Raw genomic sequence first — 57,008 nt, forward strand, 5'->3', positions numbered from 1 at the left:
CTCAGTGCCGACGGCAAGCGGTTCGAGGAAGTGGCGCGCCGCCTGCTGGCGGACTTCGAGAGCGCGTTCGAAGACCTGCGCGACCACGCGGAACGCCGCAAGGGGCGCGTGGCCATTGCCGCGCTGCCCTCGCTGGCCGGCGGCGACCTGCCGCCGCTGCTGGCGGACTTTCATCGGCGCTATCCGGGCATCTCGCTGGAGCTGTACGACCAGCTGGCCGATGGCTGCATCGACATGGTGCGACGCGGGCAGGCCGACTTCGCGCTGGCGCCGGCCCCGGCGCAGGACGCCGACCTGCGCGTGGAATCGCTGGTCCATGACACCTTCCACCTGGTGTGTCCTGCCGACCATCCGCTGGCCACCAGGCGGCGCATCGCCCCCCAGACGCTGGCCGGGCTGCCGTTCATCCAGCTGTCGCGGACCAGCAGTGTGCGGCAGCACCTGGACGCCGCCATGCATCCGCTGAAGCTGCACGGGGTGATGGAGGTGGAGCACCTGGCCACGGTGGCCGCGCTGGTCCAGGCGGGCCTGGGCGTATCGGTGGTGCCGGCGCTGGCGCTGTTCCAGTTCCGGCGCGAGGGGTTGGCCATCCGGCCGATGCAGATGCCCGCGCTGGTGCGCGAGATCTGCCTGGTGCGGCTCAGGGAGCGAAGCGATTCGGCCGCCTCGGCGGCCATGATCGACTGCCTGCGCGCCCACTATGGCGCGAGCAAGCGGATCTGAATCGTCCGGGAGACCGGCGGCTTGCCGACGTCAGAAGTGGCCGAGGTAGCCGCCATCGACGGCCAGCACCTGGCCGGTGACGTAAGACGCCGCGGGCGAGGCCAGGAAGACCACGGCGCCCGCCACCTCGGCAGGCTGGCCCCAGCGGCCCAGCGACGTGCGATTGCGCAGCCATTCGGCCACGGATGCATCGTCCACCATGGCCTGGTTCGGCTCGGTGGCAAAGTAGCCGGGGGCCACGGCGTTGACGGTGATGCCGAACCGGCCCAGGTCTGCGGACATCGCACGCGTGAGCGCGTCGAGGCCGCCCTTGGTGGCGGGATACAGCACGTCGTTGGCGCGCGCCACCTGCCCGGCAATCGACGTCACGTTGACGATGCGGCCGTACTGTCCCTGCTGCATCAGCCGCGCGGCGTGCCGGCACAGCGCGTAGGGCGCCACGAGGTTGGTGTCGAGCATCGCGCGCAGGTCATCGGCATCCAGCTGGGCCATGCTGTTGCGATTGCGCGTGCCGGCGTTGTTGACCAGGATGTCGAGCCGGCCATGCCGGGACGCGATGCCTTCGAAGGCCTGCGCAACGGCGGCGGCGTCGGTGATGTCGAGCACGAGCGCTTCGGCCGTGGCGCCCCGCGCCTGCAGTTGCGATACGGCATCGGCCACGCGCTGCGCGTTGCGCGCGCAGACCAGCACATGCGCGCCGGCATCGGCCAGCGCGCCGGCCATGGCCAGGCCAAGGCCCTGCGCGCCGCCCGTGACCAGGGCCACGCGTCCGGCCAGCGAAAAAGGATGAGCTGCGTTGGAAGTCGCCATGGCGGCAACTATACCGCAGCCCCCGGGCCGCGTTGGCGGCCGGCGGGGGCGGGCGAGCCGCCGGTCAGCGGATCAGCTTGCCGGTCGACGAAACGATCGACATTTCCACGAAAGACGACCCGGTGTGACGCGTGGGGCTGTAGCTGATCAGGATGCCGCCCAGGTCGTAATCGCGCAGGCCCTCCAGCGCGGCCACCAGCTTTTCGCGCGTGGGCTCGGGGCCGGCACGGCGCAGCCCTTCCACCAGCACCTTGGCCGACATGAAGCCCTCCATGCCCGCGTTGCTGGGCTCCAGCTTCTGGGCCTTGGCCAGCCCGCGGTACTCGCTGGCAATGCTCATCTGGCTCGAATTCATGCCCGGCACCACCTGGGTGATGATCAGGCCCTTGCCATCGTCGCCCAGCTCCTTGATGAACGAATCCGCCGCGTTGTTGGACAGCGTGACGAACTGCGCCTCGCTGCCGGCCTTCTTCATCTCGCGGATGATCCGCGCGGCCTCCGAGCCGGAGCCGATCACCATCACGGCCTGCGGGTTGGCCTTGTTGACGCTGGCCACGCCCTGGCTGATGTCGCCCATGGGACGGTTGAACGACGCCGCGCCCGCCGGCTGCACGCCGCGCGCCTGCAACGCCGTGTTGAAGCCTTCGAAGACGTCCTGCCCGAAGCCGTCGTTGGCGTAGAAAATGGCGATGCGGCTCATGCCGGACGTCGCCAGGTGGTTGATGGCGCGGGCCACTTCGTCCTGGTACTTGGCGCGGACGTTGAACACGTAGCGGTTCACTGGCCGGTGCAGCGTGATGGCACCCGTCAGCGGCGCGATCAGCGGCACCTTTTCGGCCCCGATGATCGGCAGGATGCTCTCGTTCTGCGGCGTGCCGCGCACCATGAACAGCGCGAACACCTTGTCCTCGCCGATCAGCTTGCGGACGTTGTCGGGCGTGCGCCTGGCGTCGAAGCCATCGTCGTAGGTCAGCAGTTCGATGCGCCGGCCGGCCACGCCGCCATTGGCATTCACGTGGTTCAGGTACACCTGGGCACCCGCGATCTGTTCCTTGACCGATCCGGCCACGGGCCCGCTGACACCGGCCGACTGGCCGATCCGGATGGCTGACTTGGTGATGCCAGGTTCCGCATGCGCCGCCATGGACGTGACAAACCCGAGCGTGACGGCAAGCATGCCGCACGCGATGTATCGCGCGTTCCTCATTGTTGACCCCTCCTGAAGCTGCTGGCTTGAATTGTTTTGTGCCGCTGCCCGCCGCGCGGCAGTACGCATCGTCACGATGCACCACACGGCGGCATGGCGCAAAGTACCTCATCAGAGGTAATTGTTCAAACGCGGGAACAATCGAGGGCGGGGAACTGTTGCTGCGGCATCACACCAGGGCCTGTTTGGTCCGGTGGCGGTCCGGTGTGGCCGCAGCGTGGCGCATGGGGGAACATGCGCCGGGGCGCGCCGCGTGGGGCGCGCGAAGACGATCGGAACGGCAGTCCGGCACGGCGCGCCCGGGGCTGCCGGCGTACGGATCAGGGGAAGGCCGGCACTGCGGGATCGAGCCCCGCGAAACGGGCTTCCGGATGGGCCCTCTGCAGCAGCGCCTCGATTTCTTCCACGCGGCCGCGCGGCACGTCAACCATCAGCAGCAGCCTGCCGGCCTCGATGTCCTTCTCGAAGCCACGCAGCCGGCTGTTGGGCGCCGAACTGCCGATCATGCTGGCGGCCCAGGCACCGAACACCGCGCCCAGCACGGCGAGCACGCCGACCAGGCCCCATTGCGGCGTATCGCTGACGATCGGGAACATCGCCACCACGACCCCGGCCACGATACCGACGCCACCGCCCACCATCAGGCCCATTTCCGCCGCGTGCACGATGTCCGAGGTCTGGAACAGGTTCGCTTCGTGCAGGCCGGTCATGTCCGCGCCATCGCGGCCGACGAAGTGGATGTGACTGTTCTCGATACGGGCCAGCAGCAGGTCGTCCATGGTACGGCGGGCGCTTGCCAGGTCGGGCAACAACCAGAAGATCCGTTTGCGCATGACTTGCCTCCTCTGTCAGGCCGCCCCGGTGTCCGGGTCATCCGTCTGGGACGGTTTCGTTTCGTTCTACTCTCTCCGAAAGGACTGTGCAAGGTACCGAACGGCTGACTTCCGCACGAGGCGCGCCGGAAGAATTCCGGGCGTCACCTCGCGCCGCATCATGCGCTCAGAATGTGATCGGCAGGCGCACCGTCACCGTGAGATCGGGCGTGTCGCGCGTCAGGCCCGCCCCCACCGAAAGGTTCAGCGTGTAGCGGTTGTTGAAGCGGTACGAGTAGCCCACCAGCAGCGTGCCCTGCGTAATGCGCACCGACCCCGGCACGGTCTGGCCGTTCTGCTTGGTCGGCCAGATGATGCTCTGGTCGTAGCCGATCGAGAACGACGCATGCTCGTTGAGCGACAGGCCCATGCCGAAGTTGAACTGGAAGATGTCCCCGGGCGCGATCTTGCCCAGGTTCTCGGTCTGGCCATTGAGCACCGTGCGGCTGACGTTGTCGCGCGCAAAGTTGTGCAGGTAGCTGAAGGTGCCGAAGAACACCGCGGGGTCGGTCGGCAGCAGCCACGTCACGCCGGGCTGGATCGCCTGGAAGCCCGTGCCGGTCGGCATGCCCAGCGGCAGCCCGGTACCCGTGGTGTTGCTCACGCAGCGGGTCACGCAATCGGTCACCACCTCGAACGGATCGCGGCCCGTGTTCGACTTGTAGCGCAGCCAGCCGATGAAGAACGGCATCTTCTCGTTGCCGTAGTTGAGCTGGTAGCGCAGCGTCGCTTCCACGTCGCCCAGCCCGCTGCCGCTGGAATTGAACACGTTGTCCACGGCGGTGCCGGTGAACACCTCGCGGCTGACCGTGTCGCTGCTCGCATGCACGTACGGAATCTTGGCTTCGATTTCAAGCCGCTTGGTGATGCCGTACCGGAAGGCCAGCGCGCCGACGTAGGTGGACGTCTTGACCTGCCGCACGTCGACCAGCCCGATCAGGATGGCGGGGATCACCGTGTAGCCAACCAGCGCCACGCGGTCGCTGGACGAATAGCCGTACTGGAGGCTGGGTTCGACGATGATCTTGCCGGCGGGCGTCAGCACGCCGGGCTGGTCGAAGATCGGGGCGATCTCCGGCGGACGCGTGTCGCGCTCAGGCGGCTTGCCCACGGGCTCCTCGACCCCCGCGGCCGATTCGCCGGGCTGCGCGGCCTGGCCCTGCGGCGGCGCGTCGGGCGGCGCGGCTTCCGGGGCCTGCTGGGCCTGCACGCCTTGCTGTGCCGTGTTGTTGATCTGCGTGGCGCTGGCTGCCGCGCCCGCGGCGGCGGCGTTGGTCGCCATGTTGCCGCCCGTCACCCCGGCGCCCTGCCCGCCGCGCTTGCGCTGCAGCGTCTCGCTGTCGACGGTGCGGCGCAGTTCGCGGATCGTGGCCTGCTGTTCGGCCAGCGCCCGCTTCATTTCCTCGAGCTGCCTGGCCTGGGCCGCCAGTTCCTTTTGCAGCGATTCAAGCCTGGCGGCGGCCGGCGGCCCCGCATCGGGCGGCGTCTGGGCCTGAGCCATGCCACCCAACAGCAGCATCGAGCATCCGGCATAGCCGATGCCCTGCAGTGAACGCTTCTTCATGACGTCTTCCTCCCCCGGGGCTGCGGGCATACTGCGGGGCCCGCGCCTGTTCATGACTACACGCGACTACCTCATTGCGGCTGACCTTTGAAGAACGCTGTTCAACGCGGTGTTGGCCATTTGTGTACGGAATGCGGCCAGGGTATTCACGCTCGCGTTGAGCGTCATCAGGCTTTGGATATTCTGGTTGTTGAGATTATTCTGGATCACAGTACCGGGCATGTTCGATACCGCACCGAGGTTGGCCGTATTGCCGGCGCCGTTCTGGATCACCGTCAGCAACCCGTTGGTCACGACCGTGCCCGTTGCATTGGCCACGGCCTGCTGCGCCACGCCCGCCGCGCCAGCCGCCATGCTCGCGGCGCCGGTGGCCGCGGCGCTGGCCGTGCTGCTGGCCGTGCCTGCCGCACCCTGTGCGTTGGCCGCGGCGCCCTGGGCGGCGGCCACGGCTGCGTTGGCCGCGCTGTTGGCCGCTGTCACCGCCACGGTCACCTGCCCCAGCGCCTGGGCCAGCTGGCTGGCCTGCGCGGCGGTGATGCTGCTGATATCGGGAATGGTGATGCTGGTGGACACCGCCAGCGCGCCGTTGACGAACACCGCGCGATCGATGCCGAAGCCCACCTGCAGCCCCCCGGCATCGAAGCCGCCGCGGGATGCTTCAAGCCGCGCCTGCGCGACCGGCTTCCACTTGGCCATCTGCTTGCGCGCATCGGCCACCGGCGCACCGGGATCCCGCCCGGCCAGTGTCATGGCCACCGCGAGCGGATCCTCAGGGGGGTGATGCCGGGCCACGCTGGCCTTGTCGACCGGAACCACTCGCGCAGGCGCTTCGGCGACCGCTGCGACCACGACAGGTTCTGAAACGGGTTCGGAAACGGATGCTGCCCGGGCGGCCACATGGACCGGAACAATCGGCACGCCCGGCAATCTGGCCGCCACGGAAGGCGGATCGGCCGCGGGTTCAGCCAGTGGCGCCAGGGCCGCCAGTTCGGTGGCGGCTGGCAGCGCGACCATGTCGATCGCGGTCGGAATCGCCACGGCGGCGCTTTCCGCGACGTCGGTGTGTTCCGTGGCCAGCGCGCCGGCGCCGGCCTGCGCATTGCCAGCGCAGGCCAGGCCCGCGCCAAGCAGCACGGCAGCGGTGGCTTGACCGGCTGTGCGTCTGGGCGCGTTGGAATTGCTTGTCTGGGCCATGATGTTCCTCAGCTCAAAAATCAGAGGCGCCATGCTTTGGCATGACGGTGAAGAACAGGTTGTCTCGGGGTACTCCCATCCAGTAAGGGCCGCTCGGCGCGACACGCCAGTCCGCGGCCAGGTTGAACCGCGCCTGATCGGTACGGTTGTGGATCACGAACAGCAGGCTGCTGTCCCAGATCTGTTCGAAGTGCGCGCGCTCCAGCGCACGTGTGCCGCGCGCCGGATCGCCAATCAGGACCCGGTCGCCCTTGACGCCCTTCACGACGACGAAGTGGTGATAGCCGTTCTCGACGATCAGCACGATCGCCGGAATCTGCGCCTCCTCCAGTTTCGACAGCGGCATTTCGTAGCCGTCGGCCTGGAAGCCGCGCGACTCCAGGAACCGCTTCATGTCGAGCAGCGAAAAGCCCTCGGCGCGGATCTTCGCCTGGTCGCCGTTGACGTACATGTTGGCGAAGACCGTCTGCTCCGACGTCGGGACGTTGTACTGGTACGTCAATAGCGTGGCCACCGCCGCCGAGCCGCAGCTGAAGTCGTACTGCTGGCGGATCGTGGTGCGGAAACGCGCCTCGCGCAGGCTGGTGACCGGCACGTAGTACGAGTTGCCCTGGTCGCCCGGCACGCGGATCGTGTCGGCGTGGGCGGCCGCAACGCCGCCCAGCACCGCCATCGCGCAAGCGGTCTTACACAGCAGGCTGCGCATGATCATTTGAACTGGACGTTAAGAATGGTCGCGTTCTGGATCAGTACGTTGTTGCCCGTGTTCTGGATCACGGTCGGCAAGCCCGAAGCGTTCGAGAACGATCCTTCCGACACGATATTGCTGCCGGAGAACGTGTTGATGGCCGCGTTGTCGCCAACCGTGCCATGCAGGCGCATGTCGTTGACCACCACTTCGGCGCCACCGCGCACATCGTCGAGTTTCTCGGTCGCCACGGCAGCCGCGGCCGTGCCAAATATGTTCAGTTTCGGACCTGTGGCTGCGCCCGTGTCACGGCTTGCGACCGCTACGGCCGTGGCGGAAGCCTCGGCGCTGGGCGGCCCTGCATTGGCCTGCATGAACGGCCAGGCCAGTAAGGCTGTCGAGAGTGCCACGACAGCTGGGCGATGCGATCGCATGGTGCGTCTCCCCTCGTGCTCCGTGGACATGGCCCCCATCCGGACCATGACTTCGGACCTGCAGGCTTTCGACATGACAGCGCAAACGCAACCGCCGCGCCGCGCTGTCCTGTCATTCGATCCTGGCGGGCCGTGCCGCTCCGTGCGGAGCGGCACAGACCACGCGTCAGGACGGCTTACTTTCCAACTTGCATGTTGGCCTGCACATTGACGCTTTGTTGCACCAGCGATGCCATGCCGCTGTTCTGGTTGGCGATCATGATGCCCGCGGCCGATTGACCGACACTGGTCATGGCGTTGGACATGTTGAAGGTACCGGCATCGACATAGTTGGTACCGCCAGAGCCGCCAGCACCACCGACCGCACCGTTGCCGGTACCGCCCGTGCCGCCCTGGCCAACACCGCCAGCACCGCCCACACCGCCAGCGCCCGAGGTGGCGCCCACGGCGCCGTTGCCGGCCGTGGCGCTGCCATTCGAGGCCGAGGTCGATGCACCACCGTTGGTGGCAGTACCGCCCGCGCCGCCGTTGCCGGCTACGCTGGTTTGCGCACCGCCGTTGCCGCCGGTACCCGAGCCAGCACCGCCCGTGGAGGCGCCTGCCGTGGCCGTGCCCGTACCGCCAGCGCCGCCCGTGCCAGTGCCCGCACCGGCGCTTGCCGTCGCCGCTGCGGCGCCGCCTGCCGCGCCCGCACCGCCCGTGCCCGTGCCGGTTGCGCCGGTGCCTGTGCCCGTGCCAGTGCCAGTGCCCGTACCGGTGCCGGAACCCAGGCCGCCAGCGCCGGCCGTTGCCGTGCCGGTGCCCGCATTGCCTGCGCCACGGTCATTCGACTGGTTCGATGAGCCGCTGCTGCCGCCGGCACCCAGGCCGCCGCCCAGGCCTGCGCCCAGACCGCCGCCCAGGCCGGAGCCGCCGCTGCCACGAGCCGAGCCACCGTCGCCGCCCGCGCCGCCACGCGACCCGGAGCCTGCGCTGCCGCCCGCGCCCAGGGCAGAACCGCCACGGCCGCCAGCACTGAGGCTGGCCGACAGGGCATCGCCGCCATAGCCGCGGCCGCCGCTGCCGGCGCCGCCGCTGCCGGACGCCGCGCCGCCGGCGCCGCCGGTGCCAGCCGTCGAGCTGCCATTGCTTGCGGCACCCGCCGTGGCGCTGCCGTTGTTGGCCGAACCGCCGCTGCCGCCAGCGCCGCCATTGCCGCTGGCGCCGCCATTGCCGCCATTGCCGCCCGAGCCGCCTTGACCCGTGCCGCCCGTACCATTTCCGCCTGCGCCGCCGGTCGCGCCGTTGGCGCCACCGCTGTTCGTGGCGTAGTTGCCAATGTTGGAGATGGCATTGCCTGACACCGTGCCGCTCAGCCTGCTGACGGCCAGCGCCCGGCTGCTGTTGAACGAGTTGGAGAAGTTGGCGGTAGCGGAGCTGCCGTTGGCGGCAGCCGCGTTACCGTAGCCGGACATGTCCTGGTCGGTACGGTTGCGCGAGTTCGTGGCGGTCGACGTCCGGGTGGACGTCCGGTTCGACGTCAGCGTTGCCGTCCGTGTATCGGTGCTGGTGGTGGTGCTACGGTCGGAGTTGTCCTGAGTCGCAGTGGAATTCTCGTTGGCGTGGTTTCCCGGTCCGGACTGCGTGGAAGTCGCCGTGGCCGTCTGATCGTTTCCGCCTCCGGTGGTGTTGTTGTTCGTCGGATTCGCCCAGGCCGTGCCTGCAAAAACCAGGGTAATCGCCGACGCAAGTAAAGTCTTTTTCATACGAAGCTCCCAGGAAGTTTGTTACTGCGGCTCAGCCTCCGGCCGGCGCTCTCGAGAACATCGGCTGGAGGTTCAGGTCCGGCACGGTGACCAGACCAGCCTCCCCTTGCGCATATTCAGTGCCAGCCCGCAAGCACATCGCAGAATTCCGTTGAAATACAACGGCTGCCGGACGCTCTGGAAGGAACTTTCAGGATGGATTCGCGCCTATCGGCCCGCGCGGGCCTGTGCTTGGCAGTAGACATGTCACAGGGCTGTGACACCGGTTCCGGCCGGTAGTCGGCCAACCGCCAACACCCCGCCGAAAACCCGCCTCCATTCAATGAGTTAGCGCGCACCTTCCCGCCAACCCGCATGGCCACGCGGCGTAACGGCCATGAAACAGGGGCCCGGCGATGGTCTGTACGCCGCTCTCGGGCGGTCCCGGTCGCCCGGGGGTTATCCACAGGTCATCCATGCGGCGGCACATGGAATAGGGTCCCGCGGGTTACCCGCGCAGGCAAGCTGCGCGCGACGGGAATCGCATGGATCGGGCAGCGTTTCTTGCGGAACCTGGATGCTGCGGCGGCGGCCGCCTTTAAATGTGTCGTAACACAGTAGCCGGGACGCCGCAGCGGTGTTTCATGCTAGGCTCTATGTCTGATTTACAGTACATTAGTCGCGTCAACACTTGTTAGCGCATTCGCCAGGGCAAACCATGAGTGAAGCCGTCGTCCCCCTGTATCACCAGATTTACGTGGTGCTCCGCCAGCAGATCGTGGAAGGCCGTTTCGGCCAGGGTCCGCTGCCTGGCGAGATCGACCTAGCCAAACAGTTCCATGCATCGCGCGTGACGATGCGTCGCGTGTTCGACCGCCTGGTGCAGGAAGGCCTGGTCCGCCGGCACCGCGGTCTGGGCACCTTCGTGAACCCGCACCCGGTCAAGCCGCAGGCCGCCGAGGAACGTGTCACCAGCCTGCTCGGCACCATCATCGACATGGGCGAGAAGACGGCGGTCAAGGTCATCTCGATCGACGAAGTGCATGCCACGCCCGAAGTGGCCGAGGCACTGCAGATCCAGGTGGGCGACCCCGTCATCAAGATCGTGCGCGTGCGCCACTACAAGAGCCGGCCGCTGTCGCACATCACCACGTACCTGCCTGCCGACCTGGGCCGCCCGCTGGCGCGCAAGGACCTGGAGTCCACGCCGATGCTGCGCCTGCTGGAAGCCGCCGGTGTCGAGCTCGGACGCGCGTCGCAGGTGCTGACCGCGCGCCTGGCCGATGTCGTCGTGGCACCGCTGCTCGACGTCCCCGTGGGCGGCGCGCTGCTGGCGGTACGCCGTGTGGTGCTGGACAAGGCCGGGCGCCCGGTGCAGCTGCTGATGGGCCAGTATCGTCCGGACCGCTATGAGTACCGGATGGAACTGTCCCCCATGGGCGGCGGCGACAGCGCGAACGTGTGGGTGGAAAACGAAACCCGCACCGGCCTGCGCGACTGATCGCGGCGCAGGGATATCCCTGCGCCCCGAAGCCTTTTCCGGGCCAGGCATTTCGGGCCATACTGCGCACTCCAGATCACACTGCGAGGAGCCTTTGTCATGCCAGTCATTCGCCCGGGCGCGCATCATCCGGCCCGCACCCCCACCCGACCAGGCCGCCGCCGCGCGCTCGCGCTGCTGGCCCTGGCATCGTTGCTGGCAGCGCCAGCCGCCCATGCGGCCATTGCCGGCGGCAAGCCGATCCGCATTCTGGTGGGCGCTCCCGCCGGCGGCACCACCGACACGCTGGCCCGCACCATCGCGCAGGAAATCTCGCAGACGCTTGACCAGCCCGTGGTGGTCGAGAACCGTCCCGGCGCCGGCGGCAACATCGCCGCCGACATGGTGGCCAAGAGCCCGGCCGACGGCACCACGCTGCTCATGAGTTTCACCAGCCATACGATCAACGCGTCGCTGTACAAGAAGCTGCCGTTCGATCCGATCGCGGACTTCACGCCGATCACGCTGGTGGCCAATGTGCCGAGCGTGCTGGTGGCCACGCCGAAGCTGCCCGCCAACAACATTCCCGAACTGATCCGGCTGGCACGCGCCGAACCCGGCAAGCTCAATTTCGGTATCGGGTCGGTGGGCTCGTCGGTGCATCTGGCCGGCGACATGTTCAAGATGATGACGGGCACGTACATCGTCAATATTCCGTACAAGGGCACCACCCCCGCCATCACCGATCTGCTGGCCGGCCAGGTGGACCTGATGTTCGCCAGCACCATCAACGTGGCGCAGCATGTCAAGGCCGGCAAGCTCAAGGTGCTGGGCGTGACCAGCCCCACGCCGCTACCGCAGTTTCCCGGCGTGCAGCCGATCGGCGCGACCGTGAAGGGCTTCGAGTCGAGCGCCTGGTTCGGCCTTTTCGGTCCGGCCAACCTGCCGCCCGAGATCACACAGACGCTCTATCAGGCAGCACGCCATGGCCTGGAACAGCCTGCCGTGCGCAAGCGTCTGGAAAACGACGGTGCCCAGCCCAGCGCCATGCCGCCGGCCGAATTCGCCAATTTCGTGAAGCAGGACGTCAAACGCTGGGCCACGGTGGTGAAGTACTCCGGAGCCCAGCCGGAATGACCCTGTCCAGCGGCAACGCCGTCGACCCCCTGCAACTGCCGGCGACGCTCGCGCAAAAACTCGTTGCGCGCGCGGCCGGCACGGCCCATGTCACACCGGGCAGCATCGTGATGTGCAAGGTCGATCTGGCGATGTCGCACGACTCCAGCGGGCCGCGCCGCGTGGCGCCGCTGTTGCGGGAACTGGGCGCCCGGGTGTGGGACCCATCGCGCTATGTCGTGGTCACCGACCACTATGTACCCGCGGCGGACCCCGATGCCGAAGCCATCGTGCGCTTCACGCGCGACTGGGTGCGCGAGGCCGGCATCCCCCATCTCATCGACAACCAGGGCATCTGCCATCTGGTGCTGCCCGAGCGGGGCTTCGTGCTGCCGGGCCGCTTCATCGTCGGTGGCGACAGCCACAGCCCCACCGGCGGCGCCTTTGGCGCGTACATGTTCGGCGTGGGCGCCACGGAAATGGCCGGCGTACTGGCCACCGGCGAAATCTGGCTGCGCGTGCCGCAGACCATCCGCCTGGACTGGCACGGCAAGCTGGCCGAGGGCGTCTGCGCCAAGGACATCATGCTGTTCCTGTGCGCCACGCTGGGCCTGGCCGGCGGCCGCTACGAGGCCATCGAATTCACCGGCACGGCGATTGCCGCCATGCCGATGCAGGAACGCATGACGCTCACCAACATGTGTACCGAGTTGGGGGCGCAGACAGGACTGATCGCGCCCGATGCCACGACCATGGCGTGGCTGGCGCAGGCCGGTGTGGACACGGCAACGCTGGCGGCCATCGACCCGCGCCAGTGGCGCAGCGATGCCGATGCGCCGGTGCTCCTGACGCATCGCTTCGACGCCACGACGCTCGTGCCGTATGTGGCCGCGCCGCACAGCCCGGCCAATGGCGCGCCCGTGACGCAGGCTGCAGGTCAGGCGATCGACATCGCCTATATCGGCGCGTGTACTGGCGCCAAGCTCGAAGACCTGCGCATGGCGGCAAGCGTGCTGCGCGGGCGCAGGGTGGCCGCCGGCATGTCGCTGCGCGTGGCGCCGGCGTCGGCGCGCGACCAGCAAGTGGCCCTGCACGAAGGCACGCTCGGTGTGCTGCTGGATGCCGGCGCCGAACTGCTGCCCAACGCATGCAACGCCTGCGCCGGCTACGGCGCCAGCCGCTTTCCGGCCGGCAGCCGGGCGATAGCCTCGACCGCACGCAATTTCGCGGGCCGCATGGGCGACGCCGGCAGCGCGGTCTGGCTGGCATCGCCGATGACCGTAGCGGCCACCGCCGTCACCGGCAGAATCACCGACCCCCGGACGCTGCTCGCATGACCGTTGCGCCCGATTTCTCCCATTCGCCCGCAGGACGCATCTGGCGCTTTGGCGACGATGTGGATACCGACGCCATGGCGCCGGGTCCGTACATGAAGTCCGGCATCGACGAACTGGCGCGCCATTGCCTGGAGAACCTGCGCGCGGACTTTCCCACGCATGTCCGGCCGGGCGACATCGTGGTGGCGGGGACCAATTTCGGGATGGGATCGTCGCGCGAGCAGGCCGCGCAGGCGCTCAGGCATCTGGGCGTGGCCGCCGTACTGGCCCGGTCGTTCGCCGGCCTGTTCTATCGGAATGCGATCAATATCGGCCTGCCCGTGCTGGTCTGCCCGCAGGCCGATACGCTCGTCGATGCCACGCGCGTCACATTCGATCTCGACGGCGCGCAAGTGCGGCTCGAGGACGGCTCCCGCGTGGCATGCGAACCGGTGCCCGACTTCCTGCGCGCCCTGCTACATGCGGGCGGGCTGGTACCGCACCTGAAAGTGCGCCTCAGCGGGCAAACGGGCCGTCCCTGAGCGGCAGATCGCCACGGGGCCGTGCCGCCGGGTGCGGCAGCGTGGACGCGCACCGGGCCTCGCGCAGCAGCGTCATGGCCTCGTCGTCCGACGTCTGGGTGAAATCGAGATAGAACGCACCGACCGCGCCGAAGCTGGCGGGCGTGTTCAGGCAGACGACTTCGTCCGCGACTTCGCGCAGCGTGTCGAGCCCCTGCGCGGAACCCACCGGCACGGCGGCCACGATACGAGCCGCCCGCGCCATGCGCGCGGCATCGAGCGCGGCGCGCATCGTCGCGCCCGTCGCCACGCCATCATCGACCACGATCACGCATCGGCCTGCCATCGCCACCACAGGGCGCCCCTGGCGATAACGCTGCTGGCGGCGGCAGATCTCGCCAAGCTGCCGTCCGCGTTCGGCATCGAAGGCACCCGATTCCACCGCCCGCTGCACCCAGGGGTCATCGTTGATGACCGTATGGGGGCCGTGGCCGCTGTCATCGCCCTCCACCACGGCGCCGAGCGCCAGTTCGGGGTAGCCCGGCGCGCCGATCTTGCGGACCAGCAGGATATCCAGCTTGCCCTCGACGGCCAGCGCCACCTCGTGGGCGACAGGCACACCGCCACGCGGCAAGGCCAGCACCAGCGGCGGATCGCCGTCGGCACGACGCGCGTAGCCAAGTTCGACCAGGCGGCGGCCCAGATACTGGCCCGCCTCGCGGCGGTCGGCAAAGCATGGCGGCAGGCTCATGGCGGGCTCCCGCAACAGATGGCGTGAAAGTGAATAACCGCTTACGAATCGCTTGCGGTGCGCGTTCCACAGCCACTATAGACCCGGGGCGTGCGTGCGGCGGGGGATTTTTCCCTGTCCGGGTTGCGGCGGCCGGCCGCGCGGTTTGTTGCGCATACGCCGCTATGAGGGGGATAGGCGCCGGCGATTGATCCGCGAACTGGAACAGTCTTTTCAGCGTCCGCCCGATGATCTTGGCGCGATGGTTCCGTAGGATTGCTGCGGGGCGACAAATTCCGCCCGACGACCCATCCCGTGCAACGCGGCGGCCCACGAGCCGCCCCCGACTGAGTGAGCGTAATCGTGAATCCGCAACACATCTCCCGCCCTGACGACGTGGCCGATCGCACCGAGGCCGATCTCGACATCCCGTTTGGTTCGCTGGAAGCGGCCGCCATGGCCGAACTGCCCTACACGTTCCGCCCGACGGGCACGTGCGCGCGCTACTACCAGGAATACTTCGGCTGAATCAGGGCCGGCCTTGCGCCGGCAATGGGGCAAGGCCGCGCAAGGCGGCCGCCCCCCTCCGCCGGGCTTCAGTAGGTCTTGTAAGGCAGGAACTTCCCGGACATTTCGATCCGCACCCGGTCTCCGTTGGGATCGGCCTCGCGCTGCAGGTCCATCCGGAAATCGATGGCGCTCATGATGCCGTCGCCGAATTCCTCGTTGATCAGCGCCTTGAACGTGGTGCCGTACACGCTGATCAGTTCATAGAACCGGTAGATCAGCGGGTCAGTGGGTACTTGCGTCGGCAGAGATCCTTTGTAGGGAACGGTTCGCAGCCACGGCTCCGCCTCGGCGGGCAGGTCGAAGATCTCCATCACGGCGCGTGCGCCGGCCTCGTCGAAGGTCATCTGGCCCAGGCAGGCGGCGGTCGTCCATTCCTTGCTTTTGCCCACGCGGTCGGCCACCTGGGCCCACGAGATGCCGCGCGTTACCTTGGCTTCGATGATGAGGTCGGTCACGTCCTGGCGATTCATGTCGGTTGCTCCGGTCTGGTATGGATGGTGTTTCCCCGGAGAACCGGCGCGCCGGCGCGCGGCTAGGGCGACTGCGTGCGCTCGATGACCGCTACGGCATCGGCCGCGCCATCGTCGAACCTTGCCCGTGCGAACTGGGGCACGGTAAGCGGGCTCAGCCCTTCAAGTGCCTGCAGAACCAGCACGATGAACATGACCGGCATGACGTCCTCCCTCCGGGAATACGGCAAACAGACTGGCGCAAGCTTCGTGCCATCGCTCCGGCACGGACTTTGGGATATTCGGCGGGTGCGATGACGCATCGTGGGGCGTTCGACGTCGCGCCGCCACCCCCGATGGCGCGGCCCACGCACCGCCACGGGGAACCGGTCACGCATCCGGCATGCCCGAAGCGTACCCGTTTCTGCGGAAAACGTCGCGGACGTCGCTTGCGATGACAGGAGCAGTCAGAGCGTGCGAGGCGCCCTCGCCAACGGATACGGCGGCGGCCGGCAACCGCCGCGGACATCGCCGAATCTTTGCAGGACTCATTTCCGATGTAACGCCACATTACCTGCCGCTGACCGGTCAGACATCTTTCCGACGCCTACGTCACATTCCTGCAAACCCTTGCCCCATCAGGCGTTGCGGGTGGCATCGGCGTGCACGGGGAGGCTGGCCGGGACCGGACCATGTGTGAGACAGCCTTACAAGTGCAACCGCGTTCGCACAGTGTGCGCCGCTAGAGTGAACTCGTGTTCAACGCGAACCGGATACGGAGTCCCTCTCATGAAACGCGCAATCGCCCTGGCCATCCTGCTGACCACCACCAGCGCCCTGCTGTCGGCGTGCATCGTGGTGCCGCCGCGTGGCCCGCACTACCACCACGACTACTACCGCGGCGGCCGCTACTGAGCGAATCGCGCCTGACGATCGACCGCCTGCTTCCCTCATATTTCCGGCGCCCTCGCCTCAAGGAGATCCACATGAAACGCCAGATCCTGCTTGCTGCCACCGTCCTTGCCACGGGTGGCGTCTTTGGACTGCTGTCGCCTGCCGCGCAGGCCCATGGGTACTACGACAACCCGCCCCCGGCCCCGCGCCACGAGGTACGGCCGGCACCGCGCCCGGGCCAGGTCTGGGTGCCGGGACACTATGACCGCGCCAGCAACGGGTATGCGTGGCGTGGCGGCTACTGGCAGTCGGCGCGCCACGGCTAGCGCTATGTGCCCGACCGCTGGGTGCATGGCCCGCACGGCTGGTACAAGCGCCCCGGCTACTGGGGACGCTGAAGTCCTGCAACGCCGGGTAAGTCCGCGCACGCTCGTGCCTGACCGTTGATGCCAGAGGCGATCACGGCAGCCGGGTGTGCGGTATCAAGACAGCGAAGCGGGCCGGACCCACGGGCATGGGGTCCGGCCCGCGACGCTTTCCGGGCGTGCCGCAACAGCCACCCCGGGCAGGTTGAAGGTCGGGAGACGGCAACGGTACAACGCGATTTTCTTTCCTGCCGAGGCACGATCCGCCCTTCATCCTTTTGCACTAGTCCGACGGAATCCCCACCAAAGTCGCAGCGGAAAATATTGGCATCCGGAACATTTTCGAGGGGTTTCAGCAATGCGCCACCAAACACCATTTCCGTTAATGCCACACCCCCCAAGCGGGTGAGTTTTTGATATTCACCACACCATTTTCATTCCGATCGGTTGCATGCGTGAAACAACTTCCCGGCGTGATGTATCAATCGTGAAACCCCTGTGGCAAGGCCGGCTGGATGGCTTTGCAAATACTTCTCCAGCCAAATGCACGATCCAGGCAATGGATTATGAGGTGGAGTGCATTACATCTCCACATCAACCCCAACCCGTGCGCTTGCATTCGTACCAACCAGCCCATAAGATGAATTTAAGTTTCGATTTAGGAGCGAGATTTTCTTTCGGGTTAAGGTACGGGTCATACTTCTGGTCGCGCGGACAAGCCCTTCTAACAAGCGGGCGTCGACAGACACGGAAGCACGGGGTTACAGCTGAAGCAAGCGGTGCCATCCACGGTGGTCCGCACAGTCCAGCGGCGTAGTTCCCACACGCAAAGCGTCCCGCATCTCACCCACAAACGGGGAGTCAAGAAGAATGAACGCCTTGCTGATCGAGGAGCATCCGCTGCTCCGGCTCGGGCTGCTGCAGATGCTCGAAACCATCCAGGAATCCGGACATGTACTGGCGCTGGCGCCAGCCGACATCAACCGCCTGGAGATCCCGCACCGAAACGCCGACCTGTTGGTCTTCGGCATGCCCGCCGACCAGGCCACCGGCTGGGAACAGCTGGAACAGGCCCGGGAACGGCTCACGCCACAGCGCATCCTGGTTCTGTCCGACAGCCTTCCGCTGCATGTGCCGTCGCCCGACGCCGCGCGCGGCATCTGCGGCTGCCTGCCCAAATCGGCATCGCTGGCCGTGATCGAGGCCGCCATCCGCCTGGCCATATCCAGCGTGCAGGGATTGATGTTCGCGGGTGACGCCGCGGCACCGCCCGTGGCCTCGCGGTCGGCCATGCCGGCCACCACGTCGCTGGCGTCTGCGGCCCCGCTGCCGCTGTCGCCCGTCACACCGCAGGACGCGGTATCGCCATCGGCCTGTGCCAGTGCCATGCGTGCCGCCGTGGCAGTGCGCGACCTGACCAGCCTGCGCCCTGGCACGCCCATCGCCGCGGCGCCCGTCACGCCCGCCCACGGCCTGCCGATGGCCGAGGAAGAGCCCAGCTACGACGAAGCGGAGATGCTCAAGATCACGCCGCGCCAATACGAAGTGCTGGTGCTGCTGGCGCGCGGCTATCCGATCAAGACGGTCAGCCGCATGCTCAATATCTCCGTGGCCACGGTGAAGAGCCACGCCTGCACGCTTTACCAGCGACTCAAGGTGCGCAACAAGGGCGAAGCGGTCTATGCGGCGCTACAGCGCGGCGCGACGCTGGAGTGGGTCAACGGCGACCAGCATTCCGCACGCGCGGCCAGCGCACGCAAGCCGCTTTCGCGCCTCGACGACACTTCCTTCGAGACCGGCCTGCCTCTCTAAAAGGCGCCGTCGCGCTAACCCGACAGTCGGGCGCCGGCATCACGCGGCGCCCGCCTTGTTTTGGGACAACGCATGGCGCGGCGTTTTGCTGATGGTCCTGTTTCATGCGTGCGTTTTCGCACATTTCCACCTGGCGTGATCGGCAACGATTGCCTCTCGCCCCACGGCGGCCCAACGTGACAGGAGGAACTTCCATGCTCGGCAGCCCGAAAGCCGATCCGCGACATCTCCCACACTCCGGCGTCTTCGGCCATACCAGCGCCATGCCGGACCAGCCGAGCCCGATAGAGCCCACCTGGATTCGTGCTGGCACGCCAGTCACCCGCTGCCGCGATCACTCCGCAACGCACGACGGCGGCGCGTGGACCACGATCTGGGATTGCACCCGCAGCAAGTTCGACTGGCACTATCAATTCGACGAAGTCGTCGTCATCCTCGAAGGCAGTGTGCGGGTCACGGACTGCCATGGCATGAGCCGCACCCTGTGCCAGGGCGACGTGGCGTATTTTCCGTACGGATCCTCGTGGGTGTGGGAGGTTGACCACTACGTGCGCAAGATCGCCTTTTGCCACGCGTCGATTCCGCCCGGCATGCGGCTGCCAGTCCGCGTGGCGCGCCGCCTGGCGCGTGGGCGGCACGGCCAGGGCGGGCTGCTTGCGCGCTTTGGCGATCGGCTGGCCCCGGTGCTGCGTCGCACGGGCCGCGTGGCCGCCACCGTCGTCCTGATGGGAGTGCCTCTCTGAGGCCGTACGGCGTGCGGGAGGGCCGGCCCGACTATGTGGGATACCAGACAGTGACACCCCTGCGCCGCCCATAGAGTCCATCCCATCCGCAACCAACATGTGACGGTCATGGGCGCAAGCGATCTGGAAAAACTCGACAATCAGGCGGCGCAGCTGCCGCGTGGACGCAACGGTACCCGTCGCGCGCTGATCACTGGTATCACCGGCCAGGACGGCTCGTACCTGGCGGAATTCCTGCTGGAGAAAGGCTACGAGGTCCACGGCATCAAGCGGCGCAGTTCGCTGTTCAACACGGATCGCATCGACCACCTGTACCAGGACCCGCAGGCGGACAACCGCCGGCTCATCCTGCATCACGGCGACATGACCGATACGGCCAGCCTGGTGCGCGTGGTGCAGCAGTCCCAGCCCGACGAGATCTACAACCTGGCCGCGCAAAGCCATGTCCAGGTGTCGTTCGAAGAGCCCGAATACACCGCCAACACCGATGGCGTCGGCACGCTGCGGCTGCTCGAGGCGATGCGCATCCTGGGGCTGGAAAAGGACACGCGGTTCTACCAGGCGTCCACGTCCGAACTGTACGGCCTCGTGCAGGAGATCCCGCAGAAGGAAACCACGCCGTTCTATCCGCGCAGCCCGTATGCGGCCGCCAAGCTGTACGCCTACTGGATCACGGTGAACTACCGCGAGGCCTACAACATGTACGCCTGCAACGGCATCCTGTTCAACCACGAAAGCCCGGTGCGCGGCGAGACGTTCGTCACGCGCAAGATCACGCGCGCGATCGCCCGGATTGCGCTGGGGCTGCAGGACACGCTTTATCTGGGCAACCTGTCCGCGCTGCGCGACTGGGGCCATGCCCGCGATTACGTGGAGATGCAATGGCTGATGCTCCAGCAATCCGTGGCGGAAGACTTTGTCATTGCTACCGGCGAACAGCACAGCGTGCGCGAATTCGTGGCATGCGCGGCGCAGCGCCTGGGCATCACGGTCACGTTCGAAGGCAGCGGCGTGGACGAGGTGGGCATCATTTCGGCGATCCACCACGATGGCCGGCAGTTGTCGTCCCGCTGCAAGGTGGGCGATGTGATCGTGCGCGTTGACCCCCGATACTTCCGGCCCACGGAGGTGGAAACGCTGCTTGGCGACGCCACGCGGGCTCGCGAGAAACTGGGCTGGACGCCGCGCATCAGCTTCCCGGAGCTGGTCAATGAAATGATCGAGGCGGACTTCCTTTCGGCCCGCCGCGATGCGCTGGTCAAAATGGCAGGCTTCAGGACATACGACCACCATGAATAACGATATCCAGAGAATCTTCATCGCAGGCCACCGGGGCATGGTCGGCTCCGCCATTGCCCGTGCACTTTCCACGCGCGATGACGTGGAACTTGTCTTGCGCACGCACAGTGAACTCGATTTGACCGACCAGCTGGAGGTCCGGCACTTCTTCGCGACCGAGCGGATCTCCCAGGTCTACCTGGCGGCCGCCCGCGTCGGGGGCATCCACGCGAACGATACGTACCCCGCCGAATTCATCCAGCAGAACCTGATGATCGCGGCCAACGTGATCCACGAGGCGTGGAGCAGCGGCGTCAACCGACTGCTGTTCCTGGGGTCGAGCTGCATCTATCCGAAGCTTGCGGCGCAGCCCATGCAGGAATCGGCGCTGCTCAGCGGCCCCCTGGAGCCGACCAACGCGCCGTATGCGGTGGCCAAGATCGCCGGGATAATGCTGTGCAAAAGCTATAACCGCCAGTACGGCTCCGACTATCGGTGCGTGATGCCCACGAACCTGTACGGCCCGGGCGACAACTACCACCCCGAGAACAGCCACGTCATCCCGGCACTGATCCGGCGCTTCCACGAAGCCAAGCTGGCTGGTGCTTCGGAGGTCAGCATCTGGGGGTCCGGCACGCCGTTGCGCGAATTCCTGTATGCGGACGACCTGGCGCGCGCCTGCGTGCACGTGATGACGCTGTCGAGCCAGGTCTACCGCAAGCATGCGGGCGCGCCCGGCTTCCTCAACGTGGGCACCGACGAGGAAGTGACGATCCGCGACCTGGCACTGCTGGTTGGCAAGGTGGTCGGCTTCGAGGGGAGCATCCGGTTCGACACCACGCGACCGGACGGCACGCCGCGCAAGCGGCTCGACAGCAGCCTGATCAATGCCACCGGCTGGCGGCCCCTCATGGCGCTGGAGACGGGCCTGCGGATCGCGTACCAGGATGCGCTGTCGACCAAACGGCTGCCAGAGTTCCTCGCAATGGAAACCCCCGCATAGCAAGTAGGGAGGACGTCATGCGCCTGTCGGCCGGGTCCCTCTGGGACATGTTGCTGGCGACGACGCTGTTCGGGATCGTGGGCTATTGCCACGCGATCTCGAACATCGATTCGCCGATGCTTCTGCTGTCCACCCTGTTGCTGGCGGCGACCGTCGTCATGCACTGGATGGTCCACGCGCGCGAGCGCGAGCCGTCGCTGGGAGACTCGGGGGCCCTGCTGTTCGAGATCCTGTTCCTGGTCGTGGCGCCCGCGGTGCAGCGCGCCTACTTCGACGGGCAGATGGTGAACACCGCCACGCTGTCCGAGGCGCCCGCCGTGGCCACCAACCTGCTGTGCACGCTGTTTATCATGGTGTATGTCGGCGCGCGCTGCTACATCGCCAGGCGCGACCGGTACCAGCGTCCGCGCCCGGGCCCTCGCCAGGCGCATCCCGCCCACCACGGCTACGCGGCACGGTTGACCGTGCCGCGCGGCTTCGTCCTGGCTGGCGTGGCCGCCGTGGCCGCGGCACTTTCCTGGCAGTCGATCGACCTGCGGGCGCAGTCGGAGATCATCGAGGCTACGCCGCAGTACCTGCTGCAGCAGAAGTTCCTGTGCTTCCTGCCCGTTCCCGCCTTGCTGATGCTGGTGAACGTCAAGGGCTGGAAACTGCTGCGCCAGCCGTTCTGGCTGCTGCTGGCCCTGTTCCTGCTGGTCTGCGTGTTCTTCGCGCAGAATCCGCTGATCGAGAAACGCAACGCCATCGGACCGGTCTACCTGGGGCTCATGCTGCTGGTGGTGCCGTGGTTCTCGCGCACGTCACGCCGGCAGGCCGCCACGCTGCTGTTGCTGACCGGCGTCTTTTTTCCGTTGCTGTCGGTCTTCACTCACGCGGACATGACGTCCTGGCGTCCTACCGACGTGCTCGACCCCTGGATATACTTCGAACACTTCATCGATCTGCACTACGACGCCTGGGCCAATATCTGCACCGTGCTTGACATGGTGAACATGAACGGGGTGCGCTATGGCGAACAGCTGCTGGGAAGCCTGCTGTTCTTCGTGCCCCACACGCTCTGGGAAGCCAAGCCGCATGCCACCGGCATCGATATCGGCCAGTTCCTGATGGTCTACCACAAGCTCGAATTCGATAACCTGTCGGCGCCGCTGATCGCGGAGGCCTATATCGACTTCTTCGTGTTCGGTGTCATTGCCTACGCCGTCGGCCTGGCGTGGTGCGTGCGCCTGCTCGACCGCCTGTACCGGGCCGATGGCCCCGTGGCGCGGCCCGCCGGTATCTATTTCGCCCTGTTCCTGATCTTTGCGCTGCGTGGCGCCTTGATGATTGCGGTGGCCTACGGCAGCGGGGCCGTGCTGGCGTTCATGACGATCGGCTGGTTCGTCGGCGGCAGGCGCAAGCGTCGTGTCCCGCGCAGCCAGCGCGCGCAGCTGCCACGGACACAGCCGGCCCGCGCGGCGCACTGACATCGGCCGGGCGGTTCTCTGCCCGGTGGCTTCGCCAGCCTCGCTGCACCCAGACAACAAAACGCCCCGCGGCATTCGGCACGGCGGGGCGTTCTGCATTGGCTCCGGGGTGTTTCGCTGTGAATGGCGGATCATGACCGGCCACACCGGCCAACCGTTGCCGGCCGGCCATTCGCGACGGCACTGGGGCCGAATACCGTTGTTGGCGGCTCCTGCGGCTCCTCCTGGTCCTGCCGCACGGCACCCGGGCCTACGACTGTCCTTCCGCCCCCACTCTCTCTGCGTCTTGCGCGCCGCCAGATCAGTGCCTTCCGGCAAGCCGGCCGCGACGGATCAGGCCCACGGCCCGGGTCGGCGTCATCCAGAGCGCGGTCACCGCATTGGCGGCGATCAGGATGGCAACGATGTTCGGAAAGTTCACGGCGTGGCAGGCGTACAGCACGATGCAGCCCACGGAGGCGGCCACGAATTCCATCGTGCCGATGTTGCCCAGGCTGGCGAATGCCTGGCCGCCCATCAGCACGGGCGTGCTCGCGGCCGATGTCACCAGCACGGCAAAGTACACGGCACACAGCGCCGCCAGGCCGTTGGAGATCACGTACTCGTGCGCGGTCCACAGCGATACCGCCGCGCTTCCGGCCACGGCCGCGACGGCAATGGCCAGCAGGCCGTAGCTGATGTAGCACGTGGCCAGCCTGCGGTAGGTGCGCGACACCCAGCGCCAGTCGCCCGCCAGCATGTTGCGATGGATGATGGGCCAGAGCGGCTGGTTGATCATGAAGACGAAGCTGTGCAGCAGCATGATGGCCCGGAACAGCAGGGCCAGCAGCGCGGCGTCGCGCGGCATGCCCATTTCGTAGCAGAGCAGCACGGTGCCCTGCTGCAGGAACGCCACCGCAAGCTGGGCCTGCACCAGCGCCCGCGTGTTGCCGGCCAGCTCCCGGGCGAACGATTTCCCGGGGTACGAGCGGGGCCGTCCGACGCGTATCAACACGGTCGTCATATTGAACAGGCGCAACAGGATGAAGCCGAGCTGGCTGGCCACGAACAGCAGCGTCACGTCCACATGTTCCTGGCCGGGTTCGCGCGCGAACGTCACCAGCAGGATGAACACGACGTTCAGCACGCTGCCACCCGCCGTGATCAGGTTGTTGACGTGCTGGCGATGCTGCCCCTGGTTCACGGCTTCGCCCACGGACAGCACGGTCAGCATGGCGTAGCAGATCAGCGCCGCCGTGAACAGACCGTAGTGACTGGCGGAGAACAGGTTGACGCCGCTGGACTCCAGCGTCGGCCGCAGGATCAGCACCAGCGCCACCACCGACGCGAAGATGGCCGACAGGCCGCCGACCGACACCGCCAGCACGCCCGGAAGCAGACCCCCCTTCTTGTCGTCGGCAGCGATCGACGTGATCGTGGGCCAGACGCCGATCGCCACGAGCGACAGCCATGCCGAGATGCCGAAGTAGACCATCATCGCGCTGAAATCGTCGGGGGCCAGCACCTTGGCAAACAGCGGGATACTCACCACCTGCAGCCCGATGCTGCACGCCTTGGACACCATCGAGCTTGCGACGGCCAGGCGCAACGCCCGGGTGGCCTGGCGCGCCCGTTCGGTCGCGCCCTGATCGCGGGAATCGCTTCCCGGCGGCGATATGCCCATGGTGGTATCGCTGTCGAGCAGCCCGCCTTTTGTTGTCGTCACGCACGCCTCCGCATTGCCAGCAACCGTTGCACGCCCGCCCCGAATGCCCTGTGCGGCACATGCTGGGAGCGTGGACTTCCGCAACGATGGAAAGTCCCGTCGCAGTGGAGGGTAGCCGCTTGCACCTCACATCTCTGTTCGCTCCCCCACAGGTGCGCAGCGCCGGGCACAGAGCGTGCGGCGTCGAACATTGCCGACGGCATGCGCTGCGTAGACTGCGAAGCTGGCTCGCCGTGCGGGGGTAGGCGCGCCCGGCGCAGTGCCATCCACGCCCCCCGCATCCGCCACACGGCGCCAGGACAGAACAAGCGATGAAAATCCTGCTCTATTGCCTCAACTATGCTCCCGAACTGACCGGCATCGGCAAGTACACCGGCGAGCAGGCGGAATGGCTGGCCGCCCACGGCTACGACGTGCGGGTCATTACCGCACCGCCCTACTATCCCGCCTGGAAGGTCGATCCGGCCTACGCCGGCCTGCGTTACCAGCGAGAGATGCGCAATGGTGTCGACGTCATGCGGGCACCGCTCTGGGTTCCCGCGCGCCCGAGCGGCCTGAAGCGCGTGCTGCACCTGGCATCGTTCGCGCTGACCAGCATCGGCTGGCTGGTGCGCCAGGCAAAGTGGCGCCCCGACGTGATCTTCATCGTCGAGCCGCCGTTGTTCTGCAGCCCCGCGGCATTGCTGTTCGCGCGGCTGACCAATGCCAAGATCTGGCTTCACATCCACGACTACGAAGTCGATGCCGCGTTCGAACTGGGCCTGCTCAAGGGCAAATGGCTGCGCCGTATGGCCACGGCCGTGGAACGCTTTGTACTGACGCGCTTTGACCATGTCTCGTCGGTCTCGAACGCGATGGTGGCGCTGGCCAGGCGCAAGGGCGTCGACGAAAGCCGCCTGACCATGTTGCCGAACTGGCTGGACCTGCAGGGCCTTGCGCGCCGCAGCGATGCCGACTACCGCAAGCGGCTCGGCATCCCGGCCGATGCCGTGATCGCCCTGTACTCCGGCACCATCGGCGCCAAGCAGGGCATCGAAATCCTGGCGGAGGCGGCGGAACACCTGCGCGAACGGGAAACCCTGCATTTCGTCTTCTGTGGCGAGGGGGCCGGCGTCGAGGACCTGCGCACGCGATGCAAGGGCCTGCCGCGCATCCACTTCCTGCCGCTGCAGCCGTGGGCGGACTTCTCCGCACTCCTGGCCGCGGCCGACATCCACCTGATGCCCCAGCGCGCCGACGCGGCGGACCTGGTGCTGCCGTCCAAGCTTGCGGCGATGCTTGCCAGCGGCAAACCCGTGGTGGCCACCGCCGCGCCGGCCACCGAACTGGGCAAGCTCGTCATCCAGTGCGGCATCGTGGTGGAACCGGGCGACAGTCTCGCGCTTGCCGAGGCCATCGTCACCCTTGCCGACGACCCGTTGCGCAGCCGCATGCTCGGCGCGGCGGGCAAGGCGTGGGCCGAAGCGCACCTGGATCGGGATGCCGTGCTTGCCACGTTCGAGGAAACCTTGCTGCGCCTGCATGCCGCCGACCCGATCGCCAGCCCCACCACCGCCACGGTCGACTCCGTCGGCGACTAGCCGTGACGGTGCAGCGAGCTGGCGTGCGCCACGGTTCTGTGGGCTTCCGTACTGTAGATGCGGCGCTGCAGCGCCAGCATCGGGACATCGTTTCCGGTTCGCCGGATGAAGGGAGCCCCAACATGTTTCAGGATCTGTCGACCTTCCGGATGCCGCCCGGGTTCCGTGGCCGCTCGGCGCTGGTCGTGCAGCTCTGGTGGTGTGTGCAGAGCCTGCTGTTCCATCGCTCGCCCCAGTTTGCCAACGGCTTCCGCCGCTGGCTGCTGCGCTGCTTCGGCGCCCAGGTGGGCCGCGACGTGGTGATTCGCCCAAGCGTACGGGTGACCTACCCGTGGAAGGTCAGGATCGGCGACTACGCGTGGATTGGCGATGGCGCCGAACTGTACAGCCTGGCCGAGATCGAGATCGGCAATCACGCCGTGGTATCGCAGTACACCTACCTTTGCGCCGGCGACCACGACTACCGGCGCAGCGACTTCGCCATACGCGGCCGTCCGATACGCATCGCCGATGAAGCCTGGGTGGCCAGCCACTGCTTCGTCGCGCCGGGTGTCACGATTGGCCGCGGCGCGGTGATCGGCGCCCACAGTGCCGTGTTCCGCGACATGCCTGCCGGCATGGTCTGCATGGGAAGTCCGTGCCGCCCGCGGCGTCCGAGGCTGGACGACGCGCCGCCCGGCGACACATCGCCATCGCTTTCGGCCGGAGCGCCGCTGGACGTGGAAGCCCTCCACGCCGACTAGACGGCCGCCAGGTCATTTCGCAGCCCAGGGACTGACGATGATCGACATCTATCACAACATGCTTTGGCCCAAGTACAAGGGCGCTGTGTTCACGGAGGCGTTTTCGCACGCGCGCGGCAAGGGGCAGGACGTACGCTTCTTCCACATCTCCGCCACCGGCTACGGCCGCTCCGCCTACAGCAGTGTCGACACCAGCTACCACCGGTACCCGTACCAGATCCTGTTCGACGCGCCCTACGAGACCATTCCGGCGTGGAAGGTATCGCTGCGGCTGATGCGCGAGGTATTCCGCTCACGCAGCCGGCTGATCCTCATGCCCGGCTATCACCGGGTGGAGTTCTGGGCCATGCTGGCCGCCTGCATGCTGGCGGGCAAGCGCCGCGGCGTGTTCTGCGATTCGACCATGCGCGACCAGGCCGATCACCCGCTCAAACGACAGCTCAAGCGCTTTTTCTTCCGCCAGTGCGACGGCATCTTCGTCTACGGCCAGCGTTCCGCCGAGTACGTGATCGCCATGGGCGCCGATCCCGCGCGCATTGTCTACCGCTGCCAGGCCGCCGCACTGCCGCACACCTACAGCGCCGAGTCGGCCGCCAGCATGCGGCTGGCCAACGCGCCATCGCCGGATCGTCCCCGCTTTCTGTTCGTGGGGCTGGTATGCCGCGCCAAGGGCATCGAGGACCTGTTGCGCGCCTTCGTCGACGTACGCCGCCAGCAGCCGGCGGCCACGCTGGTGCTGGCCGGGCCGGTCGTCGAGTCCGAACAGATGCCGCAGCTTGCCGAATCGCTTGGCATCGCCGATGCGGTGCAGTTCCTGGGTGCCATGGATATCGACCAGCTGGCGCAACAGTATTGCCGGGCGACCTGCCTGGTGCTGCCCAGCCACACCGAGGCCTGGGGCCTCGTCGTCAACGAGGCACTGAGCTATGGCTGCCCGATCGTGGTAAGCGATTGTTGCGGCTGCATTCCCGAGCTGGTCCAGGACGGCCTGACGGGCCACACCTTTGTCACGCGCGATGTGGCCGACCTGAGCCGTACCCTGCTGCGCGCCACCCGCAGCTTTGCCGACGTCGCCGTGACAATGCGGCACTGCCTGGACGTGGCCGCGCAATACTCGCCCGAGTGCGCCGGCCGCTCGATCATGGAAGGCTGCCTCAAGATACTGGAGGATGCACGAGCATGACCCTGCCCAACGCTTTCGGGCCGATTGCCAAACAGCCCGCCGAAGCCGGCACGCCACCCGCGCCCACGCCGCGTATCGAGTCCGACCGGCCGCCGGCGGCACTGACCCGGCCCGTGGTCTTCCTGGGGCCCCTGCCGCCGCCGCACAACGGCTTTTCGGCATCCAACCAGCGCATGCTCGACCGCATTCGCGAACATGCGCCGGTCGAGGTGCTCGACGTGGCCAAACGGGCCACGGGGCGCGCGGCCGGCCTGAAGGCACTTGCCAATCGTGCACGGCAGTTGTGGCGCCTGAGCCGCCTGATCGTGAACGAGCGGCCCCACACGCTGTATCTCGGACTGTCGGGCGGGCTCGGACAGTTGCTCGACGCACCGTTCGTGGCGCTGGCTAACCTGGCGGGCATGGCCATCTACTTCCATCACCACAGCTTTGCCTACATCAACCGCCCCACCTGGTACACCCGCCTGATCATGCGTTGCGCGCCGCGCGCCCGGCACCTGGTTCTGTGCGACACGATGGGCGCCGAGCTGTCCCGCATCTACAAGCTGCCGCCCGGCAACGTGCAGGTGCTCTCGAACCTGAGCCTGATCGACCTGCCGGACGCGTCCGCGCCGGCGTCGGCCGACGCCCCGCCCCCGGAAGCGGCCGCCGAGGCGATCCGGGTCGGCTTCCTGTCGAATATCACGGCGGCCAAGGGCATCTTCACGTTCTTCGAGGTCGTGCGGCTGGCGCAGGAAATCGGCATGCCGGTCTGCGCGCATATCGCGGGGCCCGTGGCGCCCGACATCCGAGCCCGGTTCGACGCCGAGCTGGCCCGCACGCCGTGCGTGCGCTACCTGGGGCCGGTGCACGGCGCGCAGAAGGAAGCATTCTTCCGCCATCTGGACGCGCTGCTGTTCCCGACGACCTACCACAACGAGGCCGCGCCGCTGATCCTGCTGGAGGCCCACAGCCACGGCGTGCCCGTGATCACCAACGATCGCGGCTGCATCGGCTCGATGATCGATGACTGCAACGGGGTGCTGGTGCCGCGCGACGCCGATTTCGCGGAGTACGCCATCGCCTGGCTGCGCAAGCTGATGTCACCGGACGGCCACGCCGAGGCCCGGCGCGCCGCGCTGCTCATCCATTTTCAGGCGCAACGGCAGCGCGCCGAGGACGTGCTGGACCGCACGATTGCCGCCATCAGCGCGCCCAAGGCGCACAGCAACGCGGCCCGCAACGCGTGACCCAATGACAGCAGGCCTCGAAGATCGAGGCCCGCGACGTCGCTGGACAAGGGAGCGAAGCCCGGATTGGACCTCAGATGTCGTGGTAGCGCATCAGGGTGATGCCGGCATCCTTGAGCACGGTGTGGAGCGGGCCCGGGTCCATCAGCGGCGCGCCCTCTTCCTGGCGCCACGTCTCGGTGTAGCCCGGATGCACCGACATCTCGGTGACCCCCTCCGGCAGGATGGCGGGCAGTTGCAGCGCCCAGCCGCGCTGGCGCGTATCGGCGCCGACATAGAAGTCGGGGCTGCGCAGGCCGCCAAAGTGCCGCAGCAGCAGCACGTTCATGGCGCCGCGCACGTGGTTCTTCATGAAGTAGCAGTTCTGGGGCCGCCGCACCCGCGAGATGCCGGCGCGCAGCATTTCATCGCGCAGCACGCGCATGATCGCCGGGTACTTGTGCATGTGGCCATGGCCATCCACGTGCGACACGTCCACGCCCTGGTCGCGCAATTCCTCCAGCTGCAGCCGGAATTCGCGCCGGATATCGGCCGCGTCGATCAGGCCGGCCATGGCCCGCGCGCGCTGGATCTTGGGCGGGAACAGCGACCCGTCCTTGCGGCACAGCGAACTCGACGCGGGCGGACGCCAGCCCTCCACGATGTTGAAATGCAGCCCGAAGGACTGGCGGTGCTGGTTGTCCCGGGCGTACCTGCAGGCCTGCGCCGTGGCGGGCCGGCCGGCCAGGATCGTGGCGCTGGTCAGCAGACCCGCCTCGAAGCAGGCGACCGTGGCCCTGAAGGTATCGTCGTCGTAGCCAAAATCGTCGGCATTGATGATCACACCCCTCATTGCTCTCTCCGTGGTTATGCAACGCCAAATGCCCATGGCGGATGCCAATCCGCCCCTTGGGGCAACGATATGCGGCACCGCAGCGGGCACTCGGTGCGATACGCAACGTTAGCCGGGCGCGCTTCTGCACCAATGTGCGAGAGCGCACCGATAGTGCACTTTGCAGACTCCTACGATGCATTCAGTCGCGATGCACAGCGATGCGCGTCTCGTTTAATCGACTGGGGAGAGGATGCCGTGAAGACTAGCCATTACCACACAGTCAGCCGGTGCAACGCCAGATCGCCTCGATCACTGGCCGCCACGCTGGCCATGGTGTGTGCCGCATTGCTGCTGGGCGCCTGCGCGGCGTCCCCGGGTATGAAATTCAGCGCCAGCCCGGTCGGCGGCGTCAGCCCCGATTCGATGCCCGAGGTCACGCCGATCACGCTGGAACTGGTCCGCGAGCAGCAGGCCCATGCCAAACCGGCCAATGCCGGCGTCGAGGAACTGTTCGGCACGCCTGCGCCATACCGCATCGGCGCCGGCGACATCATCTCGGTGGTGGTCTGGGACCACCCCGAACTGGTGTTCCCGACGCAGACGTACAGCATCGGGGCCGCGTTCGAGATTCCGACTTCGAGCGGTGGCTCGAACATGCCGGGCTACGTGGTCAGCCCCTCGGGCGATATCCAGTTTCCCTATGCCGGCGTCATGCATGTCGCCGGCAAGACCGCCAACGAAGTTCGCGACGAGATGGCCCGCATCCTGTCGCGCGTGGTGCGCGATCCCCAGATGACGGTGCGCGTGCTGGGCTTCCGCAGCCAGCGCGTGTACGTCGACGGCGAAGTCAAGACACCTGGCATGCTGGCCATCGACGATGCGCCGATGACGCTCGTCGAAGCGCTGAACCGGGCGGGCGGGGTGCTGAACCTGACCGGCGACAACAGCCGCGTGCGGGTCACGCGCGGCGAACGCAGCTGGTACGTCAACATGCCGGCGCTGCTCGCCAGGGGCATCGATCCGTCGCGCATCATGCTGCGCTCCGGGGACATCGTGCGCGTGGAGCAGCGCGAGGACAGCAAGGTCTTCGTGACCGGCGAAGTGGTCAAGCCGTCGTCGCTGCTGATGCGCAATGGCCGCATGACGCTGAACGAAGCCCTCGGCGACTCTGGCGGCGTCAGCCCGCAGACGGCCAACGCCGAGCAGATCTTCGTCATCCGCAAGACCACCGATGGCAAGCCCAAGGTCTACCACCTGGACGGCACCTCGCCGGTGGCCCTGGCCATCGCGGAAAGCTTCGAGCTGGAGCCGAAGGACGTCGTCTACGTCGATGCGCGTGACCTCGTGCGCTGGGCCCGTGTGATGACGCTGCTCGTCCAGCCGGTGGTGGGTACGGCCAGCATCGCGCGGCCATGATCGTCACCAGCGGACGCGACATGGTCAGGTCGATCCTCGTGATCTGCATTGGCAACCGGTGCCGCAGCCCGATGGCGGCGGCACTGCTGAGCCGGGCGTTGCCCCACTGCAACGTGCTGTCGGCAGGCCTGGCGCCGCCCGTGGGTGCCACCGCGGACCCGCGCGCGGTGCGCCTGCTGGCCATCGAGGGCGACGACCTCAGCCAGCATCGCGCCCGCGCCGTGGACCAGTCGCTGGTCACCGACGCCGACCTGGTCCTGGTGATGGACGAGGAACAGCGCGACGCGATCGAGACGCTGTACCCGCAGGCGCGCGGCAAGACGCATCGCCTGTGCGAGCAGCAGAAGGCCGATGTGCCGGACCCTTTCGGCGGCTCGCAGAACATGTTTGTCATCGTACTTGGTTTGATCAAGAAGGGTGTTGAATCCTGGTCGGCACGAATCCATGCGGCAGAGCCGGCCCATCGCCACGGAGAGGCATGATGAGTATCGTACGGAATTTCCGGGACACGGCTCCTGATACATGGGAAGACAACGAGAAGCCCATGGACATGACGTCGTACGTCGACGTGCTGGTCCGCTACCGGTGGACGTTCGTGACAGTCGCTGCGACCATCCTCTGTGCGGGGCTGCTGTATGCGTTCCTGGCGCGCCCCGTCTACCGCGCCGACATCGTGGTCCAGGTGGAGGACACCACCCCGGGCAACTCGGCCAGCAAGCTGGCCGCGAACATCTCGCCGGTGTTCGACGCCAAGCCGGCGGCCTCGGCCGAAATCGAACTGCTGCGTTCGCGCATGGTGGTCGGCAAGGCCGTGGACACGCTGCGGCTCGATGTCGAGGCGGTGCCCCGCTACCTGCCGCTGATCGGCGCCGCGATCGCCAGCTACAACAGGGAACTGTCCACCCCCGGCCTGTTCGGCTTTGGCGGCTACGCGTGGGGCAGCGAATCGATCGTGGTCGAGCGTCTGGACGTACCGCCCCAGATGGAAGACCGCCGCATGGTGGTCACGGCGCTGGGCGACGGCAAGTATCGGCTGGCGTTCGCCAGCAGCGACCAGACCGCCGAAGGCGAGGTCGGCCATCCGCTGACGGTGGCCACCGGCAGCGGCTCGGTGACGATCGACATCAGCCGCCTGGACGGCCGTGCCGGCGCGCAGTTCTACGTCCGTCGCGTGCCGCGCGGCATTGCCATCTCCAGCCTGCAGGACCAGCTCATGATCAGCGAGCGCGGCAAGCAGAGCGGCGTGATCGGCGTGGCGCTGGAAGGCACGTCGCCGGCGCGTACCGCGTCGACCCTGAACGAGATCGGCAACGAGTACGTGGAGCAGAACCTGCGCCGCAAGGCGGCCGAGGCCGAGAAATCGGTCAACTTCCTGGAAAGCCAGCTCCCGCAGCTCAAGCAGCAGATGGAGACGGCCGAATCGCGCTACAACGCGATGCGTAACCAGCGCGGCACCATCGACCTCAGCGAGGAATCGAAGCTGATCCTCTCGCAGTCGGTACAGATCCAGACCAAGCTGCAGGAGCTGCGCCAGAAGCGCCAGGAACTGATCGCGCGCTTCACGACCAATCACCCGACCATCGAGATCCTGGACAACCAGATCGCCGGTCTGACCGGGCAGCTGAACGGCGTCACCGGCAAGATCCAGAAGCTGCCGGACGTCGAGCAGAACGTTCTGCGGCTGATGCGGGACCTGAAGGTCAACACCGAGCTCTACCAGTCGCTGCTGAACGACGTGCAGCAGCTGCGGCTGGTCAAGGCCAGCAAGGTCGGCACGGCGCGCCTGATCGACGGCGCCGACGTCCCGCTCAAGCCCGTACGTCCGAACCGCATGCTGATCGGTGCGACGTCCGGTGTGCTGGCCATCGTGCTCGCGCTGATCGTGGTGGCCATCCGCCGCGTGTTCGATGGCGGCGTGACCGATGCCGACGAGATCGAATCGCAATGCGGCATGACCGTGTACGCGACCATCCCGATGAGCGCCCAGCAGGCCCGGCTGTCGCGCGTGAAGAGCGGCGGCGGCGATGTGCTGGCCATCGGCGAGCCCGACGATCCGGCCATCGAAAGCCTGCGTGGCTTCCGGACCGCGCTGCAGTTCGCGCTGCTCGGGGCCCAGCGCAACAACGTCGTGGTGTTCACCGGCCCGGCCCCGGAAGCCGGCAAGTCGTTCCTGAGCGCGAACTTCGCGGTGGTCGCGGCGGCAGCCGGTCGCAAGGTGGTCCTGGTGGATGGCGACCTGCGGCGCGGCGCGTTGAACGAACGCTTCAACGTCACGCGCAAACCCGGCCTGACCGAGGCGCTGACCAGCGCGCGCCTCGACGACGTGATCCAGCGCGACGTGGTGCCGGGACTGGATTTCATCGCCACGGGTGCCGAGCCGCCGCTCGCCGCCGACGTGCTGCAGAGCCCCGTGATGGATAGCCTGCTCGCAGAACTGCGTTCCCGGTACGACCTGGTGCTGATCGACACCCCGCCGGTGCTGGCCGCCGCCGACGCCGGCATCCTGGCGCCGCGAGCCGGTGCGGTGTTCCTGGTGGCACGCGCCGACAAGACCACTGCCGCCGAACTGACCGCCGCGCGCCGCGTGATCGAACAGGCCGGCGGCGAGGTCAAGGGCGTGCTGTTCAACGGCCTCGAGGTGGAAGGGCGCTGGTACCGGTCGCACTACCACTTCGGCAAGTACCGCTACCTGAACCGCTACGGCAGCGAACAGGCAAAACGGGCCTGATCCTGCAAGTCGCCGCCCCGCCTGGGGGGCCCCGAAGGCCGCTTCTGCCGAAGCGGCCTTTTTCATTTGCCGCTGTTTGCGCGCTTTTGACGGGCGGCGGTGAAACGACAAGGCGCCCCTTGGGGCGCCCTGCGGTCATCTTCGGATGTGTTGGGGAACTTGCGGGCCCTCTGGGCCTAGCCGATGTACTCGATCAGGGCGACCGCCTCGGCATTGGCCGGCTGCTCGGTGCCGGCGCCGGGAACCAGGCTCAGCGTGCAGCGCTGGCGCGTACTGCAGCGAAACAGCATGCGTTCGTCGGCCTGTCGGGTGGCCTTCAGCAACGTGGTGGGCGACGACTCGCCCGTCACGATCGAATAGTTGCCGGCGCCGCCGGCCACATCGACGATGACCCGCGTGACGATCGCATTCAGCGGCAGGATCACCGTCGGCGCGCCATCGGCGCGGGCCGGCAGCCGCCCGAAGGCGTTGCGCAGCGATACCACCTTGGTCCTGACCGTCGCCGATGCAGCCACGTTCCAGCCGATCTCGGCGTCGGCATAGACCCCGGCGGCGCTATTGCCCCGGCAGCCCTCGAGCGTCACGACGCGCCTGCGGCCGAGCTGGTTGCCCGACTCGGAGAACATCAATCCCTCGTCCGGATGCGCGAAATTCACGAAGTCGCAGTTGCGGTACACGGCGCGGCCCTGCGCGGTGGGACCCTGGCCCGAGACATACTGGTGCCGCCCCATGATCTGGCAGTTGTCGAACACCACCTGCGCGCCGGCCGTGTTGCCCGGGGCAAACACCGCCGACACCGTGCCTGCCGCGAACTGCTGGTAGCCCTGCGAGCCGAAGTCGCAATCCTTGAAGCCGATATTGCCCTGCTCCCACTCGCAGAACATCACGCCGGCCTGGCGCGACTTCTGCTCCACGCGCAGACCCTCCGCCTTGAACGAGCAGACGCCCATGGCGTGGTTGTTGCCGCGCAGGTTGAACAGGTGGGTCTGCACGGTCGGCTCGTAGCCGCTTACGTCGCAGTCGGTCAGCTTGATGCTGCCGCCGCGATGCATGTCTATCCACGCACTGGAGCACCAGTACTTGCAGTGGTCGAACCAGTAGTTCAGGAACTGGTCGGACGTCCGTTTGTCGCCCACGTACAGGAAGGCCTTCCACTGCCCGGCCCAGGCGCAGCGCCAGAACTTCCACTCGCTGTTGCAGTTGTCGCCCGTCAGGTTGACGCCGTAGCGCCACTGGCCCGTGAACAGGCAGTCGTCGAACGCGTAGTCCTGGGCGCCGCCGCTGCTGACGCTTTCGATCAGGTCGCAGTTGGGGGCATTGCCGTGGAACTGCAGATTGCGCAGGCGCACCACCAGCGCGGCATCCTGGTTGCGGAACAGCGCGCCGTCGCCGCGTGGTTCATAGATGATGACGACGGTGCCGGAAGGGCCGTCCCCTTCGATCATCAGGCCCTGCGCCCTGCCCTGCAGCAGCGCGCTGTCGAACAACGCGCCGGGTCTGGTGAGCCGGTAGGTGCCTGGCGGCACGATGATGCGCCTGCCGCCGATCTGGTTCGAGTTCTCGCCGAACTGTGCCTTGCGTACCTGGCGGGCCATGGTGCGCACCGCGCTGGCGAATGCCGCGTCGGACGGTGTCCTGCCGGTGGGGTCGCATCCGTCGAAGTCGGCAATCGAGACGGCTCGCTCGCGCGAGGCCGGCAGCGCTGATTCGCCGGCCTCGCGCCCGGCGGCCCCGGCGGCGGCGGAGGCGACGCTCGCCCCGGTCAGTACGCCCAGCCGGGCCAGGAAACTGCGTCGAAGATTGGGCATGAAAAGCCTCCGTTGGCAGTGTTGGCGCGGCGCGTGCCTGGCCGCTACTGCGTCAGCAGGAATGACCAGATTGCCGTGCACTCTGGTTCGGATAACGGGTACTGGGGCATCGCCTTGGACAGCATCACGCCGGTGTTGTCGACGCCCTCGCTCACGACGCGGCAGAAGCTGTCGCGGTCATACGCCGACGGCGGCCCGCCGCGTCTGGGTGCCAGCGTGAGCAACGAATCCGCGGTCAGGCGCGGACCGAAGGGCTCGGCGCCCCTGGCCGCGGCGTGGCAGTTGGCACAGCGCGCCGCCGAGTCGGGCAGCGCGCGCTCTTCCCAGCGCAGGCGCGCCGGCGTGCCGGTGGGCACCTGCCCATAGTAGAGCGACCGCCCGAGATCGACGAAGTTGGGCGTGGCGCCCTGTGCCAGCCCGGACAGGGGGCTGCCGACGGCCAGAACGGCCGCCAGCAGCATGGCCGGGCGCATCAGCGCACCCGGATGGTGGCCGCCACGCTGGGCACGCCGGCCGCGTTCATCGCGAACAGCATGTAGTACCCCGGCACGGCCACGCCCGGATCGGCCGGGATCTGCAGCTTGTACTCGCCCGACGTACCCACGGTGAACGTCAGCGGCACGCGGCGCTGTTCGTTGTTGACCGAGTGGGTCACCGACGACATGCGGACCATCGCGAACGACTTCATGCTGGCCGTGGCATTGACCGTGATCGTCGTCCCCAGGTACGCCTCGGTGGGCGCCGACGTGATTGACGGGCGCGTGGCCGAAGTGCCGTCCGCATTGAGCAGGTAAGGCGGCGTCAGGATCTCGACGTTGGCATGGTTGGTCGTGCACGTACCGCACAGCCCGCCACCGCCGCTGAGCACCCGGCCGTCGGGCAGCAGCAACGCCACGCTGTGATACGTGCGCGGCGTCTGCATGGCAGCCAGGCGCGAGAACTTCTCGGTGACAGGGTCCCACAGCTCCGCCACCATGACGGCGCCATCGTCGCTGAACGTCACCGGCCACGCCTGCCCGCCGACCACCACGACCTGGCCATTGGGCAGCACCACGCTGTTGTGGAAGGCGCGCGCGTACGACATCGACGCCACCTTGCGTACCGTGGGCGTGGCGGGCCGGATGTCAATGACGTGGGCGTTGGCGGTGGCGGCGGCGTTCTCGTAGTCGGGCGCACCGCCCACCGTCAGGATGCGGCCAATGTCGTACATCACGGCATTGCCGTTCATCGCGTCGCCATCGGCCGCGCGCGTGCCGACCGGGGTCACCGAACCGTCGCCGGTGGTGTCCACCCAGTTCATCTGCTTGCTGGGGCCGGCGTGGAAGACGCGTCCATTGGCGGCGGCGAAGAGCCAGGCATGGTTGTCCGATCGATAGAGCCCGGCCGTGTCGCCGGTCAGGAAGTAGTCGTCCCAGACGGCACTGTTGAGCCGCCAGCCCGTATTGGCGTGCCAGGTCTCGCCGTCCTTGTCGCCGATGTCGCCGCTCCACGAGCCGCCGACCGTGAACACGCCGCCGTCGGGCAGCGTCACCGCGCCCTGGTAGCCACGCCCCTTGACCATCTCCGCCGCGGCCGTCCAGGCGTTGGTCGAGGGATTGTAGATACTGGTCTTGGTGCTGCTGCTGCCGCCATTGACGAGGATGCGGCCGTCCGGCAGGTTGGCCGTGCCCGGGCAGAACATGTCGTGGCCCGTATTGCTGACCAGCTTCTCGGTCGATGCGCCCGTCGTCGGGTTGAACAGCGCCGTATAGGTCCGGCCGTTGTCGCCGCCGAAGTTGTTGCGCTCATAGGCGGACCACACCAGCACGCGTCCATCGGGCAGGTTCGCCGCGGCCACCGGGATCACGGTCAGCGCCTTTGGTGCGGCCCATTTCGACGGCAATACCGTGGTTTGCGCCACGGTGATGTTCCAGGTCTGCGCCGCGCTGCCGTTACAGGTTTTCTGCACGACCGCCTCACCTTCGACCGCAGACGCCGGCACCAGGCACAGCCCGCTGTGCGCCGCGACGATGGCGTAGCCGCCATTCTGCGCGCGCAGGGTGAAGCGCTGGTTCGTCGCACCGGTGCATTGCCACTGCAGCGCAGGGGCCCCCACGTCGGTGCTGGCGTACTGGATGTCCAGGCACTTGCCGCTATGCTGGGGCGACATCTGGTACTGGCTGCCGAACAGCGTCAGGCCCCACAACTGGTTCAGATCGCCATGGCAGGTCCAGATGATTGCCGGCGCATCGTTGTCCACCACGGCGCCGCTGATATCCATGCAGAAGTTCGTACCGCTGAGCTTGATGGTGGTGGTGGTCTGCGCCTGGGCGGGCGTGGGTGCGGCCCACAGCCAGAGTGCCAGCAGGCACAGGCCCACACACCTCGACAGACGCACCAGCGCACGCGCCGGGTGCGATCCCGGGATGAGATTCATGATGGACTCCCTTGAAGATGTTCTCTTTATTCGTTCGGACGCCTCCGCGTCACGCCCTGGCGAGGAAAGCCATGATCGCGACCACATCCTCGGGCTGTGGCAGCGCCTGACTGCGCCAGCACATCTGCGCCGACGCATTGAAGAAGTAAACCTGGGTAGCATGCTTGTCGAGGTTCTCCGACGGCGGGCGGCCGGCCAGCCTGGAGCGCAGCGCCACGACATCGCCGGAAGGGATCACGCCTTGCCATGCCCGGCCGGCGCCCATCTTCTTCAGCCATGCCTGCATGGCTTGCGGCGAATCGCCCAATGGGTCGATGCTCAGCGACAGCAACTGCATCGGATAGCGGCCTGTCTTGCCGGCCAGCCCGCCCTGCACGGCGCCGAACATGGCGCCCTGCAGCGGGCAAACGGAGCTGCACCCCGTGAACATGGTCTGGAGCGCGGTGACCTTTCCCTGCATCAGCGCATCGAGCCGCCGGCGCTGCCCCGCCGCATCGACGACCCAGGCATCGGGCGCGGGCACGAGCGGTTCCACCGCGCCGGCGCTGACGTGCGCCATGGCGCCCCGCGTCGCAGTCGCCACCACACTGGCGGATAAGGCGCGCATCCACGCGCGGCGAGTCCAGCTCATCAGTACGCTCCCTCCCAGGCATCCGGTCGATCGATGAACCTGACAAGCTCACGTGTGCCAGACCATCCGTGACATCTTGCGATCACACGACCACTCCCTCCGTACGGCAACGCACGAAGCCCCAGGGCGTAAACGGCCAGCATCCGCATGAACGTCTGCGTTGGAAAACACACCGAACGCGCACCGCTGACGTTCCTATACTCGAGCCAGCAGAACCGGGCGCAGCACAACAAGAAAAGGGAGGGCCGCGTGATACCAGAACATCTTCAGGGTGCGCCGAAGGCGTGCCGCGTCGCAGTCATCATTGCCACCAAGGGACGCCCCAAGGCTGTCTCGCGCGTGCTGCGCCTGCTGGAGCAGCAGACCTTGCAGCCGTCGATCGTCGTGGTGTCGGCCAATACCCGGCTGGACGTCGAGGACGTAGCGGCCGGCGAGGACGTTGAGAACGTCGAGGACTCCGCGACGCAGCGCCTGCCCGTGGCGTATGTGTTCGGCCCGGCCGGCCTGCCCGCGCAGCGCAATCGCGGGCTGGAGCGGGTGATGGGCCAAGCCGATATCGTGGTGTTCTTCGATGACGATTTCGTGCCCGCGCCAGGCTGGCTCGCGCGGTGCGCCGAAGCGTTCGCGGCGCGCCCTCGTGTCGTCGGCATGACGGGCGGCGTGGTGGCGGACGGCGTGCGGGGCGATGCCATCGACTGGGACGAAGCCGGCGAACTGCTGGCGGACGACGCCGCGCGCACGCAGCCCATGGGGCTGGTGCCGGTCCAGAAGCTGTATGGCTGCAACATGGCTTATCGCGTCAGCGCCATCGGCGACCTGCGCTTCGACGAGCGGCTGGTGCTGTACGGCTGGCTCGAGGACATGGACTTCTCGCGCGCGATGAACGGCAAGGGCCAGCTGCTACAGGTGCTGTCGGCACGCGGCGTGCATCTGGGCCTGCGCTCCGGCGGCCGCACATCGGGCCGGCGCTTCGGCTTCTCGCAGATCGTCAACGCCTGGTACCTGTACGGCAAGGGTGCGCTGTCGGCGCGCGAGGTCTGGGAAAACACCGCCAGGGCCCTGCTGGCCAATGGCGCCAGGTCGCTGTTCCCCGAGCCGCATATCGACCGGCGCGGACGCCTCGCAGGCAACCTGCTTGGCGTGCGCGAACTGCTGCTGGGACGCTGTCAGCCCGAACGCGGCGGCGAGCTCTGAGCGAATGGCTCGGCGCCGCCCTCGCCACCGCGCGCGCCCTTCTTCCTGGACGGCTTCGGCGATTTCGTTTCCGCCTTCGCCGCGGCCATTCCATGATGGGACGTGCGGGTCGGTTCCGGCTGCCGGCGCGGCGCCGGCGGCGCCACCGGCTTGAACGAAGCCAATGCCTGCGGCATGGTGCGCAGGTGTGCCAGCAGTTGGGCGGCGAACGCTTCGCGGCTTTCGGTAAGGAACAGCGAGTGGTCGAGTAGCGGCATCGTCTGCAGGCGCACATGCCGCAGGCCGTCGATGGCCTCGAAGCGCCGGCCCAGCCCAAGATGCGCCTCGTGCAGGCCCACGTCGCTGGCCCCATAGAGGAACAGCGTGCGCACGCCGCGCCGTTCCAGCGCCATCACGGCGGCGCTGGCGAAGTCCTGCGTGGTCTGGCCGGCCTGGCCCTGCGCGCCCGGCGTTGCCGTCGGAACATCGTGCTCGCGCAGGCGCACGACGATCCTGCGCGCCATCGCCGCCAGCAGCCGCTTGAGGCCGAGCTCTCCACGAAACAGCCTGCGCCAGTTTTCCCACCGGCAGGCCGCGGCCAGATACACGCGCCCTGGCCGCAGACGATCCGACGCGGTGGCCTGGTCGGCGGCATCCCAGCGGAATTTCACCAGGTTGACGAGCATGAGCCCGTTGACGCCCCGGTTTTCCAGCGCGGCGTGTAGGCTCAGGAACGCGCCCGAGCAGATGCCGGCAAGCACGATGCAGCGGAAGCCGCGCCCCCGCAGCCAGTCCACCGCGGCCCCGAGATCGCGCCGGGGCGCGGTGCCGTAGATGGTGTTGAGGTCCATCTGCCGCGCGGCGTGGGGGCTGTCTCCGATCGATGACACATCGAGGCGCAAGGCGGCAATGCCCTGCCGCGCGAGCTGCCGCGACACCGTGACGAACAGCCGGCCATCGCCGACATGGTGATTGCCGCCCGTATTGGGAAAGATCACCGCCGTCGCGGGCCGCGCCGGCGTGGCATCGCGCAGCGGCGGCATGCATAGCACGCCGAACAGCCGCGCGTGGTCGATCCACACCGGCGACTCGACGACGTCCGCCGCGGACAGCACATCGTCGGGAGCGCCGACCGAGCCGGGCGCAAACGCCGCCGGCCGCCTGGGCGGCGCGACCGGCATGCGTGACGTGATCCAGCCGATGACGCATTCCCAGGCGCGCACGGGCACATCGGCAAACTCCGCCGAGCGCATGACGTCGGGATACTCGGCAAACCCTTTCAGCGCGACGTCCGCGCCGGCCTGGCCAAGTCCGCCCGCCAGCGCCGCAACCGGCGACGACGGATCGGGCCAGGCGTCGAGCAGCAGCACACGTGGCAGGGGCAGGCTGGCATCGAGCCTGATCGACTGGATGCCAGCCACCGCGGCAGAAGACAGGCGGAAGCTCAGCACATCCTGCACGCCACCGGGCGGCGGCGGGACATCGAGTTCGGGGATGGCGCTATGGCGCCAGGCGGCGTGCAGCGCGCGCAGTTCCCGCAGGTACAGGCGGCCATCGATGACCGGGGCCAGCATGACCACGCCGGCCAGTTGCGGCACCCGTGCGGCCGCCAGTGCCGCCAGCGAGGCGCCGAGCCGCAGGCCGCACAGCACGACCTGGCTGACCTTGGCCATGCGACGCAACGCAGCGCAGGCGGCCACGATGTCGTCGATGGCCGATGCCACCGGATCGTCTCCATCGTGAAGATCGGCGGCGTCGCCAGTGCCTCGGTAGTCGAACCGCAGTACGGGGAGCCCCGCCTGCGCCATGTCGTCCGACAGATGCCGCCATGCCCGATGCGACCACATCATCTCGTGGCCCTGGGGGGCGCACATCACCACGCCGACATTGCCCTGCGTGCCGTGCAGCCAACCTGCACAGCCGTCAAACATGACCCATTTCATCCACGCGTCTCCTGATAACGCCGACCGGGCAGCCGATGCCGGTACCCGCAGAAACGGGTACGCCAGCACCGGTGGCCGGTTCGATCAGTCGCCGGTTTTTCTTATGCCGCCGGGGTATGACCGATCTGCTTGAGTGAGGGTGCCGTCACCGGCATGCCGAGGTAGGGATTCATGGCGGTGAAGTCCGTGCGGTTGCTGCGCTTGGGCACGACGCCATTGAGAATGCCGCCTAGCAGCGTGGCGTTGGCACGCGCCAGGCGCTTCAGCGATTCATCGACCTGCGAAGGCAGCGTGGTGTCGGCGCGCAGCACGAGCAGCGTCGCGTTCACGCAGTTGGCCACCAGCGCCGCATCCGCGACGGCCATGATCGGCGGGGTGTCGATCATCACCAGGTCGAAGCGCTCCGCGCACGTCTGCAGGGATCTTGCGAACGCGGGGCTCATCAGCAGTTCGGAGGGATTGTCGGGCGGCGCACCGGCCGGCAGCACCGACAGCCCGTTCACGGCCGTCAGCTGCACGGCATCGGGCAGCGACGCACGGCCGGACAGCACGTCGGCCAGGCCGGGCCCGGTATGCAGGTCCATCCAGTTCGCCACCTTGCCACGCCGCAGGTCGGCATCGATCAGCAATACCCGCTGGCCGGCTTCGGCGAACAGCACGGCGAGATTGACCGACGCGAACGTCTTGCCGGCGCCGGCCGTGGGGCTGGTGACGGCCACCACGCGTTGCGGTGTGTCGCGCAGCGAGAAATGCAGCGCGGCGCGGACGTTGCGCAGGCCTTCCACGGCCATCGAATGCGGGGCGTTGCGCGCCAGCAGGAACTGGTCGTGCAGCCCGAGCCTGAGCAGGCGTTCGGCGCCGTCGATATCGTCGTCCGCGCGCTCGGCCAGTTCGTCCGGATCGACCAGCGCGTGACCCGACTGCGGTGACTGCTGCGATTGCTGCGCCAGCAGCCCCGCCACCTCGCCGTCCGGCCAGGCAGACCTGGCTCGCGCGTCGACCAGCCGCTCCAGTTCCACCTGCTCCTGGCTGAACACGATGTCGCCGAGCATCGCCAGGCCCAGGCGTGCCTCGGCCTCGTTGACGTTGTCGAGCGTGGGCCGCACGCGCTGGCGCACCGCCACGCATGCCATCGCCAGGCAGAGCCCCATCAGCGCGCCGGCGATGGTGGCCGGCCACGGACCCAGCCCGACCGGCCGCATCGGCAGCAGCGCGCTGTCCAGCACCCGGACCTGTCCGGTGCGGTCCAGTTGCAGCAGCGACAGCTGTTCGGCCTTGTTGCGCAGGGTCATGTACATGTCCTCGGCCACCTTGACGTCACGCGTCAGTGCCACGGACTCCCGTTCGGTCGACGACAGGTTCTGATAGCGCGAATCCATGTCCTTGCGTTCGCGCATCAGCTGCTGGATCTGGTTGTCGACGGTCTTGACCTCGTTGGCCTCCTCCGTGAAACGCTGCAGCAACTTCATGCGTTCGAGCTTCAGCACGGCAATCTGGCGCTGGTAGTCCATGCTGCCGGTCAGGTACGACTGTGCGTCCTGGGTTGGTGCGATAGACCCCGCCTTGGAGCGGTATTTCGTCAGCGCCGTCTCGGCACGCTCCAGCTCGGCCTTGACGCGCGGGATCTCGCCGGACAGGAAAGCCAGCGTCGCGGCGGTGTCGTCGCGGCGCTGCATCGCCTGTTTGCCGATGAACGACTCGGTAATGCCGTTGACCAGCGCCGCTACGGCCGTGCGGTCGGCATTGCGCCAGGCGATGCTGACGGTGCCGGCGTCGCCCGGCTGCATGTCGATGCGCAGCCCGTTGGCCACGGCGTCGACGGTCTGCACGAGATCATGGCGCGTGACCACGAACCGGGTGCCCGGGCGCGCGTCGATGCGCGCGACCTGCATCGCCACGCCGTTGGCCTCCGCCGGGTTTCCCACGCGGCCGGTCAGCAGTTCGGTGTCCTGGTCATAGAGCCGGTAGGCGCCATTGGGCAGCACCTGCAGCGTCAGCGGCACGTTCAGCAGCCGTTCGGGCACGGCCAGCCGCTCCACGGACAGCTGCTCCCCACCCCAGGCATAGCCAAGGCTCTCCGGCCACGGCCCGGACAACTGCCCCGGCGTGGCGAAGTGAGCGGCCAGCCCGCCGATCAGCGGCGCGCGCAGCGGCCGGGCCGAGATATCGAGATGAAGGCGCTCGACCACGGGCGCCACCACGGTGCGGCTGCGCAGCAGGCCGACATCGAATGGCATCGGCGTCGCCGTCATGCTCAGCGCGTTGGTGCGCGCGGTGGCCGCGTTGTCGCGCGGCTGCTGCACCTGCACGAGCGCGCTGGCACTGTACTCATGGGGCTGCGATACCGCGAAGACCCATGCGATGGCGCCGCCCGCCAGACCCGCGCCGAGAATCCATCCGGCACGATCGAGCATCGCACGCCACGGGTTGCCGCCCGCTTGCGCCGCTGTTGCCGGCGCGGCCGGCGCGGCCCCGGCCGCAAAAGACATGTTGGTCACAACGTCCCCCTATTGCTTCGAATGCCCGCCGGCGCCTGCCGGCGCGCAACGCTACTTGCGGCCGTAGTTGTCATCGAACCGTACGATGTCGTCCTCGCCCAGATACGAACCCGATTGCACCTCGATGATCTCCAGCGGCGTCTTGCCCGGGTTCTCCAGGCGGTGCTGCGTGCCGATGGGGATATACGTGGACTGGTTCTCCGACAGGATGCTCACCGTATCGCCACAGGTCACGCGCGCGGTCCCGCGCACCACGACCCAATGCTCGGCGCGGTGGTAGTGCATCTGCAGCGACAGGCTGGCGCCCGGTTCGACCACGATCCGCTTGACCTGGAAGCGGTCGCCGTGATCGATCGAGTCGTAGCAGCCCCACGGCCGCTGCACCTTGCGATGGTTCACCACCTCGCTGCCATGCTCGGCACGCAGGCGTTGCACCACGTTCTTCACGTCCTGGACGTGCGCCTTGTCGACCACCAGCACCGCGTCGGCCGTCTCCACCACCACCACGTCCTGCACGCCCACGCAGGCGATCAGGCGGCCTTCGGAATGCGCCAGGCACGACGAGGCGCCGTCGAACACCACCCGCCCGCGCGCCACGTTGCCGGAAGCATCCTTCTCGGCGATGTCCCAGATCGCCGCCCACGATCCCACGTCGGACCAGCCGGGGTCCATCGGCACCAGCATGGCCGGCACGTCTGGCAGCGCCTCGATCTTCTCCATGACCGCATAGTCGATGGAATCGGACGGGCAGGCCTCGAAGGCTTCCTTGCACAGGCACAGCGCATCGCCCTTGGCCGCGCGCTGCGCCTGGTCGTAGGCGGCCTGGCATTGGCGCATCATGTCGGGCTGCAGTTGCGCCAGCGCGCGCAGCCATACCGAGGCCCGCACCACGTAGACGCCGCTGTTCCACCAGTAGTCGCCCGATTCCACATAGGCGGTGGCCAGTTCCAGGTGCGGCTTCTCGACGAAGCGCTCCAGCGTCAGCGCGCCTTCCTGCGACAGCTTGCCCGTGCGGATGTAGCCAAAGCCGGTTTCCGGCGTGCTGGGCCGCACGCCGAGCGTCACGATCGCGCCACGGTCGGCATGGCGCACGGCCACGGCCAGCGCGGCGCGGAACGCTTCGGTGTCGAGCACCGCGTGATCCGCCGGCGTGGCCACCATCACGACATCGCCCGCTTCGCCGGCATTCGCGATGGCATGCAGCGCGGCCATGGTCAGTGCGGGCGCGGTGTTGCGTCCGCAGGGCTCGGCCACGATGTGCGCCGGCTTGCCCGAGCGTTTCATCATCGCCGCGATCATGAAGCGATGCTCCTCGCCGCAGACGACGATCTGTGGCGCCTCGACGCCCGACGGCCGTCCCGCCATCAACGCGATGCCTTCGAGACGGCGCGCGGTGGCTTCCAGCAGGGTGTTCTCCGCCACCAGGTTCAGCAGCTGCTTGGGATGCTGCTCGCGCGACAACGGCCAGAGCCGGGTACCGGCGCCGCCCGCCAGGATGACCGGCTGGATCGCGGCCAGCCGCGCTGGCGCCGCGGAGGCTCCCGGACTGGCGGCTTCCACCATGGTGGGGACGGGGGCGGAGGGAACATTGCTCCCTCGGGTCGGAATTCTCATCATGCCTCCTGCTTGGGACTGTCCGTTTGCGGCTCGCATTCGGGATGACCCGGGCAACCTGTGCTGTCGCGACAGGCGCCTCGGGCAAGCATCCACGCTACGCGCCAGAGTGGATGGAGCCAGTGTAGGAAGCTGCTCTGGCACGGCTCTGTTCGATTCCGCACATGCTCGACCCGGCACCGTACGCGTTGCCCGACAACGCCGGCTTTGTTGGAAAACGTACCGATTTGCCGAGGCCGAACGGCTCCAATTCGGTGGACCGCGCTTCCCGCATGGCCGGCCTGGCGCCGTTGCCGCCCCAACCCGGAGAACTGAAACAGATGGTTCAAAGCACAGCGAATGCCCCGGAGTCGGCGACGCCCGACCCGGCGGCCGCCCGCCCCATCGTGGCGCCCCAGCGCCTGCTGCATGGCGAATCGGCGATCTGGCCGGAATCGAACTGCTACATGGACCTGTGGATCGAACTGCTGTATGGCTGGCACCTCGACCCGCGTGCGGCGCTGCCGTTCACCGTGGCACAGGATTTCGAGGGCGACCATTTCACCTTCTTCAAGTATCCGCAGGCCGATCTCGAACAGCTGTATGGCACGGTGGTGCAGGAGTGCGCCGTCTACGACACGCTCGAAGCGCACGTGGCCGAGCAGGTGTCGCGCGGCAAGACCATGCTGGTGGAAGTGGACAGCTTCTACCTGCCCGACACGCGCGCCACGGCCTACCGTGCGAATCATGTGAAGACGACGGTGGCGATCGACGGCATCGACACGGCGCGGCAAACCATGTCCTACTATCATGGCCTGGGCCACTACAGCGTCGATGGCGACGACTATCGCGGCCTGATGCGGCTCACGCCAGACCTGCGCGACAACGGCAATATCCTGTTCCCGTACGTCGAGTCCGCCGCGCGCGTGCGTCCGGCGCTGCAGGGACGCGAGCTGGCCAACGCGGTGGCACGGCTGATGCGCAGACACCTGGGCCGGCGCCCGGCGCAAAGTCCCATCGTGCGGTGGCGTGCCGAGTTTCCCGCGCACGTCGACAAGATCCTGGCGCGTGGCGACGCGTACTTCCACCACTACGGTTTCAATCTTCCCCGCCAGCTCGGCGCCAACTTCGAGATGCTGCAGCATTGCCTGAACTGGCTCGACGAGCATGGCTACCGCGTCCCGGCGGCCCTGCGCGCGCTGCCCGGCACCATCGCGGCCGAATGCAAGGTGCTGCAGTTCCGCCTGGCGCGCGCCGCGGCACGCGCGCGGCCCGACCCCTGCACCGAGTGCCTCGACACGCTCGAATCGGCCTACGACATGACGATGGCGGGCCTGGTGTCGTCGTTCGGCAGCACGGACCCCGCGCACGGCTGAAGCCCGCCAGCGCATGCCACAAGTACTGGACGCCATCGCCACGCGGCGGGTGGCATCCGGTGCATGCGGCATGGGCGCCGCGGTCAGACCTGTGCCAGCGTCAGGGCCGGCAGCAGGCGATCGTATTCGCGCTTGACCAGCTTGTAGCACTCGCACGAATGATGCTCCAGGCCGCAGCGGTCCAGCACGGTGATATGGCCGCGGCTGTGGTGGATCAGGCCCAGGTCTTCCAGCTTGCCGGCCGCTTCCGTGACGCCCTCGCGGCGTACGCCGAGCATGTTGGCGATGACCTGCTGCGTGATTACCAGTTCGTTCGAGTTCATGCGGTCGATGGCCAGCAGCAGCCAGCGGCACAGCTGCTTGTTCAGCGAGTGATGGCGGTTGCAGGCAGCCGTCTGGGCGATCTGCGTGAGCACGGCCTGCACATAGAGCAGCGTCACGCGCTGCAGCGCCGGCAACTGGGCCAGCTCCGCACGCAGCACACGTGCCGGAATGCGGTAGGCGAAGCCGGGGCTGCGCACCTCCACGCGGCTCGGCATCGTGTCGCCGCCGGTCACCACCGGGATGCCCACCAGTCCTTCGTTGCCAACCGCGGCGAATTCCACCGTGGCGCCGTCTTCCAGCAACGACAGCAGCGAGACCACCGACGTGGTGGGAAAGTACACGTGGACGATGCGCTGGCCCGAGTCGGTCAGCAGCTCCCCTGCACGCAGGCGGACGAGTTCGAAGTGGCGCGACAACGCGTCCCATTCACGACGCGGGAGTGCATTGAGCAGATGATTGACATGCAGGTCCGACCGTTGCGTAATCATTTCTTCCTCCGTGTGACCCCGGAGCAATGACGTCGGAACGCCGCAGTACCTGCGAGACGCGTGACCCGACATCGCCGCTCCGCTCTTCTATTAGCAAGCTTGCTGGCGAATGCCCGGCGGCCCTGAGGCCGCCACCCGTGAACCCTGCCGGAGCGTGTTGCCGTGGGTGCTCCGGTTTCGTCTTCGTTGTTGGCTGTATTAAGTGCCATGGAGCACAGAACTGACAGTAGGCAGACGGATAGGTCAGGGCGTCATCCTTGGGTAGGTTGGATGTAGGAAAACGGGTGAGGCGTGGCGGCGGCTGCACGGGCGTGCATACCATCCGGCGGGAGGGGGGAAATGTGTCCTGCCGCGCCAGAAGCGGCCTGGCGGGCAGGTGGAGAAGGATGAGTTCAGCCGTCGTAGCTGACGGAGCGAGACGCGTTCAAGGCAGATACTTCACCCGAAGGGATGGCTCCCGCCCGGGTGGCATCCGCCCCATCGTGCATCAGGCGGATACGGCGCGACTCCCCGGGCCCCAGGTGGAACCAGTTGGTTTCAGGCAACCAGGCGTAATCGTCGACATGAACCCACCGCGCAAAGCGGCGGGCGCTGACGGTCAGCCACCAGACGCCGTCCTCGCACGCCACGCTGGCGGCCAGGCCCGGGTCCAGCAGCGCGTCGGCGCGGCGGTCCGGCAGGTACGCCGCCTGGCTCAGCAAGAGGCTCGCCGGCGGGTCGGCAGCGGCATCGGGCGACGCGTCGTGCAGCGTGGCCAGCACCACGTCATGGGCGGGCGGTCCGAACCGGTAGGCGTAGGTGAAATCGAAAAAGTGATCGAGCAGTTCCGCCGCCACCAGACGCCGGGTCTCGCGCGGCGCCAGCGTCAGCGTCTGGTCGGCCTGCGCGGCCACGGCCTCGCCGTCGCGCAGGCAACGCAGTGCCAGCCGCACCGTGCGCGGCGCCGCGGTCTCGTTGACCAGATGGATGTGGAGCCCGTTGAGCCCCTCATCCGTCAGGATGACCTGCAGCGGCTGCCAGACCTGGCGTAGCGCATGCCAGGCGGATTTGGGCCGCGCATAGGCATCGACGATGCCCCATCCCGCCCCGGGCAGCAGATCCTGCAATTGCCAGACCAGCCCGCCCCGACAGGTGGAGCCGGCGCGGCGCCATTCGCCGAACACGTCGGTCATGATCTCCGCCACCACGGCGCGCGACAGCTGCAGGTAGCGCGCCGGCCGTTCGTACCGCAGGCGCGGCGGATCGACGTCGAACAGCGCGCGCAGGTAGAAGTCGCGGATGTCCTCGAAATCCCAGCCGGCGCCGGCATCGCGCGGCACGCGCGCCTTCCAGCGCGGATCGTGGTACGGCTGCGACATGGCCGCATCGGCCAGCGTGCGCGTGCATGGCACGTTGGCAAAGGCCAGGCATTCCGAGGTGAAACGGACATTGGCCAGGCGCGCATCGCTGAGCGGACGCTGGTAGGCGCCCACGCCGTAGTAGTGCGACACGCCGGTATCGGCCTGGAACGGCCAGGCGCCTTCGCTCGGCGAATTGCGCACGTAGATCACATCGGGCCGATGCTCGGCCACCAGCCCCGGAATCAGTGTGTCGAACAGCGGCTGGCGCCATGCGCCGCGCGGCACGCCCATCATCGCCGCCTGCTGTTCGGCCTCGCTGCCGCCGCAGAGCACGGCCAGGCTGGGGTGGGCGCCAGACGAGGCGAGCCATTGCGAAACTTCGCGCCGCGCATCGTCCATCCACGCCGCCCCGGTGTCGCCGCCATAGTCGAAGTTGGCGAACATGAAGTCCTGCCACACCAGCAGGCCCAGTGCGTCGCACTGCCGATAGAACGATTCGCCCGGGTAACAGGTCACGCCGCTGACGCGCACCATGTTGGCCCCGGCATCGCGCGCCAGCCGCAGCCAGCGGGCCACGGCCTCGTCGGTGTCCGCCAGGCCAGGCAGGTCATGGCTGGACACGCACGCGCCCCGGCAGAACACGCGCTCGCCGTTGACGCGCAGCCCGAACGCGCCCGGCTCGCCATCGCGGTCCTCGGTAATTGTGCGGAAGCCGACATTGCCGCAAGCCAGGACGTGGCCGTCCATGCTCGCGTCCACGCGATACAGTGCCGGGTCGCCGTGGGTATGCGGCCACCAGCGCCGTGCGTCGGGTATGCGCAGCGTGCCCGCCAGCGTGTGCGGGCCGGTGCGATGCAGATCGCCACGCCAGATGGCATGGTCGGGGCCAATGGCCGAGAACGCACCGTGCGCGGGCGCGGCGCCCGGAAAATGGAGCTGCAGGTCCACCACGCCCTCGGTGCCGTCGATCCGCCCCGACATCTCGGCGCGTACGCCATGCGTGGGATCGGTACCGAGCGGGTCCAGCAATTCGATGTCGCGCCACGGCCCCACCGCGTGCACCGGCGGGCACCAGCCGGGCATGTGCCCGAGCAGCGTGGTACGCACGGTACGCAGCGACGGCGGCTGGATCATGCGCGGCTTCCAGCGTACGGGCCCGCGCTGCGTGCGCAGCCACGGATACAGCGCGCGAAAACAGATATGGAGCACGTTGTCGTCGCCAGCCAGCTCCACCTCCACCTGGTGCGCGGCGAACATGTGGCGCGTGGTCAGTACGTGCCGGCCGTTGAGCCAGACCTCGGCAATCGTCGCCAGGCCGTTGAAGCGCAGCAGGCGGCGGCCGCTGCCCGCGAAATGCAGCCGATACCAGTAATCGTGCTGGTGCAGCGGTGGCGGCGATGCATCGTCCCAGCGCCCGGCCGCGCCCAGCGCGCTGGCCACCGTACCGGGCACCGTTGCGGGCAGCCAGTGCCCGGTCTCCGACAGTTCGCCCGGATGGGCGGCCGCGTTGGCGAAGGTTTCGAGGAAGGTCCAGTCGCCTTCCAGACGCGCCCGGCCCACGGCCACACCGGGCCGCAAGATGGGCAGGAGCGCCGGTTCCGGATCGCGAGCGGTCATGTGACGGTTTCTCCGAAGTGGGCCGCCAGCGCCGGAACCGTTCCCTGGTAGGCCAGCTCGAGCTGCTCCAGGCAGTCCTCGCAGCTGTCGGCCTTGTGGCTGATCACCGCCCGCATCAGGCGGAACTGCATCACCATGGCCTCGGACGCCATCGTGTAGCACGCCTCGGCCACCGAGTCGGGCAACGTCTCTCCCTGCATGACCAGCCATCGCACATAGCGACCGAGCAGCTCGAAGTTCGCGCCAAGCTGGCGCAGCACGCTGGCCGCGTAGATCTGGAAGTTCGGCTCGCCGCGCGCCATCAGTTGTTCCAGATGCGCCGGAAACGCGGCCCGGAACGCCTGGATCGGATTCTCCCGCGGGCGCCGCGCCAGATGGCCGCGCAGCAGATCCAGCGACGCGCGCTGCAGCGCATCCTCGGTCAGCCCCGGAAAGCGCCGGCGCACCACCTGGGCTTGCGGAAACGTGGCCACGCCCCACATCGTTTCATGGGCCGGCATGCGGAAGATCGCCAGGTAGTCGTCGCCACTCGCCGTGTGATAGCCGTCATGGTGGTAGTAGCCCACCGCGGTGGCCTCCGGCACCAGTACATCGATCGCGATGCACGCCCGCGCGTGCTGCCGGCGATAGGCGCCCGCCGGCTGCGGCAGCTGGAAGCTGTCCACCTCCAGCAGGACCGCGTTGCCGCGATTGGTCTGCGCGGCCACATGCGATTCCAGCCGGCCGTAGGTCGACAGTTCGTCCTTGACGATGCCGTACAGGCGCTCCAGGTCTATCGACGGGATGTTCGAGGACGTGAACTGGTCGCCCTCGAAGTCGAGCGTGACGGTGAACGGCAAGGCGGCAATGGGTTCGAAGTCCCATCCATGCAACAGTTCGACCCACAGGTCGATATGGCGGTTCGCATGCGACCACACCGGATTGCCACCGTGCAGCGCATGCGCGCCGCCGCGCGCGCGTACCGCCTTGCCGTCTCCGTACATTTACACGCCTCCCAGCGTCTCGCGCACCGCTTGCGGCCACTGTGCGGGGTCCAGCCCGTGGTGCTTGAGCAGCGCCAGCGTCAGCCGCTCGATGCCAAAGCCCACGCAGCCCGTGTGGGCCACACCGCCATCGGCCAGGCCGATGTGCCACAGCGCCCCGAAATGGTCCATGTGGTAGTTGAAACTCATGCACGCGGTGGGTGGCGCGCCGTCGTTGACCGGAATCAGCAGTTCGAACTTGAGCTTCAGCTCGCGCTGGCTGTCGGCCACGATCTTGCCGCCGCGGCCGAAGAACGGGTCGTTGGCCACATCCACCTCCACGGGCAACTGCAGTGCCTCGGCCAGTGCCTGGCCGCGCTCCATCCACAGCTGGCGGAACGCCACGATGCGCTCGGCCGACCCCAGGCACACGTACTCGCGCTGCCGGAACAACTGCATGCGCGTGGGCTCCAGCGACGGCTCGTGCCGGTAGCAATACGACAGCACGTCCACCACCTTGCCGTCCGGCGGCAGCGGGCCGCGTCTGGCCACGACCGGATAGATCGGATAGCAGGCGGCCGGCGTCAGCACCACGCCCGTGAATGCTTGCTGGTCGGTCCAGTCTTCCTTGTCTTCCAGGCGCGCCAGCAGCCGGCGGTGCGCGCGGTCGTCGCCGCAGAAGCTGTGAATCGTGCCGGCCAGTTGCGGAAAGTTCTTCAGGTATTCGCTGGCTTCGAAATCCTGCTGCCCCAGCGCCGGCGGAAAGCGCAGCACTTCGGCGCGCTGGTCGGCGCCGATCCGCGTGATGGCCACGTTCAGGCCGTCGGAAATCGCCTCGAACTGCGCGCTGCGGCCATACAGGCCCTTGACGCCGGTTTCGATCAGCAGGCCGGCAGCCAGCAACTGCTGCAGATAGGTGGGTGCGGCGGTCAGTCCGCCGGCGCCGCCTCCTGCGACGGCGTCGGTCAGTGCGTGGGCATCCATCGATGGCTCCTTACGAACGGTCGGCCAGCAACAGATTGGCCGTATTGGTCTGGATGCGATCGTTGTTGATCATCAGCGGCGCCGACCACAAGTCGCGCAGGTGGCGGCCCAGGCTGAACGGCGTGCCGTGCTTGTAGCCCGCCATGCCGCAGACCAGCAGCGCCTGCTGCACGACGTCGAGCGCCATCGTCGACATGGCAGTCTTCAGGCTGTTCATCTCGGCCGCCAGCGCGAAGGCGGCCGAGACCGAAGCGCCGGCGTGGCGCGCGCGCTGGCGTTCCAGCGCCATGTCGACACGGGCTTCCATCATCTGCAGCTGGCTCACGGCCTCGGCCACGCGCAGCGCCGACGGCGGCAACTGCCCTGGCCGTGCGCGCGCCTGGCCCTGGAAGAAGGACTTGGCCCGCGACACGGCGTCGCTGGAAATACCCAGCCACAGCGCGCTCCACAGGATGTGCGACACCGGCGTCATGGTGGCGTCCGCGATCTCGCCGAACGGCACCGGCAGCACCTGATCCACCTGGCCGGTGGCCTCCAGCCGGAATCCGTTGCTGCACGTGCCGCGCATGCCCAGCGTGTCCCAGGCGTTCAGGCTCTGCAGCGTGTAGTCGCCCTTCAGCGCGCAGACCAGCACCTGGTCCGACGGCGATGCATCGGCGTGGCGCCGGGCGGTGATCAGGATGCCGTCGGCGTGCGCCCCGTAGGAAATCGTTGGCGCCATCTTCAACAGATGAAAGCGGTCGCCTTCCACGTTGACCGCACAGCCGCTGCTGCGTAACGCGCCGCCAATGGCTTCCTCCGACGTGGCCGAGGCCAGCAGCAGCTGTTCTCCCGCCACGCGCCCCAGCATCTGCTGATGCCACGGGCTGCCCGTACCATGTTCGAGCAGGCAGGCCACCTGGATCTGGTGCATCGCGTAGATCATGCCGGTGGACGCGCACGTCTCGCCCAGCACCCGGCAAATGGCCGCAATGGTGGCCAGCGGCGCCCCGCTGCCGCCCAGCACCGCCGGCACCATGGCGCCGAGCAGGCCCTTCTGGCGCAGCACTTCGAAGGCCTCGTGCGGAAAGCGCGCCTCGTGGTCCACGGCGTCGGCAAATCGCTGCGCCACGCCGGCGACCTCGCGGGCGGCCGCGATCAGTTCGTCGCCGGCCATGGCGCTGCCCCCTGCCGGGTTGGCATGCGCCAGCGCGACCTTGGCGGTGCTCATGCTGCCTCCTGCTGCCGGCGAATGGTTTCGACGGCCGCCGCAAGCGAATCCACGCTGCGGAAGAGCTGACGCGTCAGCATTTGATCCGGAATCTCGATATCGAACGCATTTTCCAGCGCCAGCATCACATGCACGGTGGCCAGCGACGACAGGCCTGCCGCGTACAGGTCGTCGTTATCGGCCAGCGTGGCCAGCGGCACGTCGAGGCGGGCCACTTCTCCCAGGATGTTGCGGATTGTTGTTTTCACTCGAAGTCTCCGATTCGGAAGCCTTGATGCGGCCTCCATTCCAGATGTTTTGGACGTCGGGCTCGGTGCGATGTCGCACCAACCGGACGCCGTTGCGCGGCGCTCAGTAGGCGGCCGTGCCTGTCCAGCCGTGCAGGGCCGTACGCAGGATGATCCGAAGGTCCAGCTGGAACGACCAATGCTGGATGTAATAGATGTCGAACTCGATGCGCTTGCGCATCTTGTCGATCGTGTCGGTCTGTCCGCGCAGGCCGTTGATCTGGGCCCAGCCCGTGATGCCGGGCTTCACGCGATGGCGCAGCATGTAGCGATCGATCAGTTCCTTGTAGATCTCGTTGTGCTCCATCGCGTGCGGACGCGGGCCCACCACCGACATCTCGCCGCGCAGCACGTTGAAGAACTGCGGCAGCTCGTCCAGGCTGGTGCGGCGCAGGAAAGCGCCGATGCGCGTCACGCGCGGGTCGTCGCGGGTAGCCTGCGTCACGCCGTGGTCCTGGTGCATGCGCATGGTGCGGAACTTGTAGACGCTGAACGGCTGCCCGTCGATGCCCAGCCGCTTCTGGCGGAACAGCACCGGCCCCGGCGACGACAGCTTGACCATCAGCGCGATCAGCAGCAGCACCGGGCTCAGGCCCAGTATCACGGCCAGCGCGAACACGCGGTCGAAGCTCGCCTTGACGAGGCCGGTCACGCCCGATACGGGCGGGCTGTTCAGGTCGATCACGGGCAGGCCCATGAAGTCGGTGAACCGGTGCCCCAGCAGTTCGACCGACGCCACATCGGGCACCCAGCGGATGTCGATCAGTTCGTTGCGGAACTGGCGCACCACGTCGGACAGGTCGCGGCAGGCAGCCATCGGCAGCGTGAGCCAGATCTCGCGCACGCCCTGGCTGCGCACCATCGCGCTGACTTCCTCCATGGTGCGCAGCGGCTCGACGCCGGGTGGAATGTTCCGGCCGTCTTCGTCGTAGATGCCCACCACGCGATAGCCGGCGGCGCGGATCTGCTGCACGCGCAGGAACATCTCGCGGCCCAGCGGGCCATACCCGCAGATCACGACGCGCTTGGCATTGATGCCCTGCTCGCGGACGTTGGCAAGCATGCGGAACATGATGGCCCGCGATGCAAGCAGCAGCACCATGGAGCTGATGAACCAGCCCATCGACCAGACACGCGACACCGCCGCGATCTGGTGGATCAGGAACGCGCCCATCAGGCCGGTCAGGAACACCGTCGCCCACGCGGCGCTGGCCCGCAACGCCAGCACGGCCTGGCTGCGACCGCGCCAGGATTCGTAGAGGCCGAACGCCGGAAACACGACCAGCGCGCCCAGCGCGCACAGCATGGTCAGAAAGCCGTTGACGGGCGCCGCTTCGCGGATGCCGCCCGGAAAGTAGATCGCGCCCATGCCGATGCCTGCCGCGGCAATCAGCAGCGCATCGCAGAGTCTGTAGAGATAGTGAAGCGCCGAATTACGCTCGGCTGCCACATTCCAGTTCGACGCCATGACCACCCCATGCCCCTCGCGGGAAGCTGTTTCGGGTCATGGTTGCGCAGCGGGTCGACAACGTCTGTTGGGCGGCGCACACAGGTCCGGGGCGCCTTCCGCGGCCTACCGGGAAGCGTGCTGGAAATCGCCGGCGGCGCGCATGCCAGCCCCGGGCAGCGCCGCCCACTCGCCGCGGTGGTACAGGTGATCGCGCCCCGAAAGGAACATGGCAAGCTCCTGCACCATCACGTCGGTCGCGCCGGCCAGGCCGCCGGTGGGCAACACCATCAGCGCGGCCAGCATGGCGCACATCGCCAGCATCGTCCGGGGGCTGCGGGGCACGCCGTGCCGCACCACGATCGGCAGGCTGACCAGGAAACCAAGCGTCAGGCCGCTGGCCACCTCGGACAGCGAATGCGCATGCAGCGCCAGCCGCGACACGCCCACGGCCAGCGCCATCAGCACCCCGCCCAGCGCGGCCAGCAGGCCCAGGCCGGGCCGCTTGTCGGGCATGGCGATGTAGCAGGCCACTGGCAGGATCGACGCCGCCA

At 67.6% G+C, this 57,008-nt stretch carries 50 protein-coding genes (2 of these 50 running past the window's edge); 22 read left to right on the forward strand and 28 right to left on the reverse strand.

Annotated elements, in window-relative coordinates; genetic code table 11:
• Window positions 1-723, forward strand: the 3' portion of a protein-coding gene (locus AC24R4_RS06430; protein WP_400394802.1) for a LysR family transcriptional regulator. The gene continues 180 nt to the left of window position 1, outside the view; the window shows 723 of its 903 coding nt (coding positions 181-903); its start codon lies beyond the left edge, outside the window; its stop codon occupies window positions 721-723.
• A gap of 30 nt (window positions 724-753) precedes the next feature.
• Here the strand turns inward: AC24R4_RS06430 and AC24R4_RS06435 are convergent, their stop codons facing one another.
• The 8 genes from AC24R4_RS06435 to AC24R4_RS06470 form a co-directional block, all read right to left on the reverse strand.
• Window positions 754-1,533: an SDR family oxidoreductase gene (locus AC24R4_RS06435; protein WP_400394796.1), complete on the reverse strand. Its 780-nt coding sequence runs from the start codon at window positions 1,531-1,533 to the stop codon at window positions 754-756.
• Between the two features lie 64 nt (window positions 1,534-1,597).
• Window positions 1,598-2,740, reverse strand: a complete 1,143-nt coding sequence (locus AC24R4_RS06440; protein WP_487522525.1) for an ABC transporter substrate-binding protein — start codon at window positions 2,738-2,740, stop codon at window positions 1,598-1,600.
• Between the two features lie 320 nt (window positions 2,741-3,060).
• Entirely contained in the window at window positions 3,061-3,573 is a 513-nt protein-coding gene (locus tag AC24R4_RS06445) for a DUF1269 domain-containing protein (RefSeq protein ID WP_153948673.1), read from the reverse strand.
• Window positions 3,574-3,739: 166 nt separating this feature from the next.
• Entirely contained in the window at window positions 3,740-5,176 is a 1,437-nt protein-coding gene (locus AC24R4_RS06450) for an acetate kinase (RefSeq protein ID WP_400396115.1), read from the reverse strand.
• Between the two features lie 66 nt (window positions 5,177-5,242).
• Window positions 5,243-6,370, reverse strand: a complete 1,128-nt coding sequence (locus AC24R4_RS06455; RefSeq protein ID WP_487522526.1) for a hypothetical protein — start codon at window positions 6,368-6,370, stop codon at window positions 5,243-5,245.
• A 13-nt stretch (window positions 6,371-6,383) separates the two neighbouring features.
• Entirely contained in the window at window positions 6,384-7,082 is a 699-nt protein-coding gene (locus AC24R4_RS06460; protein ID WP_400396765.1) for a C39 family peptidase, read from the reverse strand.
• A complete protein-coding gene (locus AC24R4_RS06465; protein ID WP_400396767.1) occupies window positions 7,079-7,492 on the reverse strand; it encodes a hypothetical protein in 414 nt (137 codons plus the stop codon). Before AC24R4_RS06465 ends, AC24R4_RS06460 begins: the two co-directional genes overlap by 4 nt.
• A gap of 176 nt (window positions 7,493-7,668) precedes the next feature.
• Window positions 7,669-9,237 carry a hypothetical protein gene (locus tag AC24R4_RS06470; protein ID WP_487522527.1) on the reverse strand — a complete coding sequence of 523 codons (1,569 nt, stop codon included), beginning with the start codon at window positions 9,235-9,237 and terminating at the stop codon, window positions 7,669-7,671.
• Window positions 9,238-9,934: 697 nt separating this feature from the next.
• On the opposite strand from AC24R4_RS06470, the gene AC24R4_RS06475 reads away from it, so the two are divergent.
• From AC24R4_RS06475 to AC24R4_RS06490, 4 genes are all read left to right on the forward strand, one after another.
• Entirely contained in the window at window positions 9,935-10,717 is a 783-nt protein-coding gene (locus AC24R4_RS06475; protein WP_029050775.1) for a GntR family transcriptional regulator, read from the forward strand.
• Window positions 10,718-10,816: 99 nt separating this feature from the next.
• A complete protein-coding gene (locus AC24R4_RS06480; protein WP_400395331.1) occupies window positions 10,817-11,833 on the forward strand; it encodes a tripartite tricarboxylate transporter substrate binding protein in 1,017 nt (338 codons plus the stop codon).
• Window positions 11,830-13,149 (forward strand): 3-isopropylmalate dehydratase large subunit, encoded by a 1,320-nt coding sequence (locus AC24R4_RS06485; RefSeq protein WP_400395333.1) that lies wholly within the window; start codon window positions 11,830-11,832, stop codon window positions 13,147-13,149. Before AC24R4_RS06480 ends, AC24R4_RS06485 begins: the two co-directional genes overlap by 4 nt.
• Window positions 13,146-13,670, forward strand: coding sequence for a LeuD/DmdB family oxidoreductase small subunit (locus tag AC24R4_RS06490; protein ID WP_400395335.1), 525 nt, complete (start codon window positions 13,146-13,148; stop codon window positions 13,668-13,670). The genes AC24R4_RS06485 and AC24R4_RS06490 overlap by 4 nt, the downstream gene beginning before the upstream one ends.
• Here the strand turns inward: AC24R4_RS06490 and AC24R4_RS06495 are convergent.
• Window positions 13,645-14,400 carry a phosphoribosyltransferase gene (locus AC24R4_RS06495; RefSeq protein ID WP_400395336.1) on the reverse strand — a complete coding sequence of 252 codons (756 nt, stop codon included), beginning with the start codon at window positions 14,398-14,400 and terminating at the stop codon, window positions 13,645-13,647. The two genes, AC24R4_RS06490 and AC24R4_RS06495, sit on opposite strands and share 26 nt — an antisense overlap.
• 342 nt (window positions 14,401-14,742) lie before the next feature.
• On the opposite strand from AC24R4_RS06495, the gene AC24R4_RS06500 reads away from it, so the two are divergent.
• Window positions 14,743-14,907 (forward strand): hypothetical protein, encoded by a 165-nt coding sequence (locus AC24R4_RS06500; protein ID WP_194946549.1) that lies wholly within the window; start codon window positions 14,743-14,745, stop codon window positions 14,905-14,907.
• A 68-nt stretch (window positions 14,908-14,975) separates the two neighbouring features.
• Here AC24R4_RS06500 and cynS read toward each other — a convergent pair whose 3' ends face one another.
• Both cynS and AC24R4_RS06510 read right to left on the reverse strand, forming a co-directional pair.
• Window positions 14,976-15,419 (reverse strand): cyanase, encoded by a 444-nt coding sequence (gene cynS, locus AC24R4_RS06505; RefSeq protein WP_066737728.1) that lies wholly within the window; start codon window positions 15,417-15,419, stop codon window positions 14,976-14,978.
• 62 nt (window positions 15,420-15,481) lie between these two features.
• Window positions 15,482-15,622, reverse strand: a complete 141-nt coding sequence (locus AC24R4_RS06510) for a hypothetical protein (protein WP_153948684.1) — start codon at window positions 15,620-15,622, stop codon at window positions 15,482-15,484.
• 565 nt (window positions 15,623-16,187) lie between these two features.
• On the opposite strand from AC24R4_RS06510, the gene AC24R4_RS06515 reads away from it, so the two are divergent.
• The 7 genes from AC24R4_RS06515 to AC24R4_RS06545 all read left to right on the forward strand — a co-directional run bounded on the left by AC24R4_RS06515 (window position 16,188) and on the right by AC24R4_RS06545 (window position 22,959).
• Entirely contained in the window at window positions 16,188-16,313 is a 126-nt protein-coding gene (locus AC24R4_RS06515) for a hypothetical protein (protein WP_029050781.1), read from the forward strand.
• Between the two features lie 71 nt (window positions 16,314-16,384).
• Complete coding sequence (locus AC24R4_RS06520) at window positions 16,385-16,618, forward strand: YXWGXW repeat-containing protein (RefSeq protein WP_400396673.1); 234 nt, start codon at window positions 16,385-16,387, stop codon at window positions 16,616-16,618.
• Window positions 16,619-17,527: 909 nt separating this feature from the next.
• Window positions 17,528-18,469 (forward strand): helix-turn-helix transcriptional regulator, encoded by a 942-nt coding sequence (locus AC24R4_RS06525; protein ID WP_487522528.1) that lies wholly within the window; start codon window positions 17,528-17,530, stop codon window positions 18,467-18,469.
• A gap of 194 nt (window positions 18,470-18,663) precedes the next feature.
• A complete protein-coding gene (locus AC24R4_RS06530) occupies window positions 18,664-19,212 on the forward strand; it encodes a cupin domain-containing protein (RefSeq protein WP_487522529.1) in 549 nt (182 codons plus the stop codon).
• Between the two features lie 108 nt (window positions 19,213-19,320).
• Window positions 19,321-20,511, forward strand: a complete 1,191-nt coding sequence (gmd, locus tag AC24R4_RS06535) for a GDP-mannose 4,6-dehydratase (protein ID WP_487522530.1) — start codon at window positions 19,321-19,323, stop codon at window positions 20,509-20,511.
• Window positions 20,504-21,493, forward strand: a complete 990-nt coding sequence (locus tag AC24R4_RS06540) for a GDP-L-fucose synthase family protein (protein ID WP_487522531.1) — start codon at window positions 20,504-20,506, stop codon at window positions 21,491-21,493. The genes gmd and AC24R4_RS06540 overlap by 8 nt, the downstream gene beginning before the upstream one ends.
• 17 nt (window positions 21,494-21,510) lie before the next feature.
• Complete coding sequence (locus AC24R4_RS06545) at window positions 21,511-22,959, forward strand: hypothetical protein (RefSeq protein WP_487522532.1); 1,449 nt, start codon at window positions 21,511-21,513, stop codon at window positions 22,957-22,959.
• Between the two features lie 301 nt (window positions 22,960-23,260).
• Here the strand turns inward: AC24R4_RS06545 and AC24R4_RS06550 are convergent, their stop codons facing one another.
• Window positions 23,261-24,664 carry a polysaccharide biosynthesis protein gene (locus AC24R4_RS06550; protein WP_487522533.1) on the reverse strand — a complete coding sequence of 468 codons (1,404 nt, stop codon included), beginning with the start codon at window positions 24,662-24,664 and terminating at the stop codon, window positions 23,261-23,263.
• Window positions 24,665-24,975: 311 nt separating this feature from the next.
• On the opposite strand from AC24R4_RS06550, the gene AC24R4_RS06555 reads away from it, so the two are divergent.
• The 4 genes from AC24R4_RS06555 (at window position 24,976) to AC24R4_RS06570 (ending at window position 29,399) form a co-directional block, all read left to right on the forward strand.
• The gene (locus AC24R4_RS06555) at window positions 24,976-26,244 is read left to right on the forward strand and encodes a WcaI family glycosyltransferase (protein ID WP_487522534.1); all 1,269 of its coding nucleotides are present in this window, start codon (window positions 24,976-24,978) and stop codon (window positions 26,242-26,244) included.
• Window positions 26,245-26,366: 122 nt separating this feature from the next.
• Window positions 26,367-26,987, forward strand: coding sequence for a putative colanic acid biosynthesis acetyltransferase (locus AC24R4_RS06560; RefSeq protein WP_153948691.1), 621 nt, complete (start codon window positions 26,367-26,369; stop codon window positions 26,985-26,987).
• 37 nt (window positions 26,988-27,024) lie between these two features.
• Window positions 27,025-28,170, forward strand: a complete 1,146-nt coding sequence (locus AC24R4_RS06565; RefSeq protein WP_487522535.1) for a glycosyltransferase family 4 protein — start codon at window positions 27,025-27,027, stop codon at window positions 28,168-28,170.
• Entirely contained in the window at window positions 28,167-29,399 is a 1,233-nt protein-coding gene (locus AC24R4_RS06570; RefSeq protein ID WP_487522536.1) for a glycosyltransferase family 4 protein, read from the forward strand. Before AC24R4_RS06565 ends, AC24R4_RS06570 begins: the two co-directional genes overlap by 4 nt.
• A 73-nt stretch (window positions 29,400-29,472) precedes the next feature.
• Here AC24R4_RS06570 and AC24R4_RS06575 read toward each other — a convergent pair whose 3' ends face one another.
• Window positions 29,473-30,231 carry a ChbG/HpnK family deacetylase gene (locus tag AC24R4_RS06575; RefSeq protein ID WP_487522537.1) on the reverse strand — a complete coding sequence of 253 codons (759 nt, stop codon included), beginning with the start codon at window positions 30,229-30,231 and terminating at the stop codon, window positions 29,473-29,475.
• Window positions 30,232-30,543: 312 nt separating this feature from the next.
• On the opposite strand from AC24R4_RS06575, the gene AC24R4_RS06580 reads away from it, so the two are divergent.
• From AC24R4_RS06580 to AC24R4_RS06590, 3 genes are read left to right on the forward strand one after another with little or no spacing between them, the layout of a single operon-like run.
• On the forward strand, window positions 30,544-31,629 hold the full coding sequence (locus AC24R4_RS06580; RefSeq protein WP_487522993.1) for a polysaccharide biosynthesis/export family protein: 1,086 nt from the start codon (window positions 30,544-30,546) through the stop codon (window positions 31,627-31,629).
• Window positions 31,630-31,649: 20 nt separating this feature from the next.
• Window positions 31,650-32,111, forward strand: coding sequence for a low molecular weight protein-tyrosine-phosphatase (locus tag AC24R4_RS06585; RefSeq protein WP_153948729.1), 462 nt, complete (start codon window positions 31,650-31,652; stop codon window positions 32,109-32,111).
• Entirely contained in the window at window positions 32,111-34,357 is a 2,247-nt protein-coding gene (locus tag AC24R4_RS06590; protein WP_487522994.1) for a polysaccharide biosynthesis tyrosine autokinase, read from the forward strand. Before AC24R4_RS06585 ends, AC24R4_RS06590 begins: the two co-directional genes overlap by 1 nt.
• Before the next feature lie 176 nt (window positions 34,358-34,533).
• Here AC24R4_RS06590 and AC24R4_RS06595 read toward each other — a convergent pair whose 3' ends face one another.
• Genes AC24R4_RS06595 through AC24R4_RS06610 form a run of 4 tightly spaced genes read right to left on the reverse strand, consistent with a single transcriptional unit; the run spans window position 34,534 to window position 39,212 of the window.
• Complete coding sequence (locus tag AC24R4_RS06595; RefSeq protein ID WP_487522538.1) at window positions 34,534-36,165, reverse strand: hypothetical protein; 1,632 nt, start codon at window positions 36,163-36,165, stop codon at window positions 34,534-34,536.
• A 44-nt stretch (window positions 36,166-36,209) separates the two neighbouring features.
• Window positions 36,210-36,638: a hypothetical protein gene (locus AC24R4_RS06600; protein WP_487522539.1), complete on the reverse strand. Its 429-nt coding sequence runs from the start codon at window positions 36,636-36,638 to the stop codon at window positions 36,210-36,212.
• Complete coding sequence (locus AC24R4_RS06605; RefSeq protein WP_487522540.1) at window positions 36,638-38,581, reverse strand: RICIN domain-containing protein; 1,944 nt, start codon at window positions 38,579-38,581, stop codon at window positions 36,638-36,640. Before AC24R4_RS06605 ends, AC24R4_RS06600 begins: the two co-directional genes overlap by 1 nt.
• 49 nt (window positions 38,582-38,630) lie before the next feature.
• The gene (locus AC24R4_RS06610) at window positions 38,631-39,212 is read right to left on the reverse strand and encodes an SCO family protein (RefSeq protein ID WP_487522541.1); all 582 of its coding nucleotides are present in this window, start codon (window positions 39,210-39,212) and stop codon (window positions 38,631-38,633) included.
• A gap of 147 nt (window positions 39,213-39,359) precedes the next feature.
• On the opposite strand from AC24R4_RS06610, the gene AC24R4_RS06615 reads away from it, so the two are divergent.
• Window positions 39,360-40,406, forward strand: coding sequence for a glycosyltransferase family 2 protein (locus AC24R4_RS06615; RefSeq protein WP_487522542.1), 1,047 nt, complete (start codon window positions 39,360-39,362; stop codon window positions 40,404-40,406).
• Here the strand turns inward: AC24R4_RS06615 and AC24R4_RS06620 are convergent.
• The 3 genes from AC24R4_RS06620 to AC24R4_RS06630 form a co-directional block, all read right to left on the reverse strand.
• Complete coding sequence (locus AC24R4_RS06620; protein ID WP_487522543.1) at window positions 40,379-42,328, reverse strand: serine aminopeptidase domain-containing protein; 1,950 nt, start codon at window positions 42,326-42,328, stop codon at window positions 40,379-40,381. The genes AC24R4_RS06615 and AC24R4_RS06620 overlap by 28 nt on opposite strands.
• 101 nt (window positions 42,329-42,429) lie before the next feature.
• A complete protein-coding gene (locus tag AC24R4_RS06625; RefSeq protein ID WP_487522544.1) occupies window positions 42,430-44,817 on the reverse strand; it encodes a polysaccharide biosynthesis tyrosine autokinase in 2,388 nt (795 codons plus the stop codon).
• 60 nt (window positions 44,818-44,877) lie between these two features.
• Window positions 44,878-46,389 carry a mannose-1-phosphate guanylyltransferase/mannose-6-phosphate isomerase gene (locus AC24R4_RS06630; protein WP_400395953.1) on the reverse strand — a complete coding sequence of 504 codons (1,512 nt, stop codon included), beginning with the start codon at window positions 46,387-46,389 and terminating at the stop codon, window positions 44,878-44,880.
• A 371-nt stretch (window positions 46,390-46,760) separates the two neighbouring features.
• Between AC24R4_RS06630 and AC24R4_RS06635 the strand changes: the two genes are divergently transcribed.
• Window positions 46,761-47,795 (forward strand): DUF1839 family protein, encoded by a 1,035-nt coding sequence (locus tag AC24R4_RS06635; protein WP_487522545.1) that lies wholly within the window; start codon window positions 46,761-46,763, stop codon window positions 47,793-47,795.
• Window positions 47,796-47,878: 83 nt separating this feature from the next.
• On the opposite strand, the gene AC24R4_RS06640 is transcribed toward AC24R4_RS06635, so the two are convergent.
• The 8 genes from AC24R4_RS06640 to AC24R4_RS06675 all read right to left on the reverse strand — a co-directional run.
• Window positions 47,879-48,607: a Crp/Fnr family transcriptional regulator gene (locus tag AC24R4_RS06640; RefSeq protein WP_400397499.1), complete on the reverse strand. Its 729-nt coding sequence runs from the start codon at window positions 48,605-48,607 to the stop codon at window positions 47,879-47,881.
• Between the two features lie 392 nt (window positions 48,608-48,999).
• Window positions 49,000-51,564 (reverse strand): glycoside hydrolase family 2 protein, encoded by a 2,565-nt coding sequence (locus tag AC24R4_RS06645; protein WP_487522546.1) that lies wholly within the window; start codon window positions 51,562-51,564, stop codon window positions 49,000-49,002.
• Complete coding sequence (locus AC24R4_RS06650) at window positions 51,561-52,547, reverse strand: DUF1839 family protein (protein WP_400394271.1); 987 nt, start codon at window positions 52,545-52,547, stop codon at window positions 51,561-51,563. The genes AC24R4_RS06645 and AC24R4_RS06650 overlap by 4 nt, the downstream gene beginning before the upstream one ends.
• Window positions 52,548-53,510, reverse strand: coding sequence for an amino acid--[acyl-carrier-protein] ligase (locus AC24R4_RS06655; protein ID WP_400394273.1), 963 nt, complete (start codon window positions 53,508-53,510; stop codon window positions 52,548-52,550).
• Between the two features lie 10 nt (window positions 53,511-53,520).
• A complete protein-coding gene (locus AC24R4_RS06660; RefSeq protein WP_400394275.1) occupies window positions 53,521-54,720 on the reverse strand; it encodes an acyl-CoA dehydrogenase family protein in 1,200 nt (399 codons plus the stop codon).
• On the reverse strand, window positions 54,717-54,968 hold the full coding sequence (locus AC24R4_RS06665; RefSeq protein ID WP_092603394.1) for an acyl carrier protein: 252 nt from the start codon (window positions 54,966-54,968) through the stop codon (window positions 54,717-54,719). The genes AC24R4_RS06660 and AC24R4_RS06665 overlap by 4 nt, the downstream gene beginning before the upstream one ends.
• A 103-nt stretch (window positions 54,969-55,071) precedes the next feature.
• Window positions 55,072-56,475 carry an undecaprenyl-phosphate glucose phosphotransferase gene (locus AC24R4_RS06670; protein ID WP_400394277.1) on the reverse strand — a complete coding sequence of 468 codons (1,404 nt, stop codon included), beginning with the start codon at window positions 56,473-56,475 and terminating at the stop codon, window positions 55,072-55,074.
• A gap of 105 nt (window positions 56,476-56,580) precedes the next feature.
• Window positions 56,581-57,008, reverse strand: the 3' portion of a protein-coding gene (locus tag AC24R4_RS06675) for a phosphatase PAP2 family protein (RefSeq protein WP_487522547.1). The gene runs 232 nt beyond the window's last position; only the last 428 of its 660 coding nucleotides appear in the window; the start codon falls outside the window, past its right edge; the stop codon is at window positions 56,581-56,583.

The organism is Cupriavidus sp. CER-90, from assembly GCF_057652055.1.

Coding starts and splice junctions, on each gene's coding strand:
- AC24R4_RS06450 (WP_400396115.1), bottom strand. CDS start 5,176: ATGAAGAAGCGTTCACTGCAGGGCATCGGCTATGCCGGATGCTCGATG.
- AC24R4_RS06565 (WP_487522535.1), top strand. CDS start 27,025: ATGATCGACATCTATCACAACATGCTTTGGCCCAAGTACAAGGGCGCT.
- AC24R4_RS06590 (WP_487522994.1), top strand. CDS start 32,111: ATGAGTATCGTACGGAATTTCCGGGACACGGCTCCTGATACATGGGAA.
- AC24R4_RS06580 (WP_487522993.1), top strand. CDS start 30,544: ATGGTGTGTGCCGCATTGCTGCTGGGCGCCTGCGCGGCGTCCCCGGGT.
- AC24R4_RS06585 (WP_153948729.1), top strand. CDS start 31,650: ATGGTCAGGTCGATCCTCGTGATCTGCATTGGCAACCGGTGCCGCAGC.
- AC24R4_RS06615 (WP_487522542.1), top strand. CDS start 39,360: ATGAACGTCTGCGTTGGAAAACACACCGAACGCGCACCGCTGACGTTC.
- AC24R4_RS06525 (WP_487522528.1), top strand. CDS start 17,528: ATGAACGCCTTGCTGATCGAGGAGCATCCGCTGCTCCGGCTCGGGCTG.
- AC24R4_RS06475 (WP_029050775.1), top strand. CDS start 9,935: ATGAGTGAAGCCGTCGTCCCCCTGTATCACCAGATTTACGTGGTGCTC.
- AC24R4_RS06570 (WP_487522536.1), top strand. CDS start 28,167: ATGACCCTGCCCAACGCTTTCGGGCCGATTGCCAAACAGCCCGCCGAA.
- AC24R4_RS06540 (WP_487522531.1), top strand. CDS start 20,504: ATGAATAACGATATCCAGAGAATCTTCATCGCAGGCCACCGGGGCATG.
- cynS (WP_066737728.1), bottom strand. CDS start 15,419: ATGAATCGCCAGGACGTGACCGACCTCATCATCGAAGCCAAGGTAACG.
- AC24R4_RS06495 (WP_400395336.1), bottom strand. CDS start 14,400: ATGAGCCTGCCGCCATGCTTTGCCGACCGCCGCGAGGCGGGCCAGTAT.
- AC24R4_RS06530 (WP_487522529.1), top strand. CDS start 18,664: ATGCTCGGCAGCCCGAAAGCCGATCCGCGACATCTCCCACACTCCGGC.
- AC24R4_RS06660 (WP_400394275.1), bottom strand. CDS start 54,720: ATGAGCACCGCCAAGGTCGCGCTGGCGCATGCCAACCCGGCAGGGGGC.
- AC24R4_RS06490 (WP_400395335.1), top strand. CDS start 13,146: ATGACCGTTGCGCCCGATTTCTCCCATTCGCCCGCAGGACGCATCTGG.
- AC24R4_RS06480 (WP_400395331.1), top strand. CDS start 10,817: ATGCCAGTCATTCGCCCGGGCGCGCATCATCCGGCCCGCACCCCCACC.
- AC24R4_RS06600 (WP_487522539.1), bottom strand. CDS start 36,638: ATGCGCCCGGCCATGCTGCTGGCGGCCGTTCTGGCCGTCGGCAGCCCC.
- AC24R4_RS06510 (WP_153948684.1), bottom strand. CDS start 15,622: ATGCCGGTCATGTTCATCGTGCTGGTTCTGCAGGCACTTGAAGGGCTG.
- AC24R4_RS06620 (WP_487522543.1), bottom strand. CDS start 42,328: ATGAAATGGGTCATGTTTGACGGCTGTGCAGGTTGGCTGCACGGCACG.
- AC24R4_RS06640 (WP_400397499.1), bottom strand. CDS start 48,607: ATGATTACGCAACGGTCGGACCTGCATGTCAATCATCTGCTCAATGCA.
- AC24R4_RS06670 (WP_400394277.1), bottom strand. CDS start 56,475: ATGGCGTCGAACTGGAATGTGGCAGCCGAGCGTAATTCGGCGCTTCAC.
- AC24R4_RS06555 (WP_487522534.1), top strand. CDS start 24,976: ATGAAAATCCTGCTCTATTGCCTCAACTATGCTCCCGAACTGACCGGC.
- AC24R4_RS06485 (WP_400395333.1), top strand. CDS start 11,830: ATGACCCTGTCCAGCGGCAACGCCGTCGACCCCCTGCAACTGCCGGCG.
- AC24R4_RS06435 (WP_400394796.1), bottom strand. CDS start 1,533: ATGGCGACTTCCAACGCAGCTCATCCTTTTTCGCTGGCCGGACGCGTG.
- AC24R4_RS06545 (WP_487522532.1), top strand. CDS start 21,511: ATGCGCCTGTCGGCCGGGTCCCTCTGGGACATGTTGCTGGCGACGACG.
- AC24R4_RS06595 (WP_487522538.1), bottom strand. CDS start 36,165: ATGCCCAATCTTCGACGCAGTTTCCTGGCCCGGCTGGGCGTACTGACC.
- AC24R4_RS06625 (WP_487522544.1), bottom strand. CDS start 44,817: ATGTCTTTTGCGGCCGGGGCCGCGCCGGCCGCGCCGGCAACAGCGGCG.
- AC24R4_RS06470 (WP_487522527.1), bottom strand. CDS start 9,237: ATGAAAAAGACTTTACTTGCGTCGGCGATTACCCTGGTTTTTGCAGGC.
- AC24R4_RS06655 (WP_400394273.1), bottom strand. CDS start 53,510: ATGGATGCCCACGCACTGACCGACGCCGTCGCAGGAGGCGGCGCCGGC.
- AC24R4_RS06610 (WP_487522541.1), bottom strand. CDS start 39,212: ATGAGCTGGACTCGCCGCGCGTGGATGCGCGCCTTATCCGCCAGTGTG.
- AC24R4_RS06515 (WP_029050781.1), top strand. CDS start 16,188: ATGAAACGCGCAATCGCCCTGGCCATCCTGCTGACCACCACCAGCGCC.
- AC24R4_RS06575 (WP_487522537.1), bottom strand. CDS start 30,231: ATGAGGGGTGTGATCATCAATGCCGACGATTTTGGCTACGACGACGAT.
- AC24R4_RS06650 (WP_400394271.1), bottom strand. CDS start 52,547: ATGTACGGAGACGGCAAGGCGGTACGCGCGCGCGGCGGCGCGCATGCG.
- AC24R4_RS06460 (WP_400396765.1), bottom strand. CDS start 7,082: ATGATCATGCGCAGCCTGCTGTGTAAGACCGCTTGCGCGATGGCGGTG.
- AC24R4_RS06645 (WP_487522546.1), bottom strand. CDS start 51,564: ATGACCGCTCGCGATCCGGAACCGGCGCTCCTGCCCATCTTGCGGCCC.
- AC24R4_RS06440 (WP_487522525.1), bottom strand. CDS start 2,740: ATGAGGAACGCGCGATACATCGCGTGCGGCATGCTTGCCGTCACGCTC.
- AC24R4_RS06455 (WP_487522526.1), bottom strand. CDS start 6,370: ATGGCCCAGACAAGCAATTCCAACGCGCCCAGACGCACAGCCGGTCAA.
- gmd (WP_487522530.1), top strand. CDS start 19,321: ATGGGCGCAAGCGATCTGGAAAAACTCGACAATCAGGCGGCGCAGCTG.
- AC24R4_RS06465 (WP_400396767.1), bottom strand. CDS start 7,492: ATGCGATCGCATCGCCCAGCTGTCGTGGCACTCTCGACAGCCTTACTG.
- AC24R4_RS06630 (WP_400395953.1), bottom strand. CDS start 46,389: ATGGTGGAAGCCGCCAGTCCGGGAGCCTCCGCGGCGCCAGCGCGGCTG.
- AC24R4_RS06520 (WP_400396673.1), top strand. CDS start 16,385: ATGAAACGCCAGATCCTGCTTGCTGCCACCGTCCTTGCCACGGGTGGC.
- AC24R4_RS06560 (WP_153948691.1), top strand. CDS start 26,367: ATGTTTCAGGATCTGTCGACCTTCCGGATGCCGCCCGGGTTCCGTGGC.
- AC24R4_RS06635 (WP_487522545.1), top strand. CDS start 46,761: ATGGTTCAAAGCACAGCGAATGCCCCGGAGTCGGCGACGCCCGACCCG.
- AC24R4_RS06605 (WP_487522540.1), bottom strand. CDS start 38,581: ATGAATCTCATCCCGGGATCGCACCCGGCGCGTGCGCTGGTGCGTCTG.
- AC24R4_RS06445 (WP_153948673.1), bottom strand. CDS start 3,573: ATGCGCAAACGGATCTTCTGGTTGTTGCCCGACCTGGCAAGCGCCCGC.